The organism is Streptomyces sp. V4I2 (assembly GCF_030817655.1).
In the GTDB taxonomy this organism is placed as follows: domain Bacteria; phylum Actinomycetota; class Actinomycetes; order Streptomycetales; family Streptomycetaceae; genus Streptomyces; species Streptomyces plumbiresistens.
This window is the reverse complement of sequence record NZ_JAUSZM010000003.1, coordinates 56,027-113,697: the sequence shown is the minus strand read 5'-3', so window position 1 is coordinate 113,697 and position 57,671 is coordinate 56,027. Positions and strand designations below refer to the sequence as shown.

Sequence of the window (57,671 nt, the reverse complement as noted above, 5' to 3'; positions counted from 1 at the left end):
ACTTCCCTGGACGCAACCTTGCTTTCGCTATGCTGCCGTGCGATACCCGGCTGAAGCCGGAAGCTACAGGGTTCGGTCACCGGGGTGCTCGTGAGGCCTGGATGGCACGGATCTCCTCCGGGATACCCCGCACTCGCAGCGCGGACCGGAGCGCAGCCTTCCGTCACTCGCCGTGGGATCGGTTGGCGCGACGCGTGACTCCCTTTGGCGTGCCGTCGTTGAACAGCACGACTCCATACGCCGGGCCTCGGGGACGTCTCTGAACCCCCGGGGCCCGTGGCGTGATAGCGATTCCCACAGGGCAGTAGGGTTTGTGCTGGTCCGTACCGAACGCACTTGGTACAGCCCTTCACGCGAGCTGCGGGGTGAAGGGCGGCGCGGTGGCGGCCCGGGCGACTGTGACTGATTCCTATGTCCGTGTTCCGGGCCATGGATCCTGCTCGTTCGCACGGCACGAGCGCGCGCCTGCCCCGCTCCGGGGTGGCCCGCCTTGCCTGGCAGGCCGGGCCAACGCGGAGGCAGCCGGGCAGCAGACCCATGCAACGTCAGGGAGCGGGTTCGTACGTCACCGTCTGCTCCGGGCAGCCCGCGGCGACGTTCTCCAACGCGCTCAGCTCGCCGTCGTCGACCGCCAGGCCCCAGCGGAGTTTGGTGCCCACCCACTCGGCGGCGTACCGGCAGTGCACGTCGTCGGCGGGCGGCAGCCATTCGGCGGGGTCTTGGTCGGCCTTGCTGCGGTTGGAGCGCGCGGTGGCGGCGACGAGCGATGGCTTGGCGCCCTGGTCGTTGGCGTACGCCTCCCGGCGCAGCGGGGTCCAGGCCGATGCGCCGCTGTCCCATGCTTCGGCGAGGGGCACCATGTGGTCGATGTCGAGACCGGACGCCGCCGTCACGACGGTGGCGTCGTAATACGAAAACCAGCTCCCGCCGCTCAGACGGCAGCCGGGGCCGACTGCGGGCGGGTCGACCGCTTCATGGATGAGGACCTCGGCGCGGGTGTTACACCCGTCGGCCGGGTCGTCGCCGGTGTTCCAGTGACGGAACTTGTCGCGGCTGTAGCCGTCACGGGACTCGGTGGCCACAGGCAGGCTGGCGACGGCTTCGGCCAGGGGCAGGGTCTCGGCGGCGTGGGCAGGGGTGGAGACGGTGGCGGGCAGGACGGCGAGGGCAACGGCCGCGAGGCCGCGCAGGACAGCATTGACCATGTGCCGTTGGTAGCCGCCTTGAAGGGGGTGTGATCAGCGGTTTCCCCGGAGTGCCGCTCGTGTGAGTGGAAAGGTCATACCGGAGAACCAAACGCCCGCCGCTCGAAGGTGTCGGTCACCGCCCTCAAGGGGACGGCCCCGCCGCAGGCAGCGGCCGTGGGCTTCGGCGCATGCGGTGGCGGTGTCGTGGTCCGCGGTGACGCCGGCGAGGGTGTGGCCGAGGCTGGCCAGATGGACGGCGAGGGCGTCGGCCCGCTCGGAGGAGAGTGGGGTGAGGGTCAGCCGGCGGGTCGGCCGGACGGTAGAAGATCGCTTGGGTCTCGCCCGCCGATTCCAGTTCGCCAAAGAGGACGGCCCGTCAAGGAGCATGGCCAGTTGAGCTACAAGCCGAGCGACTTACAGCCGGTCTACGACCCCGCTCGAGGGTGGGCCCACTTCGTCCTCTATACCGAGCCCGCGCACGGGTTCGCCAGCGCCGGACTCAACGGCATGGTCTCCATCGAGCAGGAGTCACCGTACGTGCGGGAGTGGTTGAGCAGGCTCCAGCCGTGCAAACCGAACACCCTGCACACGACGCTCGTGTCGTCAGAGAAGATCCCCGAGCTGTTCCACGCATGCGTACGGGACGACAAGGACAGCCCCTCAGCGGTGGGTGGATCAGGCTGTGTCTGCCATCAGACCTTCATCGACCAGGAGTTCGGGCTTTCCGTCGTCGCGCGGCACTACCGCACCGTGGGCGGAAACATCGAGACGTGGACCCATCTCACCTTCGCCCCGCTCGATCTACGTCCGGGCGATGACTTCCACCGGCTGATTATTGATCAGACCGGGCCCTTCTGGACCCGGACGAAGAACGGTCTGCTGTCCCTGCTGCCGGAGACGAGGGCAGGCGGCTACGGCACTGGATACGGCGGGGGAGGACCAACCGAGCTCGCCCGGTACATCACCAGGCTCATCGCCTCGGACGGTAAGGACACGGCCGCACGGGGTGGTCGGTACGACACCGATCCGGACCCTCAGATCGCGCGATGGGTGTCTAGCGAGGCGGCCACCCGAACCCAGGAGCTGACGTTGAAGGACCTCAAGGCCCTCCAACACGGCTGAGTCGCCCGGACGACCATTGCATGGCTACACGCCACCTGGCTGCTGGGACCCGGCGGCTGGCAGGCCGTCGTGGTGCTGGAAGAGACGCCCCGGCTGGGAGAAGGGCGAATCAGTTTTTTAGGAGGCGGCATGAGGGCCACCAACCGAGGCGGCCCGGCTGCCCGCGCCGACGGCGAGCTGCCACCAGAGCGGGGCGGATTCCGGATGTCCGGTCAGGCGAAGCAGCAGGTGAAGAGGGTTCCGACCGACGAATGATCTCTGCGAAGTTGAAGAGAGGTCAATGTGATATGCGTCACCATTGACCGGCATGATCAATCATCACATGATCCTCACTGCTTCTTATAAAGAAATTCTAAAGGGGACGGGTGGGGGCGTGTTTACGCAAACAGGGCGGCACGGCTGGCGTCAGGCGGTGGGGAGTTGGGCGCTAGCCGGCGCGCTCCTGGGGGGCGCGGTGGTCGGGGCTGGGGTGACTCCGGCACTCGCCGATGACGGGGTGGCCTCGGTCGCGGCTGACAGGACTCCTGAGTCGCAGGCGAGTGCTCTCGCGGCGGAGACGGGTGAGCGGGTGGCCGTGGACGCGGCTACCACCGAGGCGTCCCAGGTCTTCGCCAACCCGGACGGCACCTTCACGCAGGACATGAACGCGGCTCCGGTCCGTGCCCGGAAGGACGACGGCACCTGGGCCCCCATCGACACCACCCTGGTGCGCGAGGCCGACGGCTCCGTGCGGGCGAAGAATACGACGGCCGTTCTCACTTTCTCGGGCGGCGGCGGGGACCGACTGGTCACGCTGGAGGACGAGGGGCGCGAGCTGCAGCTCGGCTGGCCCACCACTCTGCCCGAGCCCCGGCTCGACGGCGACACCGCCACCTACCCTGGAGTTCTTCCGGACGTCGATCTGAAACTGACCGCGCTGAGCTCCGGTTACACCTCGGTGCTCGTGGTCAAGACCGCGGAGGCGGCCCAGAATCCGGCGCTCGCAACGATCAGGATGACCCTCTCCGCCGGCGGCCTGGACATCGCCCCGACGGCCGACGGCGGCTTCGTCGCGCGCGACGGCGACGGCACCCCGGTCTTCGACAGCCCGGCAGGACGGATGTGGGACTCGGCCGGTGACACACCGGACACGGGCACCACCACGACCGGCGTCACCACCCAACTCGCCCGCACTGCTGCCTCTTCGGTAGAAGCCGAGGACGAGCCGGAGGCGACGGAGGCGGACCCGCTTCCCGCCGCTGGGGGCGAGCCGGCCCCTTCGGAGGGCCCCGGCAGCGGTGACGCGGCGGCCGAGCTTCCGCTCAAGGTCACCGGCACCACCTTGGAGATCACGCCCGATCCGGCGCTGCTGCACGGCGAGGACACCGTCTTCCCGCTCTACATCGACCCGCCGACCAAGGGCATCGCGCTGGGCGACTGGACGGCGCTGGCCTCCAACGGCACCAAGTACTGGGAGTTCGACGGCGACAAGGGCGTGGGGCGCTGCTCCAACTACGCCGGCTACCTCTGCGCCAACACCCCGTACACCCAGCGCATGTACTTCGAGTACCCGCTCTCGTCGATCCACGGCAAGAAGATCCTGGACGCGACGATGGAGGTGTACCAGCTGTGGACGTTCACCTGCGATCCGCACTGGTACGACCTCAGCCACGTGAACAAGGGCATCTCCTCCAGCACCACCTGGTCGACCCGCCCCACCGCGGACGACCTGATGGGCGACCGGAACGTGGCCTACGGGCGGGGCACCCTGTGCAGCCCGTCGCAGCCGGCGAACTGGGTGCGCTTCAGCGACAACGTGGGCGAGGAGACGAACGAGAACCTCACCACGACCCTCGCCTCCCACGCCGCGAACAAGGCGGCGCAGATCACCTTCTCGCTGACCGCGCACGACGAGTCCGACGCAGCCGCCTGGGCGCGTTTCCGCAACGACGCCAAGCTGTCGGTGACCTACGTCTCCTACCCGGACAAGCCGACCTCGTACGGCGTCCAGCAGGGCACCACCGGGCGGGCCTGCAACGCCTCCACGCTGCCCTTCGCCACCAGCGACACCACGCCGAAGATGCTCGCCACGGTGCAGTCGGCCGACGGCTCCAACTCCCAGCTGCGCGCCATGTTCGAGGTGTGGAAGGCCGACGGCTCCAGCCGCGCCTGGTACGCGGCCTCCCCGGACGGCGCCTGGGTGGCCGACAACGCCAGCCGCGACGCGTCCACCAGCACGCTGCCGGCGCAGACGGACTACCGGATGCGGGTCAAGACGCAGGCGTACTACATGACGGACCGTGGCGCCAGTGGTGTCCTGGACTCGTCCTGGTCGTCCTGGTGCTACTTCCGGGTCGACACCGACTCGCCGCCGCCTCCTGTGGTGTCCAGCGCGGACGGCGTCTACGAGCCGGCCGAGACCGCCCCGGCCGCGGGCGGCGTGGGCACGCCGGGCAGGTTCACCTTCACCCCCGCGGACACCAACGCCACCACGGCCGGCATCCAGTCGGACGTCGTCAGCTTCAGGTGGAAGCTGAACAGCGGAGCGCTCTCCCCTCCGATCACCGTCGCCAAGGGCACGGCCACCACCCAGACGATCACACCCAACCAGGCCGGTGAGAACACCATCCAGGTCTTCGCCTACGACGCGGCCAGCCACAGCTCGCTCACCGGCTACTACAGCTTCCTGGTCAAGGGTGCCGAGAAGCCCTCGGGGATCTGGCACCTGGACAACGCCCTCACCGACTCCACCACCGCCACCCAGCACCCGCTGACTTCCTCCGGGGCCACCTGGGACACCCTGGCCCGCAACGGTTCCGGCGCGGCGAAGCTCAACGGCACGAGCGCCTACCTCTCCACCTCCGGCGCGGTCCTGGACACCACCAAGTCCTTCACCGTCTCGGCATGGGCGCGCCTGGCCAAGAAAGACGTCAACTACACCGTCCTGTCCCAGGCGGGCACGAACGCCTCCGGGTTCCAGCTGTACTACTCCACGGCCTACAACGCCTGGATCTTCAACCGCCACGAGACGGACGTCACCAGTCCCGCGATCGTCCGCTCGATCGGCACCAAGCCGCCGGTCCTGAACGCCTGGACCCACCTCGCCGGTGTCTACGACGCTGCGGCGCAGACCCTTCAGCTGTACGTCAACGGCGTCCCGCAGGGTGCTCCGGTGCAGTTCACCGCCACCCCGTGGAAGGCCTCCGGAGGGCTGCAGGTCGGACGGCTGTGGCACGCCGCGGCAGGCAAGGAGAACTTCGCCGGAACCATCGACGAGGTGCAGGTCTGGTCCCGGGCACTCGCAGACACCGAAGTCGCCCACGCGGCTTGGCTGGAGGACGAGGACCTCAGCGACGGCACGGCCGGCGACCCGGTCCCGGCGCTCGTCGCCAAGTGGGACGCCACGGACATGGCCAACGCGACCGGCACCACGGTGAAGGACACCAGCGGCTTCGGCCGGAACCTCACCCTCAACGGGGCCGCTCTCGCCCAGTTCACCACCGGCGACCCGGACATCGGCGAAGAGGTCACCACCACGCAGACGATGGCCCTGAACGGCACCAGCGCGTATGCCACCGCCGCCGGTCCGGTCGTCGATGACTCCGGCTCGTTCACCGCGACCGCTTGGGTGACGCTGGACCCTGCCAAGCTCGCCGACACGAGCAAGTCGTATGCGGTGCAGGTGTTCGGTCAGTCGGGGACGAGCCAGTCCTCCTGGGGCGTCTGGTACGAGCAGCCGGCCGGGAGCACCCAGGGACGGTGGACATTCGGCCGCCCGGACAAGGACGGCACCGGAGCGGTCTGGACCGAGAATGAGTCCACCGCCTTTACGACGGCTCAGCTGGGTGTCCCGGTCATGCTGACGGTTGTCTACGACGCCCAGGCGGAAGTCGATGACCAGGACACTTCCAAGCTCGGCGGCCTCAAGCTCTACGTCGACAGCGCCCGGATGGGCGACGAGTACGGCGTGCCCTACACCGCCCCCTGGCAGGGCAGCGGAGCGTTCGAGGTCGGCCGCGCGAAGATCAACGGCGCTGCCGCGCGCTACTTCCCCGGCAAGATCGACAGCGTCCGCGTCTGGGCCGGAGCCACCTCCACCGACACGATCGCCAACCGGCGCAACACCGAGCAGCAGTAGAAGCCGGGCGGGACAGGGCGGGCCCTGTTGCCCGTCATGTCCCGCCCTTCCTCCCGCTGCTCGCAACACACTCGTCGGCGTCTCCGCGGACCTGCCGATGACATCCAGCGTTCTCGGGCGCCGACGCCGCCCGAGCGCCTCCTGCCCATATCCGAGAACCGGGAATCACCGTGTCTTCATCCCCCTTTCGCTCACGCCTGCCAGGGGCGGTCATACGCCGCTGGCTCGGCCGTGGCGCACTCGTCGTCTCCCTCTCCGTCCTACCGCAAGTCGTGGTGCCCTCGGGCTACGACTTCGCCGCCCAAGCCCAGACCCCGGCAGCCCGCAAGCCGCTGGAGGACCGGCCCGACGCGAAGATCGACAAGGTAGGCGTGCTCAAGCCCGGCACGTCCAAGGCCCCGAAGGACAAGGCCGCCACCGCCGCCCGCAAGACCCGTGACCGGCTGAAGAAAGCCGCGTGGCCGACGGCCGGGAAGGCCACCGCCGAAGTCCCGGCGACCGGCGGGGCCGCAGTCACCGTCGGCGGGCTCGGCGTGAAGCTGGCCCAGCAGCCCGCCGCCCCGGCACCCAAGCCGGCGAAGAGCAAGACAGCGGCCAAGGCCACCGGCCCGGCCGAAAAAGTGGCGCTCAGCGTTCACCCCCAGTCGGCCGCGAAAAAGGCCGGCGTCAATGGCGTCCTGCTCACCGTCGACCCGGCGAAATCCGCATCCAAAAACTCCGCCGGTGACACCGACAAGCTCCGCGTCTCCCTCGACTACTCGTCCTTCAACGACGTCTACGGCGGCAACTTCGGCCCCCGGCTGAGCCTCGTGACCCTCCCGGCGTGTGCGCTGACCACCCCGCAGAAGAAGTCCTGCCGCACCCAGCGCCCCATAGCTGGCGCGGACAACGACGCAGAGTCCCAAAACCTTACGGGCACCGTCTCCGCCCGCACCCTGACGGCCGGCACCCCAATGCTGCTCGCGGCGGCGGCCGATAGTTCAGGCGGCGGCAGCGACTACAGCGCCACCCCGCTGTCCCCGACCGCCACCTGGGAGGCCGGCGGCAGCACGGGTGACTTCACCTGGAACTACCCGCTGCGAGTTCCCCCGGCGACGGCAGGCCCGTCCCCGAACCTGTCCATCTCCTACAACTCCGCCTCGGTCGACGGCCGCACGGCCGGGGAGAACAACCAGACTTCCGTGGTCGGCGAGGGCTTCTCGATCACCGAGTCCTACGTCGAGCGCAAGTACGGCTCCTGCAAGGACGACGGCCAGTCCGGCAAGGGTGACCTGTGCTGGAAGTACGCCAACGCCACCCTGGTCCTCAACGGTAAGGCGGTGGAGCTGGTCAACACCTGCGCCGACAAGGCGGCCTGCGACACCGCCGCCCTGTCCGAGGCCTCCGGCGGTTCGTGGAAGGTGAAGAACGAGGACGGCTCCCGCGTCGAGCACCTGACCGGCGCCATCGGCAACGGGGACAACAATGGCGAGTACTGGAAGGTGACGGACGCGTCCGGTATCCAGTATGTCTTCGGCAAGCACCGGATGCCCGGCTGGAGTGACAAGGGAACCACCGACACCGCCGACGACGACCCGTCAACCAACTCCGGGTGGACCGTCCCGGTCTTCGGTGACGACTCCGGCGAACCCTGCTACAAGTCCACCGGTTTCGCCGACTCCTCCTGCTACCAGGCCTGGCGCTGGAACCTTGACTACGTCGTGGACACCCACGGCAACGCCTCCACCTACTGGTACGGCCGGGAGACGAACTACTACTCCAAGAACGCCGACACCACGGTAAACGGCACCGCCTACACCCGCGGCGGCTACCTCAACCGCATCGACTACGGCCTGCGCAGCGACCTGATCTACTCCAAGCCGGCCGCCCAGCAGGTCCGCTTCACCTACGCCGAACGCTGCGTCGTCTCGGGCGGCTGCTCCAGCCTGACGGCGGACACCAAGGCCAACTGGCCCGACGTGCCCTTCGACATGATCTGCGCGTCCGGCACCAAGTGCACCACCCAGATCGGCCCGGCCTTCTTCACCCGCAAGCGCCTCACCGACATCACCACCTCGGTGTGGACCGGCACCGGCACCACCCAGCGGAACGTGGACGCCTGGCACCTGGACCAGAACTTCCCCGACACCGGTGACGCCTCCTCGGCGAGCCTGTGGCTGAAGTCCATCCAGAACACCGGCAAGGCCAACACCACCGCGGCCGCCATGCCGCCGATCGTCTTCGGCGGAATCCAGCTGTCCAACCACGTCGAGGGCAGCGGCCCGGACACCCTGCGCTACATCAAGTGGCGAGTGCGCACCATCAAGTCCGAGACCGGCTCGACCCTCACCGTCAACTACTCCGACCCAGACTGCATCTGGGGAACCAGCATGCCGGCGGACATCGACAAGAACACCCGCCGCTGCTTCCCGGTCAAGTGGTCCCAGTCCGGGGCGACCCCCGTCACCGACTGGTTCCACAAGTACGTGGTCACCTCCGTCTTCCAGGACGACCCCTACGGGCACGGCGACACCGGCGAGAAGTACTACGACTACCAGGACGGGGCCGGCTGGGCCTACGCCGACGACGAGGGCATCACCAAAGCCTCCAACCGCACCTGGGGGCAGTGGCGCGGCTACGGCAAGGTCGTGGAGACCTCCGGCGACTCCGAGGGCCCGCGCAGCAAGAAGCTGACGCTCTACATGCGCGGCCTGAACGGCGAGAAGAAACTCGACGGCACCGCCCGAGTGGAGAAGGTCACCGACTCCACCGGCACCGCCATCGACGACTCCCGCCAGTACACCGGCTTCGTCCGCGAGACCATCATCTACAACGGCACCGCAGAAGTAAGCGGCACCATCAACACGCCTTGGTCCCACAAGACCGGCAGCCACGCCTACAGCTGGGGCACCACCGAGTCCTGGATCGTCCAGGCCGGCGAGACCGCCACCCGCACCAAGACCTCCACCGGCACCCGCACGGTCAAGCAGAAGACCACCTACGACACCACCTACGGCATGCCGCTCACCGTCGAAGACCTCGGTGACATCGGCAAGAGCGGTGACGAGACCTGCACGCGCAAGAGCTACACGCGGAACACCAAGGACTGGGTCGTCTCCCTTGCCTACCGCGTCGAGGTCTACAGCGTTCCCTGTACCGCCACACCTGTCGTGCCCAAGGATGTGATTTCCGACGCCACCACCGCATACGACAACCTGTCGGTCGGTGCCGCGCCCACCCTGGGCGACCTGACGGACAGCTATCGGGTTGCCAGCTACGACGCTGAGAAGAAGCCCGTCTACCAGAAGGTCTCCAACAGCACGTACGACAAGCTGGGCCGCGCCCTGGTGACGACCGATGCTCTCAATCATCAGGTGAAGAACACCTATACGCCTGACGACACCGGTTACGGCCCGCTGACCTCGACGACCACGACCGATCCCAAGCTCTTCACGACCACCACCGAAGTGGATCCGGCCTGGGGCACGGCCACCAAGAGCACAGACGCCAACGGCGGTGTCACCGAGCAGGCTCAGGACGCGCTTGGGCGTCTGCGATCCGTATGGATGCCGGACCGCTCCCGTGGTCTCGGCGACTCCGCGAGCATCGTCTACGAGTACGGCGTCAACAACGACAAGGAGACCTGGGTCCGTACCGACACTCTCAAGGCGGACGGGAAGACCTACAACAGCTCCTACGAGATCTTCGACAGCCTACTGCGGTCCCGCCAGAAGCAGGCCCCCGCGCCGAACGGCGGCCGGGTGATCGCGGAAACGCTCTACGACGACCGCGGTCTCGCCTACCGCAGCAACGCGCAGGTCCACGACAACGAGACGGCCTCGGGCGTTCTCGCCAACACGTTCCCGGGCTCCGTCCCCGCCTCCACCGAGATGGTGTTCGATGCCGCGGGCCGTGCCACGGACACGATCTTCCGTGTCTACGGCCAGGAGAAGTGGCGCACCAAGACCGACCAGCAGGGCGACCGCACCGCTGTCACCGCTGCTGCGGGCGGCACCGGCGTGTTGACCATCACCGACGCCAAGGGGCGTGTCACCGAGCGCCGCGAGTATGCGGGGCCCGTGCCCAGCGGCGACGACTACACCCGCACGCGCTTCACCTACTTCCCGAGCGGCCAGGTCGCAACGATGTCCGGGCCGGACGGCGCCCTCTGGTCGTACGGCTATGACCTGCGAGGACGTCGGGAGTGGACGATCGACCCGGACAAGGGCCGCATCGACACGACGTACAACGACGTGGACCAGCCGACGACGGTGACCAGTAACCTCAACGGTGTCTCACGCACCGTGATCACCGACTACGACGGACTCGGTCGTAAGATCGGTACCTGGGACGGGGTGAAGGACGACGCGCACCAGTTGACCAAGTTCACCTACGACTCTCTGGCCAAGGGGCTGCCGACCGCCTCGATCCGCTATGTCGGCGGCACGACCGGAAAGATCTACTCCCAGTCGGTCACCGGCTACGACGTGCTCGGCCGTGCCAAGGGTTCCAAAACCGTGATCGCGGCAAGCGATCCACTCGTCACGGCTGGTGCGGCGCAGACGTACGTCACTTCCACCGCTTACAACATCGACGGGACCGTCCAGTCCACGTCGCTGCCCGCGGTCGCGGGCCTGGCCGCCGAGACCGTCGTCAACAAGTACAACGGCCTCGGTATGCTCACCGCCACCGACGGCATGACGGACTACGTCCAGAACATCGGGTATTCCCCGTACGGCGAGATCGAGGAGACCCGTCTGGGAACCTCAACTGACGCCAAGCAGTTGCAGATCCTCAACCGCTACGAGGACGGCACCCGCCGACTGGTCAACTCCCACACTGTCGACCAGACCAACGCCGGTTACACTAGCGACGCCGACTACACCTACGACGCCAGCGGCAACATCACGTCGATCACCGACAATGCCAACGGCAAGGACGCCCAGTGCTTCACCTACGACGGCCACCGGCGTCTCACCGAAGCCTGGACACCGGCGTCCAGCGACTGTGCCACCGCTCGCTCCGCCAGCGCCCTCGGCGGACCAGCTCCGTACTGGATGAGTTGGACCTACAAGACCGGTGGCCTGCGCGATACCCAGACCGAGCACAAGGCTTCGGGCAACACCAGCACTTCCTACGGCTACCCCGCAGTCAACGCGTCCGGTACGGGCCAGCCGCACACCTTGACCTCGTACAGCGTCAACGGTGGAACCGCCAAAGACCTCCAGTACGACGATCAGGGGAACACCACCAAGAGGTATGGGCCGACGGGCACCGCCCAGAGCCTTACCTGGAACATCGAGGGAGAGCTCACCAACCTCACCGAGGGCACGAAGGCCACCGACTACCTGTACGACGCCAACGGTGACCTCCTCATCCGCCGTGGATCCGACCAGACCGCGCTCTACCTCGCCGGTCAGGAGCTCCACTACGACACCACTGCCAAGAAGTTCACCGCCCAGCGCTACTACCCGGCCGGCGATGCCACCGCCGTCCGCACCGAGAGCGGCCTGACCTGGATGGTCGACGACCACCACGGCACCGCTTCGCTGGCGGTGGACGCCACCACCCAGGCCGTCAGCCACCGATACACTAAGCCCTTCGGCGAGACCCGTGGCGCGACCCCGTCCGTCTGGCCCGACGACAAGGGTTTCCTCGGCGCACCGACCGACACCGCCACCGGCCTCACGCACGTCGGCGCTCGCGAGTACGACCCGGCGACGGGGCGCTTCCTCTCCGTCGATCCCGTTCTCGCCCCGGCGGATCACGAGTCCCTCAACGGCTACGCCTACGCCAACAACACCCCCGTGACCATGGCCGACCCAAGCGGCCTGCGGCCGATCACGGACTGTGAGCGCGGGTGCAGCGACGGCAACGGCGGCACCTACCGGGATTACATGACGATGGGCCCGAATGGTACATGGGTCTATCATTCGACCCAGACATACGTGCAAACGGTCAATGTCGGGAATTCGACCGGCACGCTCACGACGGTGGTCAGCCAGAGAAAGAACCGCCTCAGTGTCCAGGTCACCTTCCAGAAGGGGCCGAATCCGGCTCCTATGAAAAAGGGGACGCAGCTCAAGACAATCGTCGCGGGGAAGGCCGCCGGAATAGGTGACGGACTTCTTCAGATCAGCGACGTCGCGAATCCGTTCTGCTGGTTCGACGACGGCTTCTGCTCCTCCACCTCGGAGAACGAACAGCAAACCGATGATTGGGCGGCTTCTCTCGGGGCGGATACGGACTCGTCACTCTACGATGCGGCCCAGGCCAACGGTCAAGAGGCGGCATGGCTGGCCTTTGGGGGGGGACGGCTCAAGGTCTCCAAGGGTGAAGCCAATGTCGTCGTTTTCGCAGCGGAGGAAATTGACGTCGCGAACCTCACGATGACCAAGACGGTCGCGAAGCATGTCACGGAGCGCATCAAGAAGGGGACTAATTACCCCAACGAGCGCCCCTATGGCTTCCCCGCTGCCGGCGAGTCGGCTCCGGTCGAGAAGTTGGGGACACTGTCGCGGCCGTACATGAGTAGCCACGACGGTCAGTTGCTCCGTGAGATCATGCAGGGGTCCGCGCCCAGGCTCGATTCCCGAGGTGCTGCCGGGGTTATCGAATGGAGAACCCCTGGGGCGATGAACGGGAGCGAGGGCATCTGGGAACTCAACATCAATGTGCAGCAGAACAAGATCGTCCATTGGAACTTCGTGAGGTGATCTGGCGATGAGATTTTCCATCCAGGATGGATCCACCTTTGAGGGTGTCCTCACCTACTCGGATTCCGAGTACGGGTTTTCTTTCGATGCGCGATGTGATGAGGCGCTGAGTGAGAGGCTCGGTTCGGAAGGTGTGACGAGTGTGGTGATCGGCACGTTCCAGCTCGAGCTCGACATCGAGTCCCGAGAGGTGCTCTTTGCGTGGGGATATCTCCCGAACGTTCGGCGTGAGGTGATGTCTTCGGACGCTCCGCAGTTCACCGCCGGACGGGTCGCAATTTCCGCCGACAGCCCATTCGAGCCCGGTGTTTCTGTGGCGGTGCCTGGCGATGACTGGGGTGTTTCGTACAATCCCTCGTCGGGGTGGATTTCCATTCGACTGCGCGACGCCGCCAAGGCTGAGTTCGTGGAAATCTGCAGCGGAACTGTGCTGGGAATCGACGGCGTAGATCTGGTTTCAGTCTGGCTGAAGCCGGTGTTCGTCGAGTGACAGGCGAAAACGGATAGGCGAGCGGTGATTTGCTGCTCGCTTCGGTGCGACGGCCCGCCGACTCTGTCGGCGGGCCGTCATGCATTTTCAAGTGACGGGAAGTGGGGTGCGATCCCAGGGCTTCGGCGTAGTCGTGTGACGCCCGGTTCGTAGCGGAGTGCCAGCTCAGCGGCGGTGCTCTGGGAACGTGACAGGCACGGCTTCCAAGATCATGGAGTTCTCTACGCCCCGTGATCCGAGTGGAAGACCTTGCCTGCCGACGCATCATCGCTGATCCCGCCTGCCCTTGACCAACTGCGCGAGAAACCGCAGGCCGGACCCGAGGAGGTCCCGGGCCTGCTGGAGAGACTGGCCGAGGTGCCGGACCCGCGTGACCCACGCGGGGTGCGCCACCGTCTGGCCGTCGTGCTCGTTCTGACCGCGTGCGCGGTCTTGGCGAGCGACCTCGCTGCTCGCGGTCGGCGAATGGATCGCCGATGCCCCTGGGCATGTCCTGGAATGCGCCTGCTGGTACAGGGGCCGGACAGGCTGGTGACCGTTGATGAAGTACTTCCGGCAGCACGGTGTCGTAGACCACCCCGCATTCGTGAGCCTGGACGGCACGCGCCATGGCATGAACGCCCCGTTCTGGCCCACCCGTTCGGGCGGTAGCTGATCGGGATTCGGTTCTGTCGTCTCGTTACTGTGAACGGTGAAACCGGCCGAGCTGCCACCGCTCGCGCCGCGGCCGCGCAGCCGGCCGACGTCGCCCCGGTCGTGCTGCCCGCACCGCGCCCGGCCGCCGTCGTCCCTATGGCACCGCCCCATCGGCGCGAGCGGCGGCAGGGGGAGTGCCCGGTACGGCCGCACAGGCTGGTGTTAGCCTCATGCGGCTGTGCTTGGGGGGGACGGCCGGGGGGCCGGGAACATTCCAACGTTCATGTGACGTGCGCCTGTTGGGCCGCCGTCGTCCCGTCATGCTCCGCCTTCGTCCCGACCAGAGGCCCAGGAGCCGACGTTGGCCAGACGCACCACTGCCCGCGGGGTCATAGCCGCACTGGCGGTCCTCGCCGCGACCGCCGGAGGGATCACCGGCGCGGCCACCGCCTCCGCCGGCACCGCCCTGGCGGCGGAGAAGGTCTTCCAGTCCAACCGTTACGTCCCGCGCGCGGACCGGATCCGCAGCGCGGGGCCCAGTGGCTATCTGCATGCCCAGGAGGGCCGTTCCGGCTACGTGTGGACGTCGTACGCCACTGGCGCGACGACCGAACTGGGCAACCTGCCCTCCTTGGAGATCCCCGGGTACCTGGGCTCGTCGTCCGACGTCGTCGCCGAGGTCGTCTCGCCCACCGAGAAGGTCGTCCTCAGGGACATGGCCGCCGGTACCAGCACGGACGTCGCCCTCACCCACGGCACCTACCAGGCCACCTTCGGCACCCACGTGCTGACCCAGGCCCGGGACGCCGACGGCAACCGCACGCCGTGGCTCTACGGCGCGGGCACTGATCAGCACCTCCCGCACGCCGGGGGAACCTCAGCCTGACTCGCCTGCCCCGGACACCCCGGCACGCCCAGACCTCCCGGACGGGCCTCCCGCTGGTGTCCCCGACGTGGACTGCTCGGACCTGTCAGGCCCCGTCTGGGTGGGCCCCGATGACCCGCACCGCCTCATCAAGACGGCGCTCAGCAGGACCTCAGACGTTCCAGGAACTCCGGTACCCCATCGATCGACGTGTGCGGCCGGAACGCCGGTCCCAGGTCCCGCACCAGCTTCACGCATCGGTCAGCACCGATCCGTTGTGCCAGGTCCAGCGACTCGTTGGAGACCGCAAGGGCCTGTTCGACCTCCCGGGCCTGAAGCAGGGACCGCGCCTCGTATGTGCGGAACACTCCCCGTGTCTTGTCCCGCGAGCGCGGGAGCAGCGACAGCCCCTCTTCGATCCGAGCCCGTGCCTCTTGTGTCCGGCCGAGATCGAGCATGCACTGACCGCGTCTACTCCCTGCCCCGCCAAGTCGTCGGCGATGGCGACCTGTTCGCCCTGACGGTCTCCGGCGACAGCATGATCGACGCGTCGATCTGCGACGGCGACATGGTCATCGTCCGCCGCATGGACAGCGCCGACCACGGCGACATCGTCGCCGCGCTCCTGGAGGACGAAGCAACCGTCAAAGTACTGCGCCGGCAGGACGGCCAGGTCTGGCTCATGCCCCGCAACCCCGCCTACCAGCCGATTCCCGGCGACCAGGCACAGATCCTCGGCAAGGTCGTCAGCGTGCTCCGCATGCTCTAGAAATGCCCGCGGCGCTTCGACGTGTGGCACCGTAAGGCTCAGGCCAGGCCCGTCACATCCCCCCGAGGTGACGGGCCAGGCCCTTCATTCCCTGGAACCGATCTGGGTGGAGACCTGCTGCAGGTCGGTATACAGGCGCAGTCGTACGCCGGGCCGGCCCGGGTCCCGAGTCGTACGGTCGTCGGTCGATGTCGCCCACATCTGTGCGATGACATCCCGGAAGGCGAACACGATCTCATCGTCCCGGGCGGCCACATCGATGACGAGCAGGCCGGGTTCGGACACATGCGTTTCCTGGATCGGGTACACGCCTGTGAGAAACGGGTTCGTGCACCGCGGGGGTTCTCTTCAGGTGCCGGATTCACCCGAGCGAGTTCGGCGGGTGCGCGGCGACCTGACGCCCGAGAAGCTCGACAAGGGGCACTGACCGAATAGTGGCGCAGTCCCGTGACCGGTATTCGCGAAGGTACCCATGGGTGCATACTCGGGATATGGCTGACACCACCGTAAAGGTCGACTCCGAGACCAGGGACCGGTTCGCCGCAGTCGCCGCAGCCCGCGGACAGAGCGTGCGCGCCTACCTGGCCGAGCTGGCCATAGAGGAAGAGAACCAGATCAAGCTGAGCAAGGCGACGGCCGTGTTCCGCGAGATCATCGCCCGGCCCGGCCTGGCCGAGGCGTTCGATGAGGCCTTCCCTGACGACGCCCCGGCCCGGCGAAACGCCGCGGGGCGGGCGGCCTGACTCTTGGACCTGCATATCGACATCCGCTGGCTCCTTGACCGACAAGAGGAACTACTCGGCAAGGCACTCGGGGTCCGGGACTACTCGGGACTGGTGGCCGCCGTCGCTCGGCACCGGGTGAACACACCACAACTGGACATGGGCGAGCCCGACGCCTACTGGCGGGCTGCCGCCCTGCTTGAGCAGCTGGTCCTGCTGCGCCCGTTGCCGGCCCGCAACGCGTACTTCGCGTATGGCGTGGCGGTGGCGTACATCCGGGCCTCCGGGGAGGAGGTCGACGACTCCCTCGAGCCGTGGCGGGACCTGATCACCGACATCCGCGCGCTGCGGCTCACCGTCTACGACATCGCCGACCGCCTGCGCTCCTGGCACAGCACCGGGTGACCCGCACAGGACGCGCGAACGGGGACAGCTGGCGTCCGCCCCGAGACGCTTGGGTGCGATAGCGGCCACCGAACCCTCAGAACGCAGCCGTATCAGGCGCTGATCTTCCCCTAGCGCGCCCCTGCACCCACTCCGGGGCACGATATCGGGACGCCCCGGAGGCGCTGGCCGACGCGGTCGGCCCTCTGCTATTTCGCGAACCGCGCCCTGCGCCACGTGTCCGTCCTGGACATCGTCTGGCTCGGATAGCCACCTGGTGACAACGCCCCCAACCCGCTTGTGCCGGGGTTCGGAGGCGTTTTCGCATATCAGCCGCGCAGGTTCAGACGCTCTTCCATTCCTCACGGAAGGCCATGCGCTCTTCCCATCCCAGCGGGGCGTGATCGGCGTACAGAACGCGCCAAGCCGTCAGCTGGACATCCCGCAGCCACAGCTCACCGTTCCGCTCCGGTTCCTTCAGCGGGCTGAGCCTCCCTTCCAGGGCCGTCCCCACTACCGAGGCAGTCGCTGCCCACTGCTCGGGGCTCATCTCGGACAGGCCGGTCAGGAACCGGTCCGCCAGGGATGTTCCGTCACCGTCAAGGGCGGCCACGACCGAGTGCTTCATGTTGGCCGGCATAAAGTACGCCGTTCCTGAGGCCTGCCAGAACTTGAACCAGAAGCCCTCGCGCTCATCGTTCCTTTCTGTTGGAACGGGAATCCCCGCCATCAGCGAGACCATATGCTGAGTGGCCGCGTAGCCGGCGGAGTGGGCCGTGGCCAGGACGGCCACGTCGGCGAGGTGCTTTACCGTGAACGGGCCTTCGAAGTCGAGCGGCAGGTTCAGGTGCCGGTACAGGTAGTCGCCCAGGGACTCGGGCTGTCGCGGTGCGGAAACCATGGCCACTCCTCAGTGCCGTACTGGCGGGGGTTCTTCCTGCGACAACCTCCCCACACTGCCGGTGCCTCGCTGCACGATCCGGAGAAGTTGGCTGATCTTCGACGGCTGCTGTCCCCGGCAGGGGAGGTGTACGGCTGCCCGTCGTCAGTGCGCCTGGTCGTACTCGTTTCAGATGTCCGATGAAGCCCAGAACTGCCCGCACGTCGACGATGTGCGTTCCGCAGGCCTGAATAGCGAGATCGGCGGCCGCGAACTTCGACAACGGCGGAAGGAGGCCGCCTGCCTCCGGTGCGGCCCGGATCGCCGTCCACACCGGCCCGAGCCGCTCCGTGACCGCTGGATGGTCGGCGAACTCGCTGACCAATGGAGCGTTCCCGCCATGACGAAAACGAGGATCTGGCCCGCAGGCTCATCGCCGCGGCCTGGTACCACGTCCTCGCCCGTACGCTGATCGGCTTCGCCTTCTCGCCAGGGCCGCCCTCGAGGACCCCGGCGCCTTCACGTTCACTCGCGGCGGCTGGAGCTCCCGGGCCGCGGCCTGGTGGCCGACACCAGCGGTGGGATGCCGAGGCCACGGCGAGCTAAACGAATTGGGCTGTGATCCGCGTCACTCTCCTCGGGTAATGATCGCCTGCCTGTCCGATCTTCCGCACGCCTCCGAGGGGCGAGGGTGAACACCTTGAAGCAGGAAGTCGCACGCGAGGTCACCGCCACCCTCATGTTCGGCACCCGGCTGGCCCCCGACGGCCACTTCCCGACCATGCTGGACCGTGCCGACAAAGACCTCCAGGCGCTGGCCTCCGAACTCCTCTACAGCGACGACGCCGCCGCACACCTGGCCAAGTTCGCCGAAGAACCCGCCGATGTGGATGGCGCGTTGCACTTCGCCTGCCTGCTCAGCCTCGCCGACGCTCCTGACGGCGCCCAGTGGTGGTGGCAGTTCGCGGCCGGCGCCGGAAACGCCACCGCCGCCTACTGCCTCCACCTGTTCCACTTCGGCCGCGGCGAGCTGCGCGACGCCGACCACTGGGCCCACCAGGCCATCACGCTGGACACCGCCATCCACCTCACCCCCCTCGCACCCCACCGGACACGCCCACGCCGCCCGACCCTGGCACTCCGGGAAGCGGTCCGGCGGCTCAAGGTCGACGAAGTCGAGGAATGGGGCTTCCGGGTTCAGCGCCCCGACTTGTGCCTCGCCCACCAGATCGAGGAACTCGCCGACGCCCGTTGACCCGGCGATGCCCGGCATCATCGGGTGCGGTGGACCCACGCCCACGTAGAACGGCTCGTTCCCCGGCACCGAAGCCGCCGGGGAACGAGCCGCTTCCGCGATTGCGGCCGGCGAGGTCAGTCGAAATCGAAGGTGGCGACGACTACGCGGCGCGGGCCAGGAGCACGGTGTGCTGGGTGGCCTCGGGCAGGGTGCGGCTGCGGCGCGTTGCACTGTCGTCGGCGTAGCGGATCGTGCAGGTGACGCCCGTGGCGATCTGGCCGGTTGCGCGGAGGCGGGTACCGAGGTCGTCGGCGAGAGCGAGCAGGACGCGTCGGTGGGCGGCCGGGTCGAGTTCGTCCCGGTCGAAGCGGTGCTCGATGCTGATGCTCGCCGGGGCAGGGGTGGGATCGACGATCGTGGTGTCGCGCCCTTGGGGGTGTTCGCGGAGGGCACGGCCGGCGCGGGCGCCGAGGATGCGCTGCAGAGTGTGCTGGGAGACGTCGGCGACGGTGTGCAGACCGTACTCGGCGAGGGTAGCGGCCGTTTTCGCGCCCACGCCGGGCAGTTCCCGGACCGGACGGGGCCGCAGGAACGCGGCGATCTCCTCGGGGGAGTCGTCGATGACGGTGTGCCGGCCCGGTGGGGTGATCGCGCAGGCCATGGCGGCGAGCATCCGGTTGCCCGCGCATCCCGCAGAACTGCGCAGGCCGAAGTAGGCGAGCACCCGAAGCTGGACGAGCTCGGTCAGGGCACGCGCGTCGCGCTTCCAGTACCGGATCGCGCCGTTGTTAGGCAGAGTTCGCTGTCTCAGTACGGCAGTTCTCGCAGGCGCTACGTCACCCGCACGTGCTATGACCGACTGCCAACTGTGGGTTATCGAGGACGAGTCGTGCCGCGGCGGAAGACCGCTATGTCGTGGCCAAGCCCCAGTACGAGATCGCCATCAGGGCTCCCAGCAACAGAATGTAGTTCGGTGGCCGCCAAGAAGCCCGCGGGCTTACCAGTCCGCAAATCCCACACCCCGACCTGCAGCTCCCGCTCCGGTCGTCCCGACACGTGTATGTTGGCGACAGCGATGGGGGTACCGTCCACGATCGTGCAAGCCACCGACCAGACCTGGCCCGTGTGGCCGGTCAAGGGTTGGCCGACGAGGGTACCGGTCCGCAGATCCCATACCCGCAGAAGCCCGTCGGCGCCGCCGGTGACGGCGACGGGGCTACCGTTCAGCACCGTGCACGCCACCGCGTACGCCCCGCCCTTGTGCCCAATCGAGAACTCGCTGATGAGCGTGCCGGTCCGCAGATCCCAAACCGCCCGGCCGCCGGTGACGGCGACGGGAATACCGTCCAGCACCGTGCACGCCACTGGTCCTCCCCCGCTGGTGTGGTCGAAGGGTGCGCCGATGGGGTTACCGGTCCGCAAATCCCACACCCGCACCGTCTCGTCCCATCCGCCGGTGACGGCGACCGGGATACCGTCCAGCACCGTGCACGTCAATGATCCGACCCCGCCGGTATGGTCGAATGGTGGGCCGATGGGGTTACCGGTCCGCAGATCCCATGCCCGCACCGTCATATCGGTGATGCCGCCGCTTCGGGTGACGGCGATGGGGGTGCCGTCCAGAACTGTGCACGCCACGTCAAACACCGTGCCCGTGTGGCCAGCCAAGGGTCGGCCGATGGGGTTGCCGGTCCGCAGATCCCACACCCGCACCGTCCCGTCATGCTCGTCGCTGCCGGTGACGGCGATGGGGATGCCGTCCAGCACCGTGCACGCCACCGCCAATACCGCGTCCGTGTGGCCAGCCAGGGGCCGGCCTATGGGGGGGCCGGTCCGCAGATCCCATACCCGCACCGTCCCGTCATCTCCGCCGGTGACGGCGATCGGAGCACCGTCCAAGACGGTACAAGCCGCCCCCGTCACTCCGCTGGGAGTGGCCAGGGGCTGGCCTATGGGTTTGCCGGTCCGTACATCCCACACCCGCACTGTCCCGACGGGGCCACCACCGGTGACGGCGACCGGAGAACCGTCCAGCACCGTGCACGCCACCGACAACACCACGCGGGTGTGGCCGACCATAGGCTGGCCTATGGGGTTGCCGGTCCGCAGATCCCACATCCGCACCGTCCCGTCGCCGAGGCCACCACCGGTGACGGCGACGGGACTACCGTCCAGCACCGTGCACGCCAACGCCAACACCGGGCCGGTGTGGCCAGCCAGGGGCTGGCCTATGAGGATGTTGGTCCGCAGATCCCACACCCGCACCGTCGCATCGGCGCTGCCGCCGGTGACGGCGACCGGAATACCGTCCAGCACCGTGCACGCCAACGCCCACACCACGCCCTTGTGTCCAGTGGAGAACTTGCTGATGAGGGTGCCGGTCCGCAAATCCCACACCCGCAGAAGCCCGTTGGCGCCGCCGGTGAGGGCAACCGGAATACCGTCCAGCACCGTGCACGCCACTGCACGGACAGTGTCCCTCTCGCCGGCCATGGGCTGGCCGATAGGGGTGCCGGTCCGTAGATCCCACACCCGCACCGTTCCGTCAGCGTCACCGGTGACGGCGACGGGACTACCGTCCAGCACTGTGCACGCGACCGTCACCTGCCTGTCTTTAGCGATGGTCAGAGGCTGGCCTATGAGGGTGTTGGTCCGCAGATCCCACACCCGCACCGTCCCATCATGTCCGCCGGTGACGGCGACCGGAGTACCGTCCAGCACCGTGCACGCCACCGCCAGTACCTCGAACGTGTGGCCGGTCATGGTGCCGCGCAGTGCCGAAGAGAAGGTACCGCCCGTAGCCCAGAGCGGGGCCCAGTCGCCCTCGGGTATGTGGTGGATGAGTTGCTGATGGAGGTCCGTGGCTCCTGCCCGGGCAGCGTCGAGAGCGAGTATGTGGCGACGTACCCCCGGAGCGGTGCTGGCATGGATACCGAGGGAGGCGCGGTAGACCGCTGCGGAAAACTGACCCGATGCTGTTGCACGGCGATACAGGTGTGGAACCAGGTTGCGGGGGGCCGCGTGGACCAGGTACTCGGCGTCGGTGATCAGGGTGTCCAGTTGCCCTGCGGCGGCTGCGTGACTGGCCAGATGGTCACGTGTGTACGCATCGGCATGAACCCAGTCCCGATCCCCATCTCGTTCAGGAACGGCGTCCACGAGAGCTGCGGTAAAAGCCGCCTCAGGTGCGTGATGGATAAGCTCGCACTCTTCTCGCAGGTGCTGGTCGAGGGCGTCGTGGTACAGCCTGTATGAGGGTGTCCCCGCGCCGTCGTTGACCCTTTCGACGAGGTAGTGCGCCGCGCTCTGGAAGATCTTCTCTCGGTCTTCGGCGCTGTGGCGGACGCCGAAACCGAGTGCGTCCGCCATGCACAGCCAGGTGTTGCTGCGGGGGAGGCCGTCGCCGCGGGCGTACGCAAGGGCTGTGAGCAAGCGGCGGATGGTCTCGGTGTCCGTGCCGCACGCATCGAGGTATGCGTCCAATGCCTGGCCGACGGTCTCGGGTAGTTCGTCCTCCCAGGAGGGGTCGTCTAGTTCGGGGTGCTGCGTACTGCGGCGGATCAGCCAACCGGTGGTGAGCTGGGCGATCAGGAAGTTGTAGCGGGCCTTGCGGCCCACGGCCTCGCCGATGGCTTGCCGTTGATTCGGCTGGTATGCGTGGTACCGGGCCGAGCCCGACCGTTCGCTGGTCAGGCGCTGTACGACGTAGTCGGCGATGTCGGGGCGGTGCAGGTAACGGCTGTCTTCCAGGTCGATGCGAGGGACGCTGCGGCCGAAGTTGTTCAGGATGCGTGCCCGGCTGGTTCCGGCGGGTGCGGTGCGCACGGAGGCCAGTACACGGACCCGGCCGGTGTTGGCAAGCTGCCGCAGCAGGGTCGCGATCTGCAGTGCCTCTTTGAGGTCGGCGGCCTCCTCCACCGCGTCCGCCAGCACCGTGATCCTCTCTCCGAGGGGGAGCTCGCCTATCGCGGCCAGCAGTTCGTCGGAGTCGCTCGCGGCGATACTGAGGCCGCGGGCTAGCTGCGCCGCCGCTTCGTCGCAGGTGCGCCCCTTCAGATGGAGCGCCGTATTGAAGGATCCGATCGGCAGACGTGGGTCGGAGGCGCCGGCGGCCCAGGCCCGTCGGGGGTCGGGGCGAGGTACTGTCTCGGCCAGAAGCGGGTCGGACGTGACGAGCGAGTGCGCCAGGAGCGCCGATTTGCCGGTGCCCGGTCCTCCCGTCACGAGCAGGATCGGGTGCTCTGCGAGGGCTGGGTCAATGTCCTTCAGCCAGTCGCAGATGACTCGGCGGGCCTCGATGCGACCAGTGAAGAACCATTCGGCAGTGCCGGAATCGGTCTCCAGGCCGCGTGCCCGGGGACGCCAGTGCGAGCGGTAGCTCTCGTCGAGGTCCAGCCTCCAGCGGCAGTTGGTCCGTACCTCGGGCCAGAGTGTCCGCAGGTACGACATTGGCAGCATGTGCCCGGTGCGGTGCTGGTCGCGCATCACGATGATGCCGACCACGGCCTCCCTGCTGTGGTCGAACACGGGTGAGCCGGAGAAGCCCACCTCGATCGCCCAGCCAGCAGAGCTTGCCGCGTCCAGCTGTACCCAAGGCCCCTCCCGACCGCTAGCCCCCCGCAGCACACCGGCCGCCTGGCGTGCCGCAAGATCACCATGAGGGAAGCCGTGGACAGAAAATCGGTGACCACTCAGCGCAGGGGGACATGCCAGCGGAGCCGGAATGCAGTCGACAGACGAGTCCAGTTCCAGCAGTGCAACGTCGCCGGACTCGTCTGCAGCGATCGGCACCCATTCCATGAGCGTGGCCCGAATCCGCGTACCCGTGGTTCCCGGCTCACCGGAGAACGGGAACTCGACTGCGAACTCAACCGCCTCATCGCGCTCCGCCAGGTCGAGTCCGGGTACGGGAAGCGGTCGCCCGAGTTGCTTTTCCAGCACATGGGCGCAGGTCACTACATGCCGGGGCCCGATGAGTACGCCAGCTCCCGCCACGCTCTCACCGTGGAGGTGCGGAAACCGGACCAACCACGGCGGACGTTCCGCGAGCTGGCTTGCCAGGCCCGTCATGAGGCCGGGTCTGGGGCCGTCGTCGGGGTCGTGCTCCGCCACACCACCTTGACGTTCAGATGTGCATTCGTTCCCGCCGACACCAGCGTGGCACCGAGCTTGCCATCGACCGCCACCCCGAAAGTGACCTCCACCTCCTCAGGCGGCGGGTCGACCGCGCGCAGCTGGGTCAACGCTCCCTCGGCAACGGACCGTACGCCTGCCAGGGCGCCTTGCCAGGTATCCGCCGCCGCCCGGGCGATCCGGTCCGCGGCACCGGCCCGGACCAGTCCCCTTTCGCCGTCGCCAGCAGCCCCGTCAGGGACCTGAACGTAGACGCGTCCGTCCTGGCCGTCCGCGAACTCCACTACCGTCACGCGCGTGCACCTCCATAGTCAAGGGTTCCATTTGATCGCAGTTCAAGGGGAGTTGCTGGCATAACAAGGTCAAAAATGCGTGGCTATCCGCGCAATGGCGTTGGCTCGCCATGGGTTCCGGCGGGAGTGCGGCCTTGCAGGTGTCTGCGTAGGGCGAGGTTTTCGGCGTACAGGTTCGCAGTGACGGTGGCCAAGGCGTCGAGTTGGCCTTGGAGTTCGCGCGCGTGGTCGCGGGCCCGGGTCAGTTGGGCGCGCAGTGTGGTGATGGTGTCGTCACGGGCGCGTTCGCCGGGGGTGCGTTTGATGGAGTGGGGGACGTGGGCGTTCCATTCGGTGAGGACGTCGGTGGCGCGGTGGACGGTGGCGTGGCTGACGCCGGCTTCGCGGGCGAGGTTTTCCTTGGTCAGGGCGCCGTCAGAGCGCTGAGGCTGTCCGGCCAGCAGGCGAGTCATGGCGGCGCGGAGTTTGGCTTCGGAGGCTGGGGAGACGGCCATTTACAGGTCCTCGGCGAAGGCGGTCGTGATGGTCTCGACGTCGTCGAGGCGGGCTTGGAGGGCGGCTCGGCGGGCGGGAGGGACGCGCCGGTCGCGTAGCTGCTGGGCGAGGTCGTGTTGTTCGGCCAGCCAGATGGGGGCGTGGTCGGCGGTGACGGCGGAGTTGCGGCAGCGAGCTGGCTGACAGGCCCCGATGAGTGGCGCACCACCCTCGTTCTCTGGGAGGTGCTTGGTGCATTCGGCCCACTCCGGCTGCCACAGGCAGTGGTTGAGGGTGCCGAAGTGCAGCTCGGGCAGTTCGGTGCGGATGAGGTCGGCGGCTGCGCGGGGATCGGCGGCGAGTGCCTGGAGCCCGGGCGGCGTGCCTTGCGGGTCTGCGGGGGCGGGGAGTTGGGCGGCGGCGCGGTCGAGGCCGGCGTGCAGACGGGTGGCTGCGGGCCCGACGGCGACGGTGGCGCCGGTGGTGCGGGCGGTGAGCAAGCCGGTGAGTTTGGCGGCTGCGGCGGTGGCGAGCCGGTCGTCGAACTCGCGCATCCAGGCGCCGTCGGGGGCGGCGTAGGAATGGGTGGTGGGGTTGGCCAGGATGCGGCGGGCGGCGTGCTTGAGCTGGATGCCGAGAGCGATCTCGCCGTCGGGTTCCTGAGCGCAGATGACGGACATGGTCTTGCGGAACTGATGCGGTCGCACCCGGGCGTCGGGGATGGGTTCAAGCCCTGTGGTGTGGCGGTGAGCGTTGACGTGGGCGATGAAGGTGTCGATGACGTACGGGGCGCTGATGCCGCGTCGGCCCGTTCCCCGGCCGTGGCCCGAGGCGCCGGGCGTGGCCAGGGTGGTGAACAAGTGGGTGGAGTGTTGTGAGAGGCGTTCGAGGACGGTCAGGGCGGTGGCGACGGGCTGGATGATCCACCACTTCTCTTCGACCGGCCCGGGCTCGTTCTTCAGCTTGTGCGAGCGCAGGGCGGGTGTGCCGTAGTGGTCGGTGAGAGCTCCGCGGCGGATCTCCTGGATTTCGGAGTCACGCATCATCGACAGCGCTGCCACGAAGCAGTACACGGCGCCTTGCAGGGCACGCAGTTCGTCGCCGAGATCGCGGTCGGTCAGCTGGGTGCGCCAGGGGCCTTCGGTGCCGTCGGCGCGTCGTACGACGGTGAAGTGCGGTGTGGGGCGGGGCAGGTCGGCGGCGCGGGCCTGCCCCGCCAGGACCTGGTACTGGCCTGCGTCCACGGCGGCCTGGGCGATCGCGCGGCGTCGGCGGGAGGCCGCCGAGCTCGGAGAGATGGTGCGCGGGCCGCCGGGGCCGTGGACGAGGGTGGCCAGCAGCGACCAGCGGGGGGTGCGGACAACCTGGTCTCCTTGGCCGGTGGTGCGGGTCGTCTCGTGGACGGGGACGAGGTGGCCGGGTTCGGCGAGCCATGTCTTCAGAGCGGCGTCGAGTTCGGCCTGTGATCGCTGAGGCGTCTGGGTGGACGGGGTGTTGGGTTGGCGGGTGAGCCCGAGCATGTGCTCGGCCTGGCCGGGAGTGAGGGCGATGGTGCGTCCGCGGGCGGTTTCGGCCAGGACGCGGCGGCGGCGCGAGGCGGCGGATGGGCGCGAGGGGCCCAGGGCGTGCTTGTTGGTGCCGTCGGTGATCAGCAGGCTGATCACCGACCACATCGGGGTGCCCGCCGGGCTGGTGCGGAATGCGTCGGCGTGCACGGGAATCCGGGTCGCGGGGTCGGCGAGCCAGGCGTCCAGCCGTCCGTCGATGCTCGGCCGCGCCCGTGACGGACCGGTCGGGGTGGGGCGTGCGGGCCGGGCCAGAGTCTCGTCCCGGGCGGTGAGGATGTCGTCGGCAAAGGAGTCGATGTAGGTCCAGGCGGCCCGCAGCAGCGGCCACCATACGGCCGGTTCGACGGTGGGGGTGGGTGTGGTGCAGGCCGCGCCCACGACAGCGGATCGTGTCGGGTCAGCGACGAGTCCGCCGCCGGTCAGCACGGGATGCAGGTCGTGCAGGGCGGTGAGCATGGACCGGTAGGGGATCAGGGACCGCTCCCGGGTCACGCCGGCCTGCAGAAGGGAGGCCAGGAACGTGGTGAGCGTGTCATCGTTCCAGTGCGGGAGGTGGCTGGGCTGGTTGTGGGCGATGGCCCAGCGGCCCAGTACGCCGAGGCGCTCGATCAGCTGTCGCACCGTGGACAGGTGGGCCGGCTGGGCGGGACGGAAGACGCCGACGGTCCGCAGGACAGGATGGGTCGGGTTGAGCAGGGCGAAGGCGACCTCCCTGGCCCGCAGGTTCCATGCCGCGTCGAAGGTGGGGAAGACGATCCGCCAGTTGCCCGGGATCACGTTGCTCGGCCGACGCAGGCAGGAGCCGCTCCAGCGTTCCCGCCCACTGAACAGGGGCACTGGATCCTGGTGCTGTTCGAGCAGTCCGTTGGCTGCGGTGAAGACCGGCTGGTCATCGCCGAACGCCGCCCGGGGAGTCGGCAGACCTGCCTCTTCGCAGGCGCGGGCGCTCATCGGTCGTACTCCGTTCGCATGCCGAGGGGGAGGTCGAGCCGGGCTCGGTCCTGCTGGGCCGCGCGGCGGGCGGCTGGCATCGACGCGGCGCATTCGTCGAACAACTGCGCCAGCGCGGCGGCCTGCCGGCCCCAGAGGGCCTGCCACTGGGGCGGGGTGAGCCGGTTACGCATCTGCTCGATGTGCTCGGCCAGCAGCACCAGGCGTGGCAGGTGGGAGGGGAAGACGACCGCATTGCGGCACAGCATGCACATCGCCGGCGCGACATGGCACACCGAGCCCGCGGGCGTGTGCGGGGAGGCATAGGGGTCGCGGCAGTTGACCAGGCCCATGTCCAGCTGCCCGTCCCGCATAGCCTCGGCGGTCTCTTCATCCAGGCCCAGCGCGGCACTCACCTCGGGCTCTGTCAGGTCCGCCACGGCTTCCTCGTCAGTGAAGACCGGCCGGGTCAGCGACGCGAACACCTTCTGCTGGGCCGTGGTGACGGCCCGTCCCGCCAGGACGTGCGCGGTGGTGCCGTGCGCGTAGTGGCGGCGGAAGACCTCCACGTGGTGGTCGTCGCCCGCCAGGTCGGCGATTGCACCGCCCAGCGCGACCACCCTTCCGATCTTGGCGGTCTTGCGCAGTCTCCGCGCATCGTGCGGCGCCGTGATCTCCAATGGACGTCCGTCCGTCCGGCGCTGACGGGTGATCCAGTCGGTCAGCCGGCGCCCCGAAAGAACGAACTCCGCCCGCCGCCCGCCTACGCGCGCCCGGCCGGCGCCGGATGGCTCCACTGCCACCCACAGCCAGTTGGCGACCTCCGGGTAGGCGTGCCGCACCGGGCCCGTGACCGCGAACAGGCGGCGCAACAGTCCCGGTACGTCCCAGCGGCCCTCCCCGGCGAACGTGGACCCGTCACCGTCGTCGGCCGCCGGGTTACCGGTGTGCAGGCGGCGCCGGATCCGCCCGGCGCGGCGCTTGGTCTGTGCAAGGCGCACCCCGCCGTCGGTGAATTCGACGTCGTCCACGGCGAGATCGACGAGTTCTTCCGGCGTGCACTCGTCCATGGTCAGCAGCAACACGCGAAACGGCTGCAGATCCAGCTCCCGCGGGAACACCATCGCCGCAAGGCCAGCCAGCAGTGCCTGCGGGGCCCATGCTGCGCCTGCGTCCCCGGCGATCTGCCGGATCTCGGTGGGCCAGTGTCCCGGTGATGTTGGCAGATGGGCACGCAGCACCGTCGTGTCCAGCAGTCCCTGATGCACTGCCCAGACAAGGTTCGCCATGGTCTCCCAGCCGCCGCACTGGGGATCGCATCCCGTCTCCATCAGGGCCCGGCCTGCGGCCAGGCGACGTTCGAGGGCCCGGATGTCGTGGCGGGCGGCATCCCGCAGCGCGAGGCGCTCGGCCTGGCTGAATTCCTCCAGCGGCGGTGGCTCGGCTGGTTTCCCGAACAGCGGCGCCGCCTGTGCCCGGGCGGCGAGCTTGGGCGGCAGGTCTCCTTCGCGTGCGGACCGCTGCTCGATCAGCGCCAGCAGATTCGATGCCAACTCGTAGCCGCGTTTGGATGGATAAGGGTGAAGGCGGCGCAGGTCGTGCTCCCACTCATAGATGATCTCCGTGAGGTCTGCCGGTCCTCCGGTCAGCCGCACGAGTTGCGGATCGAGCCCGCGCTCGGCCAGCCATGCGTCGGCGAATGCGGCGAAGGATCGCACTGCCCGCGCGGGCCGGTCAGGCCCCCGCAGGGCCCGCGCCCGGCAGTACAGCACCCACTCGTCGGCCAGCTCCGCCGCCAGAGCGCGACAGGCGAACCGGCTGGGATCCACCCGGCACACTGCGCCGTCCCGGCGGGACGCACGCTCCACCTCCCGTACCCCCACCCGCGCGGGCTCTCCCACCACCGCCACGGGCTCGACCCGCTGCCCCGGCACCTGCCTCCGCTCGCCACGCCGCGGCATCACACACCACCGCCGTCGCGGCCGGCACACAACACGGCGTAGTCGGCGAACGTGCGGTCCTCCCGCGTCCACTCCTCCACCGCCCGCGCCACGATCGCGCTCACGTCCTCCAGGTAGCGCAGATACTTCATCGTGGACCGAGGATCACGATGCCCCAGCAGCCGCTGCAGGATCATCAACGGCGACCGGGCCACGTGCTGCAGCAGCCACACCCCCGACCCGCCCGCTTCCTGACGGCGCCGCTCGTCCTCAACGACCTGCTCCGTCAACAGCCGCAGCATGAACACCGCGAACGTATGGCGCAGATCGTGCAGCCGCACCCTGCACGGCATCTCCACCCCGCCCCACGCCTCCGACAGCCGACGAGCACGCTCGGCCGCCGCATCGAACACCTGCTGCCAGCGCGACGCCGACAGCACCCCACCGCCCCGGCCCACGAACAACCCCAGCGGCTCCAGCCCTTGCTCCCCCTCCAGCACCGCGATCCGCCGCAGCGGCGTCGGCATCGCCACCACATCGAACGACCGCCGACGACCATGGAGCAGCCCAGACACCCGCATCCGCCGCTCATCGACGTCGTCCACCACGAACAGTTCCGCGCGCCGCCGCCACAGCGCCCCATGGCCGCGTGCCACCTGAGCGGCACGCTCGGTACGGCGGTACAGCTCCAACGAACGCAACACCGCCTGTTGCACCATCACCACCCGGGCAAAGCCGTACTTCGCGATCGCCCCCAGCGCCACCGGAACCGCCCCGGCCCCCGGGCACGGGCGCGGCACCTCCATGTCCAGCAGGCAGCTGAACTCCCGCAACCGCATCCCCGTCGTCACCGCCAGGTCCGCCGCCACCATGTTCCGCAGCCGCCCCACACGCCGGAAACCCGGATCCGCACTGCCGTCCGGGAAATCACCCCCGAGACCGACCCGCTGCAGCATCACGTACTGCGCCCTCGACAGATGCCGCACATCCAGATCAGCAGCCGCTCCCCACGACAAGGCATCCCGCCCACTGCGACGCCGAGCGTACGGTCGCCGCTCTAGGGCCTGTGTGATGTCGTGATCAACCAGGTGTCTTCAGCAGGTCGTTGATCCAGATCATGGCGGCGCGGAGGTGGAGGCCGGCGAGGTAGCTCTCGGGTGTCTTGTCGTATCGAGTCGCGATGCCCCGCCAGGCCTTCAACTTGTTGATCAGGCGCTCGACGGTGTTCCGCTCCTTGTAGAGATCGGCATCGTGGCGTGTGGGCCGGCCGCCGCGACTGCCCTTCTTCTTCCGGTTGGCGGCCTGGTCCTTCTTCTCCGGGATGACTGCCTTGATGTTGCGTCTGCGCAGGTAAGAGCGGTTGGCGCGCGATGAGTAGGCCTTGTCCGCGGCGACAGCGTCAGGCCGGGTCCGGGGACGTCCGACCGGCAGAGGGATCCGCACCTTCTGCAGCACGGGGACGAACTGCGGGCTGTCGGCTGCCTGTCCCGCAGTCAGGACGAACGACAACGGACGGCACCGGCGGTCCGCGGCGAGATGAACCTTGCTCGTCAGCCCGCCACGGGACCTGCCGAGCAGGGCTTGCTTCAAGCGGAGCTTGCGCCTCCGCCTGATGTGCCGCCGCTCTTCCCCCTCGGGGTCGTGACCTGCGTCCTGTCCGTTCTGTTCTGGCGGGCCGCCCCCTTTTGCCGGGCCTCCTCCTGCTCGGCGGCGGCTTCCTCGAGGGCGTCCATGATCTCCTTGCCGATGCACATCCCGGCGGCGTCGTGGTGGGCGCGGGCGGTCGTGGAGTCCACGCTGACCAGGGACAGGTCCGTCTTTCCCTGGCGGGCTGCCTCGGCGATCACGCCTTCCAGCAGCGCGGTGAAGACGCCGGCGTCCCTCCATACCCGGAAGCGGCCGTAGACCGTCGGCCATGGGCCGAACTCGCCTGGCATCTCCCGCCACTGGCTGCTGGTGCGAAACCGCCAGATCACCCCCTCGAACTGATCCCGCAGCCGCTCGGGATACGGGCCGTACTCGCCTATCGGCAGGAACGGCTGGATCAACTTCCATTGCCTGTCGGTGAGTTGCCTGCGCGTCACGATTGTCTTCCTACCGGATCCGCCTTCCATGCGGATCCGGATCGGCAAGATTGATCACGACGTCACACAGGCCCTAGCAGACCCGCACCGACCGCCCAGTCATAGAACCCGTTGATCGCCGTACGGTTGCGCCGCCACGTCGCCGGCCCGACCGGAACCGGAGCCAACTGCGTACGCCACCGCCGGAAGGCCACCAAGTCTGCCTCGGTCGCCGACAACAGATCCGTCGGCGGATCCAGCACCTGGGCCAGGAAGTCCTCGAGGCCCATCAGGTCGTACGCGTAGTCCCGAAGGCTCTCCGAGCCCACGTGTCGGGCGAGATCAAAGAAGTACGAGCACATCGGCTCGACCGGACGCATGTCCTCGTCCACGAAGAACGGCGTGCCCTCCGGCAATATCGCTGGCCCGGACAGCAGCTGAGACACATCGAAGCCGAGCTTGCCCAGAGCCCTCTGGTTCCGGACCAGATGGCTGGACGAGGTGAAGAAGTAAGGCATCGCACTCCTGCGGCTGATCGTAACGACCGCGGAACCTAACAGCCCAGGGCTACCTCGCCGTTCACGCTGTCAACGAGCTGAGACAGGTACAGACACTGGACCTAACCGGTCAGATCGAGGACGGCCATGTCCGGCTCGATCATCTGCACGCGGGGCGTGATGTCCTCCAGGAGGCGGCGCAGCCGCTCGGGGAGTTCGGCGTCATAGTCGGCCGGGAGGTCGAAGCGGAGGTGCAGGAGATGGCGGGACCCGATGCCCGACGCATCTGCTCGTCTACTGTCCGCCTGCGTCATCGCAAATCTCCGTACTGGTGCCCAACTGCCCTCAGCCTGCGAGTCACAGCGCAACCAGGTAGCCGGGCTCCACCCCATCAACGGTCTGGATCGCGGTGCCGGACGTGACCCACACAGACGTGGGCCGGTCGCCAACCGGGATGTGGAAGATCCCGTGCACTGGGCCTTTGCTTCCGGGGTTGATACCGAACGTCGGCCCGGTCTGCCCCTTGCTGTTCCAATACTGTGCGTAGTCCAAGGCGATGTCGGCGTCCTGCTGGGGTCTGGCCGTAGGCGACGTCCTCAACGTTGAGGCTGACAGTGTTGTCGGCGTTCCAGATCAACTCTCGCTTCCCGACGTTCATCACCTCCATGGCCACGACGCAGTACTGCTTCCCGCCTTCTGGCGTCGGAGTCGAGGTGGGTGCACCAACCGAGCCGGCGGCATACGCGAGGACCGCAGGATCCAAAGGCTTCCCGCACGTCACGCTACGGACAGTGATCTGGAATTCGTCCAGCTGACTGGTGTCCTCAAAGGCAATCCTGACCTTGAACGGCTCGCCCTTCCGAGGCGTACCGAGCACCTGGGCGCCGGGGGGTGCACCCACCGTGGCACCACTGCTCGCGACCTTGGATGGCGCCCGCCTCGTGCTGTCCGGTGCGCTGTTCGCGCCGCTCTCGGAGCAGGCCGACAGCGCCGCGAGGACCACGGCCGCGCCGACAGCCAGCAAGGATCGTTCACGAGAGCTCATGCGAATGTCCCTTTTGCCACGACGATGGGGGCCGTTCACATGCTGATCTGCTTCGCCCGCACCCGCGCGGTAGACGAGTGCGTCTGGAGCAACCCGGGCGGCGAGGGCCGCAGGGCCGTCACGCGGATGCGGCGCCGGATGCGTCCACGGGGGGCGGCAGGGTGCGCAGGCGTTCTCGTAGATCGGCCACGTACTCGGCGGGGCGGGCGGCGAGCAGGCCCTCCAGGCGGTCGAGCCGGGTGCGGGAGGTGGCGCGCAAGCGGCTCGGCGGCACCCGGTCGAGGACGTCCAGGGCGCGTTGAGCCGCGTCGGACGGTTCGTCGGAGGCCTCGGCTTGGGCGAGGACCAGGGTGGCGGCGGCCCATCCGGGGGTGCCGGTGGTGCAGGCGGCCGCGGAGGCCTCGGCGCGGGCGCGGGCCTCTTCGGTGCGGCCCAGAGTGAGGTGCGCCTCGGCTTGGTGCAGGGCAAGTTCCGGCTCGTCGAAGCCGAAACGCCCCGGGGCCTGTCCGACCGGATCGGCCTCGAGTTCGCTCAGCGCCACGTCGAGGGCGGCGGCCGCCTCCCGGTCGCGGCCCTGCTGGGCGAGGGTGGGCAGCAGCGCCCAGGCGTGGAGTTGGGCACGGACCAGGCCGGCGGGGGCCGCGGCCGCGCCGCGCTCGGCGTACGTGTACGCGGCGGTCAGGTTGCCGGTGTGGCGGGCCACCATGCTCTGCGCCCCGTACGCCCACGCCACCAGCGCTGTGTCACCGCACCGGTTCGCGTAGGAGACGGCGGTGCCCAGGTGGATGCGTGCGCCGGTCGGATCGTTGAGGTGGAAGGCCAGGTTGCCCAGCAGTCCCGACAACCGGCCGAGCTGACGGTGCAGTTCGGTGCCGTCCGTGCCGGCGGGGAGCACCCCGGCCAGCAGGGTGCGGGCCGCGCGGACCTCCCGGAACAGCACCGGGACGGGGTGCTTGCTGTAGTTCAGGTGGTAGTGGTCGGCGGCGGCTTCGGCGAGTTCGTCGACCAGCGGGCTGCCCTCCGGCTCCGCCAGAAGCGCGAGCTGGAGGGACTCTCTGACCGAGGGGAGCCCCGCATCGGTGGTCATCGGATCCGCCCCTTCCTGCTATGCGGCAGCGAGTTGGAGGAGTTGTGGAACGCCCTGGGCGTCCTGGTAGTGCTGGAAGCGGGGGAGAAGGTCGTCGACAAGCTGCACGCAGCGGGGTGCTCCGATGCGACGTGCCAGGAGCAGGGATTTGGTGGCGGCGGCCGCGGCGGGCTCGGGTTCCTTCAGGTCGAGGTAGCTCGCGGCGCGGTAGGCGAGGAACACACCGCGGGTCTTGTCGCGGGCCGGGGGCAGCAGGCCTTCGCCTTCGGTAATCAGCTGGTGAGCGCGGCCGATGTCGCCGAGGTCAAGGAGGGCCTGGCCGGAGTCCACGGCGAGATCGGCTTCGGATACCCAGGCGCACCAGGCGGGCCGGTCGGCGCCGGCGTCGCCCAGGTGTTTCTCCGCCGCGGCAAGAGCGCGCAGCACGGCGCGTCGTTCGCTCCGGTCGCCCTGTGCGGCGAGGGTGCGGGCGAGGCGTAGCTGGAGCAGGCAGCGGGCGGCGGGGTTCTGGGCGCGGGTCAGGGCGTAGTTGAGGATGCTTGCCGCGGTGGTGTGGTCGCTGCGCCAGGCTGCCTGGTAGGCGAGGTCGCCCAGGAGGCCGGCGCCCAGGTCGTGGTCCCCGGCTGCGTGGGCGTTGTGCAGGCCGGCGATCCAGTTCTGGCTGGCGTGGGTGTGGCGGCCCAGGTCGAAGCGGTGCCAGGCGACGGTCTGGGACAGGGAGGCTGCCAGGGTGTGCAGGCGCAGCCCGAGGGCGGGCGTGTAGCGGCCGTGTGCGAGCAGTTCGGTCACCGTGGACAGGTGGGCATCGAGCAGCGTGGCGGTGTGCTGTCGCTGCTCGGTGGCGTGACTGGCGAGTTGTTGGGTGGTGTTCTCCAGGAAGGCGACGAAGTCCTCGCCGATTGGTTTGCCGTCGCGGGCCTGGGCGAGCGCGCTCGTAGGGCCGGCGGCCCAGTCCGCGGCCAGCGCGGACAGGGTGGCGCCGGAGATCGTGAAGAAGGTGCGGCGGTCCATCGCTGTTCGCAGGGCCTCTCTCAGGGCGGGCACGGAGCTGTGGGGTCCGAGCGGGACCACGCCGTCGGCGGTGAGCGGCAGCCAGTTCGGCCAGTCGTCGGCGCGGACGATGTCCGCGGGCCAGCCGAGCGCTTCGGCGATGTAGATCTGCGATTCCTCGTTGGGTTTGACGCCGCGTTGCCATTTACGCACTCGCGCCTCGTCCGTGCCTGAGCGCAGACCACGCCGGGCGGCCGCGGCACGGATACCGGAGACGAGCTCCTCCATCGTCATGCCGAGCGCGAGGCGCGCCACAACCAGGGGGTGACGGGTGGTCTCTTCCACACCTCCATCCAATCACTCAGCGCACAGGACCGGTGACTCCTTCGCGGAAGCGGGACCCCTGCGGGACCCCCTCCAACTGGTCGACGACATCGAACAGTTGAGCCCATTCTCGTTCCGTCGCGGTACGTCGAGAGGCCGTGCGCATCCCCCTTTTTCTCGATCGTGAGGAGAACCTGATGGTCCGTGCGTCCTTACCCGCAGCAACGCTCATGCAGAACGCGGCCGGGGCAGTTGTGCAGGAGGCCGGCGGTTCCGCTGCCGTGTGTTCCCTGCGGGTCCTCGTGGTCGGGCAGGGCTACGTGGGGCTGCCGCTGGCGGTACGCGCCGCTGAGGTGGGCCACCGCGTGGTGGGTTTCGACACCAGCGCGCAGCGGGCTGAGTCTTTGGCGTGCGGCAGTTCACCGGTCGAGGACGTCACCGCGGCACAGCTGGGGCCACTTCTGCGTGACGGCACCTACCACCCCACCGCGTCACCGGACGACGCAGCGGGGTTCGACGTGGCCGTGATCGCGGTGCCGACGCCGCTGCGGGAGGGCGTCCCCGACCTGTCGTACGTGCTCGCGGCTGGCCGGACCGTCGGCCGCTACCTACGGGAGGGGGCGCTGGTGGTGCTGGAGTCCACCAGTTACCCCGGCACCACCCGAGACGTGCTGGGCGCGGTACTGGAGGAGGTCTCCGGGCTGCGGATGGGCAGCCAGTTCGCCCTGGGGTTCAGCCCGGAACGGATCGACCCGGGCAACCGGCTGTGGACTCTCGCGACGACCCCGAAGATCGTGAGCGGTATCGACGCCGTGTCGCTGGAACGCACCGCCGCCTTCTACAGCGGCCTGGTCGAGTGCGTCGTCCCGATGGCCCGGTGCGAGGAGGCCGAACTCGCGAAGCTGTTGGAGAACACGTTCAGGGCCGTGAACATTGCGCTGGTCAACGAGCTGGACGAGGTGGCCCGCGACATCGGCCTGGACCTGCGCGCGGCGCTTCAGGGCGCCGCGACGAAACCGTTCGGCTTCATGCGCTTCGACCCCGGCCCCGGCATCGGCGGTCACTGCCTGCCGATCGACCCGGTGTACCTGTCGTGGTGGGCGGCTCAGGCACGAGGCCGGGGCTCCCGCCTGATCGACCTCGCCCAGCAGATCAACGATGCCCGCCCCGCCTACGTGGTGAACCGGGTGGACGAGCACCTCGCCACTCGGGGCCGGCCGCTGGACGGCGCGAGGGTGCTGTTGCTGGGCCTGGCCTACAAGCCCGGCAGCAGCGACCTGCGCGAGTCCCCAGCGCTTGAGGTGGCCCACCTGCTGGCGGCCCGCGGCGCGCGCGTCAGCGCGGCAGACCCCTTCGTCAACCCGGCCGCCACCACGGCGGTGCTCGAGGGCATACGACTGGTCTTCGCGAGCGACGACGAACTGGCCGCTGCGGACGCCGTGGTGGTGCTGACCGACCACGAGGTCTTCGACTACGACCGCGTAGTCGCCCGTTCCCCCTTCGTGCTGGACTGCCGGGGCCGCCTGGCGGACCGGCCCGCCGCCACCGTGGAGCAGTTGTGAGTGGCGGGCTGCGGGTCACCGTCACCGGCGGCGCCGGGTTCATCGGGTCGAACCTAATCTCGTGGCTGCTGCGCCATCGGGCGATCGGCCGGATCACCGTCGTGGACGACCTGTCCACCGGCAGCACGAGCCTGCTGGGCGGCGATCTGGCGGACGTCGACTTCCGGCGGGGGAGCGTTCTCGACGAAGGCCTCCTCGATGCGGCGGTGGCCGGCGCGGACGCGGTGGTGCATCTGGCCGCGCTGCCTTCCGTACCCCGCTCGGTGGCCGACCCCGTGACCACCCACCACGTGAACGCGACCGGCACGCTGCAGGTCCTGGAGGCCGCCCGCCGCGCCGACGGGCCGCTGGTGGTAGCGGCTTCCTCGTCGTCGGTCTACGGCGCCCAGCCGGTCCTGCCCAAGGTCGAGACCAGCCGGGCGATGCCGCTCAGCCCCTACGCGGTATCGAAGCTGGCGACGGAGGCGTACCTCGGCGCCTACCACGCCTGCTACAGGATGCCCGTGTTGCCGCTGACGTTCTTCAACGTCTACGGCCCCCGGCAGCGGGCCGGTCACCCGTACGCGGCCGTCGTCCCGGTCTGGATCGACGCCGCCCTGTCCGGCCAGCCCGTCACCGTCCACGGTGACGGCACCCAGACCCGCGATCTGACGTGCGTGGACACGGTGTGCGAGGTGATCACGACAGCGATAACCGGCCGGGTGGTCTCCCAGTGGCCGGTCAACCTGGCGCTGGGCACCCGGACCTCGCTGATGGACCTGGCCGGTCTGTTGGGCGAGATACTCGGCACCGGGCTGCGGGTCGAGCACGGCCCGCCCCGGCCCGGCGACGTGGCCCACTCCCAGGCCGATCCCGCCCGGCTGCTCGAACTGTTCCCCAAGACGCGCGCGGTTCCACTGCGCGAGGGCCTGGAACGCACGGTCGCCTGGCACCGGCAGACGCGCTCCGGCACCCGCTCGTACACCGATGCCGGGGGCAGCCGGTGAACATCCTGATGTACCACTTGGTGCAGGACCTGCCCGGCCCGATGGCCGTGCCTCCCAGGCACTTCCGGCAGCAGATGGAGTTGCTGGCCGGCGGCCCGTACACGGTGGTCACCGAGGACGACCTGCACGCGATGCTCGCCAAAGGTGTGCCCCTGCCGGCGAACGCCGTGCTGATCACGTTCGACGACGGCTACGCCAACACCACCGCCACCGCTCTGCCGGTGCTGGAACGGCTCGGCCTGCCCGCTCTGTTGGCGGTGTGCGGCGGCTACCTCGGCGCCGAGCGGCCCCGCCACGTACCGCATCCGGTGCAGGAGATGGCGGACCTCGACCAGATCCAGCTGTGGGCGGCGTCCGGTCGGGCCGTGGCCGCTCACAGCTACACCCACCGCAAGCTGACCGGGCTCAGCGATCGGGCGCTGGCCTGGCAGACGGCCGGCGACCACGAAGTCCTCACCGATCTCCTGGCCCGCCCGCCGCGCACGTTCGCCTACCCGTACGGCGCGTACGACGCCCGCGTACAGCGGGCCGTCGCCGAGCTGTATCCGCTGGCGCTGGCCACCGACGATCACCACCGCCCTGACCTGCGCCACCCGTACGCGCTGTCCCGCATCCAGGTCGATCCCGGCTGGAGCCTGGACGCCTTCCGTGCGGCCCTGGACAGCCGCACCGACCCCGCCGCCGCGCAGCGCGCCGCCCGCGCGGCCGACGCCCGCACCCCGCCGGAGGAGGCCCGCCGATGACGAACACCGGCGCCCGCACCATCGCCCTGTACTGGCACAACGGCCGTTCCCTCGGGCACACCTCCCGCACCGCGAAGGTCGCCCAGTACCTGCTGCGCTCACCGCAGCCGTACTCGATCGCGGGGATCACCGGCGCCTACCGAGGCCTGGACCTCCTCCCGCCGGAGGTGGACGTCATCAAGATCCCCTCCTTCGCCAACTTCGACGACCCCGACGGGTGGAACCTCCGCGCGCGCCTGGCCATGGACGCCGAAACCCTCCACCAGGCCCGAACGGACCTCATCACGGCTTTCCTCGGTCACTACCGGCCCGAGGTGCTGATGAGCGACCACATCCCCCGCGGCACGGACGACGAACTCGTGCCCGCGCTGGAGGCCCGCTACGCGACGCACGCTGTCCTCAGCCTGCGCGGGATCCTCCTCAGCAAGGAGAAGACGGCACGGAAGTACTTCGGGATGCACGGGCGCGGACCGTGGCTCTTGGACCACTACTGCCAGTTCAACGTCCACACCCACCCCGAGGTATTCGACCTCGCCGACTACTACGACATCCCGCCGGAAGCCGCCGGCCGGCTGCACTACACCGGTTACCTCGCCGAGCCGTACACCCTGCCCCATGACCAGGCCCGGGCGCAGATCGGTGTCGGCGGCGACGAGCGGCTGATCGTCGCCGCGATGGGCGGCGGCCAGGGTGCCGGGGACATCTGGCGGGCCCTGGCGACCGCGCTGCGCGAGCGCCGCACCATGTTCGACCGGGCCTTGCTGGTCACCGGCCCCTACCTGGAACCCGCGGACCAGCGCGCCCTGGCGCAACTGTGGGAGGACGACCCCTTCGTGGAGATCCGGACGTACGAGCCGGACCTGCTGCCGTGGATGCGGGCCTGCGACGTATTCGTCGGCGCGGCCGGGTCGAACATGCTGGGGGAGGTGCTGGCCACCGGGGCCAACGCGATCGCCATCCCCCGGCAGGTCAGGGAGAGCGAACAGCTGGTCCACGCCCGGCGCCTGGACGAGCTGGGCCTGGTGCGGAAGGTCGACCTCCCGGACGCACTCGGCGGCGCGCTCACCGGCACGCTGGCCGCAGCCCTCACCGAGCCGCTGTCCCCGGACGGCACCCGCTACCTGTGGGACGGCGGAGCCTACGACCGGCATCTGCCCGGCGGCCCTGGCGGCACCGCCTGCGCCTGCACCACGACCCCGGCCACCACCGCTGGGGGAGGACACGCGTGAGCGGCACGGGTTGTGCGGTCGTGCACTGCGGCACGGTGGTCCATCCCGCGCCCGGGCGCGGGGACGGCGGGGAGGTGGTGATCTGCAGGGGCGTCGTGAGCCGCGCCTGCCCCCACGATCCGGTACCGGTCGACGCCGACGGGCTGCTGGTCGCCCCCGGCCTGGTCGACATCCACGTCCACGGCGCCGCCGGCCACGACCTGACCGAGCCCAACCCCGCCGCCTGGCAAAGCGTCCTCGACACCCATCTGTCCGCCGGCACGACCACCGTGCTCGCCACCCTGGCGAGCACGTCCCCAGAACGGACGGCCGCCGCACTGGCCACCGCCGCCGCCCTGATCTCTCACGGGCACGCCCCGACACTCGCCGGAGTCCACCTCGAAGGCCCGTGCCTGGCCCCCGAGCAGCGCGGCGCACACGACCCCGCCCACCTGCGGACGCCCCGGCAGCTGCTGGCGGAGCTGACACCGCTGCCGCCAGCCCTGCGCATGGTGACCCTCGCTCCCGAACTGCCGGGCGCCAACGAACTGATCACCCATCTGGTCGGCGGGGGAGTACGGGTGTCCGCCGGGCACAGCGCCGCCACCGGCGAGGACCTGGCCGAGGCCCGCTGGCTCGGTCTCAGCCACCTCGCGCACCTGTGGAGCGGCCAGTCCACGCTGACCCGCCCCGCCCTGCACCGGGCCCCCGGCCTGCTGGAGTACTCGCTCGCCTCCGACGAGATGAGCGCCGAGGTCATCGCGGACGGCCACCACCTGCCCGCCGCCCTGCTGACCATCGCCCTGCGCTGCCTGGGACCCGATCGGCTGTGCCTGGTCTCCGACGCCACCGCCGGGATGGGACTCGCCCCCGGCACCACCTTCCGCACCGGGGCCAGCCGCGGTCGCGTCCACGACGGCTACGCCGCCACCACCGACCACACCAGCCTGTGCGGCGGCGTCACCCCGCTCGCGGCGGGCGCGGCCCGCATGCGGGAACTGACCGCCGCCCCGGTCGAGGACGTGCTGACGATGGCGACCGCCACCCCGGCCCGTACGGCAGGCCTGTACCCGCGCAAGGGCAGCCTGCTGCCGGGTGCGGACGGCGACGTCGTCCTGTTCAGTCCCGACTTGGGGGTGCGGGCGGTCATCCTCGGAGGACGCCTACTCAGCTCCTCCGGCGCGGAGCGTGTCCGGTGACGGGGCAGCTGCGGGTGGTGCTGATCGGAGCCGGCACGCGGACACGGAAGGTCTACGGCCCCTGGCTGTCCGGCCTGCCGCCCCACCAGGACCAGCCGGTGAGGCCGCTGGCCGTGGTGGACACCGATGTCCGGGCCGCCCGCGAGGTGGCCGCCGCACTGCCGGACGCGGCGCCCGCCCGCCCGCAGGACCTGGACCGCATCCTTAAGGCCGACCGGCCCGATCTGGTGATCGTCGCGACCCCCGACGCATCCCACCGCGACTACGCAGAGCAGGCCCTCGCCTCGGGTATTGCGACGCTGGTGGAGAAGCCGCTGGCGACCACCGCCGAGGACGCCTTCGCCCTCGTTCACGCCGACGCGGCCTCTCCCGGACGGCTGCTGGTGGGCCACAACCTCCGCTTCACCAACCTCCACCGCGAGGTCCACGCCCTCCTGGCCGACGGCCACATCGGCAGTGTGACCAGCGCGGACTTCCACTACACGCTCAGCCCCTCGCACACCCGCAGCTACTACACCCGCTGGCACCGCAGACGCGCCGGCTCCGGCGGCCTGGAAGTCACCAAAGCCTCCCACCACCTCGACCTGCTGGCCTGGTGGCTGGGCGCCCAGCCGTCCGCGGTCACCGCCGAACTCGAGCGCCGCCACTACCTCTCCGGCACCGCCGGCATCCCGGCCGACGCCGACATCCACGACAGCCTGAACGCCCGGATCGAATACACCTCTGGCGCCACCGCCCGCTACACGCTGACCCCCAACGCCCCCACCGAGGGCTACACGTGCACCCTCACCGGCACAGCAGGAGCCTGCACGGTCCGCTACGACGCCCGCTCCGGACCCCACACCGTGCACCTGCACCCCGTATCCGGCGGCGGCACGCGCCGACAGGTGGCCCGGGAGGACGGAACCCACGCGGGCGCGGACCGGCGGATGCTCGCCGCCCTGACCCACGCACTCCACCAACCACCCGGCGCCCCCGCGCAGTTCGCCACCCCCGCCGAGGCGGCGCTCGCCGTCGCCACCGGCACCGCCATGTACGACTCCAGCCGCCAGGGCCGCCGCCTGCCGGTGCCCCAGCCCCACACACTCGGAGAGCCACGATGACCCCAGCCACCGTCCGTACCCCCAACGGCCTGGACCTGACCCACCACCGCCTCACCCCGGGCGCCCGCCTCGAACTGGACACCCGCCCCGAGCAGGAGAGCGCGCTGATCCTGCTCCGCGGACGGCTCACCGCCGCACTGGCCGACGGCGACCACGTCGCCGAACGCGCCGACCCCTTCACCGCGCCGGCGGCGGGCTGGTACGTGCCGCCCGGCACGACCGTCACCGCAACAGTCGGCCCCGACGGCGCAGACGCAGTCGAGGTGCACGCCCCGGTCACCGGGCCACTGCCCGAAGCCGGAGAGGTCACCGAGATCACCGCGCCCGAGCAGGAGGTCCGCGGCCACGGATCGTTCGAACGGCACGTCACCACCCTGCTGACACCGCCGCGCACGTCCGGGCTGCTGCTCGGCGAAACCCTCGCCCTCGACGGCCGCTGGTCCACCTACCCGCCCCACCGCCACCAGCACAGCAACCCGCCCCACGAGACCGCGCTCCAAGAGGCGTTCGCCTTCCGGGTCCGCCCCGACACCGGCTTCGGCGTCCTGCTCACGTACGACGACAGCGTCCGCGACGCTCACCCCACGGTGATCACCGACACGTCCCTGGCCACCGTCCCCTGCGGCTACCACACCATCGCCGCCGCCGGCGGCCACGACCTCTACTACCTGTGGGCCGCGCACGGGACCACCGACACGCACCTGGCCCTGCACACCGACCCGGCCCACGCCTGGCTCCTGGCCTGATCCGTACGCCTGCTCCATCCACCTGCGATGAAGGGAAAACACCCGTGAGCACACCGTCCCTCAGCAACCCCTCCCCGCGAGGTTTCGCCGTCGTCACCGGCGCCAGCGTCGGTATCGGCCGGGCGAGCGCCGAGGCCCTGGAGAAGGCCGGATACACGGTCATCGCCGCCTCCCGCCGTCTGACCACCGCGCCATCGGCGGCCACCGGCATCACCACCCACAAACTCGACGTCACCGACGCCGACTCAGTGGCCACCCTGGAGCGCACCGTCACCGAACACCCCGTCCCGCTGACGCTGCTGGTGAACAACGCCGGCATCCCCACCCACGCCGCCACCATCGCCGACAGCGACATCGCCGACTGGCGCGGCACCTACGAGACCAACGTCGTCGGCGTCGTCCAGATGACCCAGGCCCTGCTGCCCCCCCTGATCCGCAACCGCGGCGACGTCCAGTTCATCGGCTCCACGGTCGGCCGCGTCGGCTACGAGCGCGGAGCCGCCTACGCCGCCAGCAAGTTCGGGCTGACCGCCCTCGTACAGACCCTGCGCCTGGAGCTGAACGGCCAGCCCGTGCGGGTCACGGAGATCGCGCCAGGCATGATGCGCGGCGACGAGGCCGGCGGCGAGTTCATGCGCACCCGGTTCAACAACGACGAGCAGGCGATCGCCGCCGTCTACCAGGGCGTCGAACACCCGCTCACCCCCGAGGACATCGCCGAGTGCGTGGTGTGGTGCGCCACCCGCCCCAAGCACGTCGACATCGACCTGATGGAGCTCCGGCCCCTGGCCCAGGCCGCCCAGCACAAGGTGCACCGCACGAGCTGACCCCTCTGCCAGGCCGGGACTCACCGGGTCCCGGCCCGGCCCACCCCGATATCAGGGAGACCCCCATGTCCTCTGCACAGCCCTGCGCCACCCGCGTGGTGATGATCCTGCGGCACTTCACCGTGGGCGGCCTCGAACGCGTTCTGCTCTCCCACATCCGCATCCTGCTGGACGCCGGACACCAGGTCACCATCTGCGTCCTGGACCCCGGCCGCGACAACGCGCTCGTCACCGAACTCCCCTCACCAGCCCGGCTCGTGATAGCCCCCCGCGCCCGCCTGGCCCGCATCGCCTTCCTCGCCCGCCTGGTCCGCGGAACCACGGTCCTGCTCCAGTTCGGCGACGGCCGCCTGTACCCCTCCATTCGCCCAGCCCTGCGTACAGCGCGCACCGTCGTCCGCTTCTGCCACTCCGACTACTCCCACCTGCGCACGAGGGCGAAGAACCGCCTGGACCGGATCCTGGCGCGCTCGGAGGACAGCATCGTCGCCGTCGGCGGCCGTTCCACCCGCTTCCTCCTGGACGACGTCGGCGTCCCGGCCAGCAAGGTCACCACACTGACCAACGCCACCGAGCCCCGCACCACCGTTGCGCCCCCGCCCTGGGACTGGGCACGCGACCCCTACTACGTCGCCGTCCAGAGCCTGTACCCCCACAAGGGCCACGACGCCCTTCTGCGCGCCTTCGCCCACGTCGTCGACCACACCCACGAGCCCGTCCGCCTCGTCATCATCGGCGATGGAGACCAGACGATCCCCCTGCGCCAGCTCGCCGACCGCCTCGGCATCACCGAACACGTCGTCTGGCTCGGCGCCGTATGGCACAAGGACCTCGTGGACAGCGTCCTGGCCGGTGCGCGGGCCTTCGTGTCAATGTCGCGCTTCGAAGGCGTGCCGATCTCCATCCTGGAGGCTCGCCAGCACGGCCTGCCCCTGGTGCTCACCGACATTCCCGGCCACCGCGACGGCGCCGGCACCTCCCCGGCCGTCCTCGTGCCGGTGGACGACACCAAGGCGTTCGCCCAGCACATCCTCGCCCTGCTCCGCGCCCCCCGCCCCCACCGGCCCGACAGCACCGCTCTCCAAAGCGCATGGGAGTGCTACGCCCGGGAGTTCCTCAACATCGTCGTACCCGCACTCCGCACCGGCCCGCCCATGCACCAACCGGCATCCGAAACCGGAGCTCTCCTCCAGCGCACCTCGCGGCACCAAGCACCAGGAGGCATGAGCCGGCCGGAATGACCGCCTCCTCCTGATAGCGTCGTAATCACTCCACATCCCCGCCCCGCGGCCGCCAAGCGCCCAGGGCGAGCACCAGTGGGACAGCTGCCGCGCCGGCTTCCTCGCCATCGCCGCCGCCTGCAACTCCCCCTGCACGGAAGCCCAGCAGAACACCACGTACGCCTTATCACCAGCGCAATCGATCCTCCGCCCGACGGTCGCGCCAAAGCGGTCACCAGAAACGGTGCATTGCCGCGCCAAACCGACCATCCCCCGGCCGGCCCTCGCTACGCTCTCGCCCACTCCGACCACCAAGGAAGCCCGTGACGTCGTTTTCCCGACTTCCCCACGCCACACAACTGGACCGGCTCGAAGAACACACCCGGGCCGCGCTGACCCAGCACTACGGACTCGACGGGGCCGCCGCACGGATGGAGGTCCAGCAGTACGAGGACAACGCCGTCTGGCGCGTCACCCCGCCAGGCCAAAAGTCCTACGTCGCCCGCCTGTCCGTCCGCGACGGCCGCCCCGCCCACCAGCAGCGCAGCGAGATGCGATGGCTGGAGAGCCTGGCCGCGTCCCGCACCGTCGCCGTCCCCGAGCCCGTCACCACCACCGGCGGCCACTACGTGGTCCCGCTCGAGGTCCCCGGCCACGACGAGCCGTCCACCCTCGCCCTGTTGCACTGGCTCCCCGGCACAGCAGAGCCCCCCTACCGCCAGCCCGGCGTGGCGGAACAGATGGGCAGCACGACCGCCTACCTACACGAGCACGCCGCGACGGTGCCGCTGCCAGAGTTCGACCGGCCAGTCTGGGACGCGGAGACGATCCTCCTCAAGGGACACGCCCTCACCGATCCAGCCGCCCGGGAACAGTTGGGCGCCGAAGGCACCGATGCGCTCCGGAAAGTCGCCGAGTCGATCACCCCGGCACTCCACGAGGGAGGGCCGGAGGACCGCGGGCGTATCCATGGTGACCTGCACCGCGAGAACATGATCGCGCTGCCCGGCGGCGGCATCGGCGTCATCGACTTCGATGACTGCGGTACCGGCCACTACCTGCTCGACATTGCCACCGTGCTCTCGTCCGTCCACCGGATCGCGCGGAAGGAACCAGGCGCATACCAGAAGTTCGCTCGCGACTACCTGGCCGGCTACACCCAGGTGCGGCCTCTGCCAGCAGATTTCGCCCGCCTCCTGGAGCCCTACCTGCTGCTGCGCGACGTCTTCATCCTCAACTTCGTCACCACCGCGGCACCGGTCAACGCCGGTGTCGCCTCGTGGGGGCCAGCCCGAATCGCCGGCATCGTGGCGCACATGCAGGCGTACGTAGAGGGAGACTCCTACCCAGGTGCCTTCGCTCCCACGTAGGTCTGGCGACGAAATGCAGCCGAGCCCCGGTGGCGGGATGAACCGATGCAATGCGGTTTCCCGAGGTGACGGAATGCGCCGAGCAGGGGCAGCAGGCTGGTGGAGGAAAACCGCGTCAGGCCGGGCCCGGCGCCATCCGCACCGCCTTCGCCGACCTCCTGCCCGAGCACACGGCCGTCCTGCGTCTCCTCTGACCACAGTCGGGTGGCGAGGCGGCGACACCACCCGATTGGCGCAGTGTGGCTACCGGGCAACAGGGCACTGGGAGGTGCAGCCCCGGCGTGTTCTTCCTGCTGCGCCCGGGCTGCGAAGGGAGTGTGCCGCAGCTATCCCCGAGTCGGCTGCGGCACACTTCCTTTGTCCGCTCGGTACGAACTGGTCGTAGCCGTGGCGGACCACGACCAGGCCCTCAGGCGCTACGCGATCGGCGCCCAGACGTCTTCTTCGCAGCGGACTTCTTAGCCGGTTTCTTCGCCGCCTTCGCCGAGGTCTTCTTCGGCATCTCGCGGACGTCTGCACCCTCACCCCGCGAGGCCTTGGCCTTGTTCACGGACTCCGTCAGAGCGGCCATCAGGTCGAGGACCTTGCCCGACTTCTCGGGCTCCGGCGCTTCTGGAAGGGGCTTTTCCTCCCGCTTCGCTTCGATGATCTTGGCCATGGCGTCGGTGTAGGTGTCCTCGAAATCCGGGCCCTGCAGGTCCTCGCGGCTCATCGACTCCATCAGAGCAAGCGCGCCTTCGATCTCCTCCTCGGAGACCTCCGTCGGTGGCGGCAGCAATTCAGCAGGGTCACGGATCTCGTCCGGCCAGCGCATCGCGTGTAGGACGATCACGTCGTCGCGCACCCGCAGCAAGCCCAGCCGCTCCCGCCCACTCCACGCGTACTTCGCCACGGCCACCTTCGACGACCGCCCCAACGCCTGCACCAGCAGCTTGTACGGTTTCGCCGCCACCTGCCCGTCCGGCGCCAGGTAGTAGCCCTCACCGATCTGGATCGGGTCGATGCTGTCCAACGGCACGAACGCCTCGATCTCGATGGCCTTCGCCGTCGGCAACGGCAGCTCCCGCAGCTCCGCATCCGAGATCGGGACGACTTGGTCCTTGGCGTACTCGTAGCCCTTGCCGATCTCCGACTGGGCGACCTCCCGGTCCTCCAGCTCGCACACCTTCCGCACCCGCACCCGCCCCATGTCCTCCAGGTGGTACTGGTGGAACTGGATGCTGTGGTCCTCGGTGGCACTCGCCACGCGGATCGGGACCGTGACCAGGCCGAAGCTGATGGCGCCTGACCAGATGGTTCGGGGCATGGCTGACCTCCGCGACAGCCCCGAGCACCTCCAGTTGTGGGTTCTCAAAACCGGCGCCATATTCTCAGCGTCGAAAGCACAGTGAGGCCACATGCGGTGACTCACTGAGAATCGCTGGTCAGAGCACTCACTCGTTCGGGTGATGCGGATCGGTTCTGCCTGTGTGATCTGCAAGGGCTGGGATCGTGTGCTGCGCAGGTACTTCCGAGCTGGGGGTGCGTCGTGGACGGTCCCGCCGTAGATGTCAGCGTTCGTTTTCCCGACTGCGAGCCCGTGGAGAACCTGCCGTGGACAACAGTGTCCGTCGACCGGCTGATGTCGGCGACTCCGTGGCGGACGTTCCGGTGGCACAGAGGGCAGAAGCACTACTCCGGCAGCTACTGGTCAGCCACCATGCGTCGGCCGGTGATCTACGAGTCGCGGCTGGAGCTGGCCAGGCTCCTCTTCGCCGATTTCGACCCCCACGTACACGGGATCGTGGCCCAGCCGTTCCTGATGAAGACGGTGGCGGGGGCCAAGGCCCGAAGCCACATCCCGGACTATCTGCTGATCACCGACCAGGGGCCGGTGGTCGTGGATGTCAAGCCGCACCGGCTGCTGACCGGGCCGGAGGTTGCGTTCACCTTCGAATGGACCCGGCGGGCGGTGGAGTCCCGGGGCTGGCGGTACGAGGTCTGGAGCGAACCGCCAGAAGCCGAGCTGGAGAACATCCGCTTCCTCGCCGGCTTCCGCCGCAGCTGGCTCTTTGCGCCCAATCTGCTCGACGATCTGCGCCTGGCTGACCTCGACGGATTACCGCTGGGCACCGCGGCGGGGCAGTTGCCCCGATGGCCGGAGCCTCGTGTCCGTGCTGCTCTCCACCACCTGTTGTGGACTCATGAATTGCGAGTTGACCTCGGCGAACCACTGGCCACCTCGCGGCTGTTGCGGCGGACAGCGTGAGTGGGGCCGGGGCTCGGATGGGGGTCGGAACTCGATTCCGCTACGACGGCGAGAGCGTCGAGGTGGTGGAGATGGCCGCGACCGCAGCAGGCAACGAGGTGGTTCTCAAGGACGGACGCGGACGGCTTCTGCGCTTGTCGTTGAAGGAACTCCTGTTCTCTGACCGGGCCGTCCTGATCACCGATCAGCCCGGGCCTTCGGCTGATGATGACCAGGAGATCGCCTCGGTGGTGCTGGACCGGCTGCAGGAGGGCGAACGAAGGCAAGTCCTCGAACGAGCCGGGCATGTCCGCGAGCTGCTGACGGGTTTCCGTTCGGGGAGTCCTGAGCTGGCAGGCGACGGCGAACCTCGTGGTGTCTACGCGCCTGGCGGGCCGCTGGAACCCAAGTACACGGCCAAGGCCCAGGAACTGGGTGTCCATGTCCGTACCGTCAAGCAGTGGGTGGCCGACTTCCGGCGGCACGGCGAAGCCGGTCTGGCAGCCAAGAAGAAGCAGTCCAGCGGGCCGGCGGCAAGGGCCGATGAACGCTGGGTGGAAACGGCCATGGAAGTGATGGCCGAGCACATCGGCCAGTCGACGCCCACACGCAAGATCGTGATCGAGCGCACCCGCGCACGCGTGATCGCCCGCCACGGCCCCGGTTGCGTTCGCCTCCCGAGCCAGGCAACGGCCTACCGCATCTTGTCGGAGCTGGAGCGGCAGCATCCTCTGTTCCGGCTGAGTGCGAAACGGAACCGGGACATCGCCGACCGGCCCGAGGGCCCGCACGGGAAGCTGCGGCCGACGCGGCCGGGTGAGTACGTGCTGATGGACACCACCCGGCTGGATGTGTTCGCGTTCGACCCGCTGACCCTGCGGTGGGTGCAGGCCGAGCTGACGGTGGCGATGGACTGGTACACCCGGTGCATAACCGGCCTGCGGGTGACGCCGGTGTCCACGAAGGCGGTCGATGCGAGCGCGGTGCTGTTCCAGTGCTTCCGGCCGCGGCCTGCGGGCCGGGACTGGCCCCGGGGTGCGCTGTGGCCCGAACACGGTATTCCGCGCACAGTCCTGGTCGACGTCCAAGGGGCGACGGGGCCGGGACTCGCGTCGCCGCCGATGGTGCCCGAGACACTGGTGGTCGATCACGGCAAGGTCTACGTATCGGAGCATCTGACCAGCGTGTGCCGCCGGATGGGCATCTCCCTCCAGCCGGCCCGGCTGCGTACGGGCCGGGACAAGGGGCCGGTGGAGCGGTTCTTCCGCACCGTGCGCGAGGGCCTGCTGGAGGCGCTGCCCGGCTACAAGGGCCCCGACATCCACTCCCGCGGTGACCATCCCGAAGGCGAAGCGTTCTTCTTCCTCGACGAGCTGGAGGCGATCATCAGGGAATGGGTCGCGGTGGCCTACCACTGCCGCCCGCACGCCTCTCTGGTCGATCCGGGGGTGCCCGGGCTGCGGATGTCACCGGCGGCGATGTTCGAGCACGGGATGGCACGCGCCGGGTACATCGAGGTGCCCCGGGACCCGCATCTCGCCTTCGAGTTCCTGGCGACGAAGTGGCGCACGGTGCAGCACTACGGGATCGAGATCGATCGCCGCCGCTACCAGGGGCCCGGTCTGCCCGCCCCCGGCATCCGCAGCCCGCACGACGGGCCAGGGAAGAACAGCTGGCCGTTTCAGGCCGACCCGGACGACATCACCCGGATCTACTTCCGCGACCCCGCCACCCGCGCCTGGCACACCCTGGTGTGGGAACACGCGCCAGCGATGCGGATGCCGTTGAGCGAGGACGCCCTGGTCTTCGCCCGGAAACTCGCCGCGGCCAAGCACCGCTACCCCGACGACCGGCTCGCCGTCGCGGGCCTGCTGGAACGGTGGAATCTGGGGCTGGGCACCACGCTCGCCGAGCGGCGCATGGCCCTGCGCCTGTCCCGCGAACAGGCCAGCCTCGACCTGCCCTCCACCGAAGAGCCGTCCTCCCTGCCGTCCGTGCGCCGCGCTCTGGGCCACGACCGTGCCACGGAGGTGGAACCCGAAGTGTGGGAGGACGTGGAAGGCGGGGACGACGACGAGGCGGACGACCTGGACGACGACGGCTTCTACGCGGACGCGCTGGAGGACGTGTGAACGCCCCCGCGCCCGGGATGGATCCGGGGAATCTGGCGCTGTCGCGCAAGGAGGACTTCAGGGCGTTCGTCCACACCCCCCGCCGCCTCCAACCCCGTGTGCTGAGCCGCGCGGAGCTGAAGGCCCTGCCAGCCGCCGAGCGGAGCGCCTACAACCGGGAACGCCGCAGGTGGCACGCCAATCTCGGGCCGATCCGCACCCCTCAACTGGCCGCGCTGCACGAGGACTTGTGGGACATCGTCGACAGTAACGTGCAGGACGGCGACAAGGCCAAGGGGGCGGTGGCGGTGGACGCCTTCCCCGGACTGGGCAAGACCACCGCAGTCCTCGCCTTCGCGAGGGAGTTCCACCGCCGGGAGATCGCCGAACAGGGCGAGTTCACCGACCGGGGACATGAGCGGTGGCCGGTGTGCCGCGTGGGGTTGACCGGGAACACCGGCATGAAGGACCTCAACCGGGCCATGCTGGAGTTCTTCGGCCACCCCGGACGGGCCACTTCCACGGCCGCCCAGCTCGGACTGCAGGCTCTGGACTGTGTGCTGTCCTGTGAGGTCCGCCTGCTGATCCTGGATGACCTGCACTTCCTGAAGTGGCGCCGCACCAGCGGCATCGAGGTCAGCAACCACCTCAAGTGGATCGCCAACGAGTTCCCCGTCACCCTCCTGAAGGTCGGCGTGGGACTCGCGGACAAGGGCCTGTTCAGCGAGGGCGAGACTCCCGCCGAGACAGTTCTGGCCCAGACCGCGCGGCGCACCACCCGCCTGGACATGCCGCCCTTCACCATCGACACCGAAGCGGGCCGTCGCCACTGGCGGCAGCTGCTCCTGGCCCTGGAACAGCGCATCGTGCTGGCCGACAGCTTTCCCGGCATGCTCGCCGACGACCTGTCCGACTACCTCTTCGCCCGCAGCACCGGGCACATCGGCTCCCTGATGACGCTGGTCAACCGCGGCTGCCAGCGCGCCTAGCGCACCGGCACCGAACGCCTCACCCACGACCTCCTCGACCAGGTCAAGAACGACGCCGCCGCCGAACAGGCCCGCCAGGAACTCACCTACGCCCTGCAATCGAGGAAGGCTACCAGCCGGCCCCGCGGCACGCGGGCCGCCGGGTGACGGCCGCGCGGAGGACCCTGCCGATCCGGTATCCGCCGTACCCAGGCGAGGCCCTGGACTCCTGGCTGGAATACCTCGCCCACCGGCTCCACTGCCGTCTCGGCGACGTGCTCCACGCGCTCGATCTCCCGTACAACGACCACGACCCGCCGAACGCCTTCACCCGACGCTGGACCACCCTGGTCACCCCCGAAGAGCTCGCCGCCATCCACCAGGTCACCGGCGTACCCCCAGACGTTCTCGCCGCGATGACGCTGCAGCCCTTCGACCACCATGCAGTGGTGATCGACCACGAACGGCGGCGCGTGCACCGGCAGTCGCTATGGGGACGTACGGGCTCCCGGTTCTGCCCCGCCTGCCTGACCGACAGCAACGGACGCTGGCCGCTGACGTGGCGCCTGGGCTGGTCCTTCGCCTGTACCCGCCACCACGTCCTGCTCGCCGACCGCTGCCCCGCCTGCAGCCGCATCCCCCGCTTCCGCACCCACTCCCTCAACGAAAATCCCCGCCCAGGACGCTGCGCGAACCCGGCCCCGGACGGCGGGCCACGCCGCCGCTGCCACCATCCCCTGACCGCGGCCCCGGTCACCGCAATCGAACCCGGCGGCCGGCTGGAGGAGACACAGAGCCTGATCAACTCCCTGCTCGCCCGCCCGGCCCGCACCGTGCACTGGCGACTGTACGGGGCGGCCGGGGCACCGTTGGGGGTGGTGCTGCAGGACGCCAAGTGCCTGGCCACGCTGATCCTCAACCACGCAACCGCCGACGACCTGCGTACGGCAGCCCCGGCGGACGTCCTGGAGCGCATGGAGCGCTACCGCGCCAACCCGCTGCCCGCCAGGTCGCAGAGAGGACCGGACAGCCAGCGCCTCGACGTGCACAGCTACTACGCCCCCGCCGACGCGGCCGCGACAGCCGTGGCCGTCACCGCCGTGCTCCCGGTCCTGCGCGCCGACAGCATCCGCAGGGCGGGCCAGGCGGTGGAGTGGCTCACCGACCGGGTCGCCGCCACCGGCCGGCCCCTCTACGCGGGCGCACTGTCCGGGCTCGGCGGAAGCGTCTCCCCCGTACTGGAGGCGGCCCTGCGGTGCAGCCGGGAGCTGCGGCTCCTGCCGGTCACCCGGCTCCGCCGCCGCACCACCGACCACTCCACCCACCCTCCGGGCCACCGGGACACCCGAGCCCGCCTAATGCCGACGGCCCTGTGGCCCGCCTGGGACCTGCGGCTCGCACCCCGCCACCCCAACGGCAGGCCAGTGGCCCAACGCGCGGACGAAATCCTCACGGTCGCCTGCCTGCTCGCCGGCAGCACCACCCCCACCGCCGCCCTGAAACAACTGACCGGCACCACCGTCAGCAACCACAACCTGTCCACCCTGCTGGCCGACCTCACCCGCCGCGACGACTGCGCCGACGTCCTGCACACCCTGATCCTGCTCGCCGACCACCTCGACGCCCACGGTGCCCGATCGACTACGCGCGCCGCCGCGCACTGTTCACACCCCGCGGCCGCTTCCTGGACCCGCGCGCTTGGGACGATCTGCAGCGCCGCCTGCGCTCGAACCTCAGGCCCGACGCCGTGCATGCCCAGCGCTGGATCTTCCAGGCCCTGACCGGGTCCCCGCCCCGCCTCGCCCACCCCGACGTCGCACCCGCCACCGCCCTTCAACGCCAGCATTACCAGCGCTTCCGCTGGCGCCTCCTGCCTGCCGAAGCCGAACTCCTGCGCCATACGGCGCGCACACTCCTCGACGAGCACCACGTCGACGAGCCACTCCAGTGGACGCCGCAGCTGCCCGGCCGTGTCCTGGACCGGCTCGTGCTCCCCGGGCCGGACCCGGACAGCATCACCGCCACCGAGCTACACCGGGCAGTACCCGTCGGGGACTTCTCCATCGCCCAGCTCGCCCGCACCCTGAAGTCCACCACCGCACACGTCATCTACCTGCTGTCCCAGCACCCCGCCGACTGGAGCCCGCCCCGCTTCCAGCAAACCCAGCACACCGCCACCCGAGTCCACCAGTGGCACACCTGGTACGAGCAGGACCACCTGTCCCTACAGACCATCGCCGACCGCGAAGGGACCAGCCTGGCCACCGTCCGTCTCGCCCTCCTGAGAACCGGCACCCGGCTCCGCCCCGCCGGGGCTTACCCGGGCCAGCCGAGAAGGAACTGAGCACTCACTCCAGGCGCGGGGCGGACTGCGCAACTCGACCAATGGCTCCGCGCCGGCCCATGACCACGAAGACGGCTGGTTGCGTCTCGGGCGGGTCCAAGTCGCTGGATGGGGAGGATGCTGGCTGGTATGAGGCGACAGCGGGTGTGGGCCTGGGCGGGGCTGGTGGTCGGCGGGCTGCTGGCTGCCGGGTTGATCGTGCTGGTGGTGGTGGCGGACCTGGATACGGCGGGTCAGGTGGCGGGCATCGCGGGCACGATCGTGGGCCTGGCCGCGCTGGCCGTGTCGGTGTACGCACTGCAGCACCCCCGCCCGCAGAGTCCGGCAGCGCCGGAGGCGAGCGCGGATTCGGTGGTGCACCAGGCCGGTGACGGGGATGTGGCGAACACGATCAGCGGCGGCACTTTCCACGGGCCGGCACTACAGGGCAGAGACTTCTCCAACACCACCTTCACCACTCAGCCCCACCCTCCGTCTTCTCCACCGGCGGAGCCCGGCCCCGGCACGCGGCCGGGAGGCTGACGGAGATGACCGATCAGGGGGCGCTGGACAAGAGCGGTACGGGCGGACCGGGGTCCAACACGATCAGCGGCGGGGTGTTCTTCCACACGGTGGTCCAGGGCCGGGACATCACCGTGCACTTGCCCCCGCAGATCACCCCTGCCCTGTCCGGGCTGCCCCCGGCTTCGCCCACGTTCACCGGCCGCGAGCAGCCGATGGGCGACCTGCTTCAGGCCCTGGCCCCCGGCGGCCCGGAGCAACGCCCGGTTTTGGTCGCGGCGGTGGGGCTGGCCGGGGTCGGCAAGACCGAGCTCGTCGTGCAGAGCGCCGTCCGGGCGCTGAAGAAGCCGGGGTGGTTCCCCGGCGGGGTGCTGTTCGTCGACATGTTCGGCTACGACCCCGAACGTCACCTGTCTCCCGAGCACGCCCTGGACGGCCTGCTGCGCGCTTTGGGCATGCCTGGCGAGCACATCCCGGCTGGCCTGCAGGACCGCTCCCGGCTGTACCGCAGCGTGCTGGCCGCCTTCGCCGAACAGGGCCGGCGCATCCTGATGGTCATCGACAACGCCTCCGCCGCCGAGCAGGCCCGCCCGCTGCTGCCCACCGACGGCACCACCGCAACCCTGCTCACCTCCCGCCACACCCTCGACATCGGCGCCCGTCTCCACGACCTGGACACCCTGGACCCGCACGCCTCGGTGGAACTCCTCCACCAGGTCCTTCTGCAGGCCCGCGGCACCGCCGACACCCGCGTCCAGGACGCACCCGAGGACGCCGCGACCATCGCCCAGCTGTGCGCGGGCCTGCCCCTGGCCCTGCGAATCGCCGCCGCCCTGCTCGCCGACACCCCCACCCGCCCACTGGCCTCCCTGGCCCGGAAACTGGGAACAGCACATAACCGCCTGGACCACCTCCGCCGCGAAGACCGCGCCGTGCAGTCCGCTTTCGACCTGTCCTACGAGCGCCTCAGTCCCCACCACAGCCGCCTCTTCCGCCTGCTGTCACTCAACCCAGGCCCCGACGTGTCCACCGAATCCGCCGCCCGCCTGGCCGACACCGACCCAGACGGAACTGAGGACCTCCTGCAGGACCTGGCCCGCGCCCACCTGGTCGAACCCGGACACACCTGGGGACGCTGGCGCCTCCACGACCTCATCCGCCTCTACGCCGACCAGCAGGGCCGCACCCACGCCGACACAGACCACCGCGACGCCGCCCTCACCCGCCTGCTCGACCACTACCAGAGCACCACCGAAGCCGCCGACACCCACCTGCAAACCCTCCCCAGCACCACCTCACCCCGGTTCCCCGACCGCCACCACGCCCTGGCCTGGCTCGACGACGAACGCCCCAACCTCATCGCCACGGCTACCGCCACCCCACCCCACGACCACCCCCATACCAGCACCGCCCTCGCCTTCGCTCTCGCTCAATTCCTCGACTACCGCCGCCTCTTCGGCGACTGGATCACCGTCACCACCACCAGCCGGGCCATCTACCGCGACCTAGGCGACCGGCACGGCGAAGCCATGGCGTTGAACAACCTCGGCCTCGCCCTGCGGAAGATGCGGCGGTTCGGAGAGGCCATCGACGCCCACACCCAGGCCCTGGCCATCTACCGCGACCACGGCGACCACCACCGCGAGGGCGTGGCGTTGAGCAACCTCGGTGGTGCCCTGGCGGGGGTGCGGCGGTTCGAGGAGGCCATCGACGCCCTCACTCAGGCCGCCACCATCCACCACGACCTCGGCGACCACCACAAAGAGGGCGGAGCGCTGAACAACCTCGGCCTTGTCCTGCGGGGGGTGCGGCGGTTCGAGGAGGCTATCAACACCCTCACCCAGGCCGCCACCATCCACCACGACCTCGGCGACCGCTACGGCGAGGGCGGAGCGCTGAACAACCTCGGCAGCGCCCTGCAGGAGGTGCGACGGTTCGAAGAGGCCATCGACGCCCACACTCAGGCCCTGGCCATCTACCGCGACCACGGCGACCACCACGGCGAGGGCGTGGCGTTGAGCAACCTCGGCAGCGCCCTGCGGGAGGCGCGGCGGTTCGAAGAGGCCATCAACACCCTCACCCAGGCCGCCACCATCCACCACGACCTCGGCGACCGCTACGGCGAGGGCGTGGCGTTGAACAATCTCGGTGGCGCCCTGACGGGGGTACGGCGGTTCGAAGAGGCCATCAACACCCTCACCCAGGGCCTGGCCATCTACCGCGACCTCAACGACCGCTACGGCGAGGGCAGGGCGTTGAGCGACCTCGGCATCGCCCTGCGGGAGGTACGGCGGTTCGAAGAGGCCATCGACGCCCACACCCAGGCCCTGGCCATCTACCGCGACCTCAACGACCACCACGGCGAGGGCAGGGCGTTGAGCACCCTCGGCAACGCCCTGCACCGGGTGCGGCGGTTCGAAGAGGCCATCAACGCCCACACCCAGGCCGCCACCATCTACCACGACCTCAACGACCACCACGGCGAGGGCATGGCGTTGAACAACCTCGGCCTCGCCCTGCGAGAGGTACGGCGGTTCGAAGAGGCCATCAACGCCCACACCCAGGCCGCCACCATCCACCGCGACCTCAACGACCACCACCGCGAAGGCAGAGCACTGTGACACGGGGCAGTTGCGCCCAACGAGCGCAGACTGTGACAGGACCAGGCGGAGTGGCTGCCTGCTCAGTTGAAAACCAGCGCGGAATGCTCATTGGACGGCCGACTCTGCGCCACACCGTGCAGGACACGGATCAGGGCTGTGCCTTCGGACGGCGAGCGGACCCTGTGACCTCGACGAGAGCCGGGGAGAGGAGGGACGCCCAAACAAGTCGGTTGAGGCCGCCAGTCTGTTGCGCGCGGCATGGATGGCTATGAACATGAGCAGTCAGACGTCCACACAGCCCCATGGATGATCGTTAGCAGACACAGGAAATGGCCACGCTCCTGAGACGGCACCATAGCCATCGGCGTGAGAAGGAACAGAGAGTGGCAGGCCACAGCGTCGGCATGTGACGAGCGTTCTGAGATCCCACACCAGTGTGGGATCTCACGTCCGGCTGCACAATCTCACCACCCGCTTCATATCGACTGCGCTCTCCGTGTTCCTC

At 69.3% G+C, this 57,671-nt stretch carries 45 protein-coding genes and 2 pseudogenes (1 of these 47 cut by a window edge); 30 read left to right on the top strand and 17 right to left on the bottom strand.

Going from position 1 to position 57,671, the window contains the following annotated elements; all coding sequences use genetic code 11:
• Positions 1-545: 545 nt before the first annotated feature.
• Entirely contained in the window at positions 546-1,205 is a 660-nt protein-coding gene (locus QFZ76_RS01215) for an HNH endonuclease family protein (RefSeq protein ID WP_307671929.1), read from the bottom strand.
• A 375-nt stretch (positions 1,206-1,580) separates the two neighbouring features.
• On the opposite strand from QFZ76_RS01215, the gene QFZ76_RS01210 reads away from it, so the two are divergent.
• From QFZ76_RS01210 to QFZ76_RS01180, 8 genes and pseudogenes are all read left to right on the top strand, one after another.
• Complete coding sequence (locus tag QFZ76_RS01210; RefSeq protein WP_307671928.1) at positions 1,581-2,309, top strand: hypothetical protein; 729 nt, start codon at positions 1,581-1,583, stop codon at positions 2,307-2,309.
• Between the two features lie 129 nt (positions 2,310-2,438).
• Positions 2,439-2,564, top strand: a complete 126-nt coding sequence (locus tag QFZ76_RS01205) for a hypothetical protein (protein ID WP_307671927.1) — start codon at positions 2,439-2,441, stop codon at positions 2,562-2,564.
• A 313-nt stretch (positions 2,565-2,877) separates the two neighbouring features.
• Positions 2,878-6,426 carry a LamG domain-containing protein gene (locus QFZ76_RS01200; protein WP_307679890.1) on the top strand — a complete coding sequence of 1,183 codons (3,549 nt, stop codon included), beginning with the start codon at positions 2,878-2,880 and terminating at the stop codon, positions 6,424-6,426.
• Between the two features lie 170 nt (positions 6,427-6,596).
• Positions 6,597-13,121 carry an RHS repeat domain-containing protein gene (locus QFZ76_RS01195; RefSeq protein ID WP_307671926.1) on the top strand — a complete coding sequence of 2,175 codons (6,525 nt, stop codon included), beginning with the start codon at positions 6,597-6,599 and terminating at the stop codon, positions 13,119-13,121.
• Positions 13,122-13,128: 7 nt separating this feature from the next.
• On the top strand, positions 13,129-13,611 hold the full coding sequence (locus tag QFZ76_RS01190; RefSeq protein WP_307671925.1) for a hypothetical protein: 483 nt from the start codon (positions 13,129-13,131) through the stop codon (positions 13,609-13,611).
• Between the two features lie 357 nt (positions 13,612-13,968).
• Positions 13,969-14,262 carry a transposase family protein gene (locus tag QFZ76_RS51595; protein WP_373464488.1) on the top strand — a complete coding sequence of 98 codons (294 nt, stop codon included), beginning with the start codon at positions 13,969-13,971 and terminating at the stop codon, positions 14,260-14,262.
• 346 nt (positions 14,263-14,608) lie between these two features.
• Positions 14,609-15,133, top strand: a complete 525-nt coding sequence (locus QFZ76_RS01185; RefSeq protein WP_307671924.1) for a hypothetical protein — start codon at positions 14,609-14,611, stop codon at positions 15,131-15,133.
• Between the two features lie 448 nt (positions 15,134-15,581).
• Positions 15,582-15,881, top strand: a pseudogene (locus tag QFZ76_RS01180) (LexA family protein); the annotation flags it as partial.
• Positions 15,882-15,965: 84 nt separating this feature from the next.
• Here QFZ76_RS01180 and QFZ76_RS01175 read toward each other — a convergent pair.
• Positions 15,966-16,190, bottom strand: coding sequence for a DUF6207 family protein (locus QFZ76_RS01175; RefSeq protein WP_307671923.1), 225 nt, complete (start codon positions 16,188-16,190; stop codon positions 15,966-15,968).
• A 182-nt stretch (positions 16,191-16,372) separates the two neighbouring features.
• Between QFZ76_RS01175 and QFZ76_RS01170 the strand changes: the two genes are divergently transcribed.
• Together QFZ76_RS01170 and QFZ76_RS01165 are read left to right on the top strand one after the other, a co-directional pair.
• Positions 16,373-16,624 carry an antitoxin MazE7 gene (locus QFZ76_RS01170; RefSeq protein WP_307671922.1) on the top strand — a complete coding sequence of 84 codons (252 nt, stop codon included), beginning with the start codon at positions 16,373-16,375 and terminating at the stop codon, positions 16,622-16,624.
• A gap of 3 nt (positions 16,625-16,627) precedes the next feature.
• Positions 16,628-17,008 (top strand): toxin Doc, encoded by a 381-nt coding sequence (locus tag QFZ76_RS01165; RefSeq protein WP_307671921.1) that lies wholly within the window; start codon positions 16,628-16,630, stop codon positions 17,006-17,008.
• Between the two features lie 322 nt (positions 17,009-17,330).
• Here QFZ76_RS01165 and QFZ76_RS01160 read toward each other — a convergent pair whose 3' ends face one another.
• A complete protein-coding gene (locus QFZ76_RS01160) occupies positions 17,331-17,888 on the bottom strand; it encodes a hypothetical protein (RefSeq protein ID WP_307679889.1) in 558 nt (185 codons plus the stop codon).
• A 679-nt stretch (positions 17,889-18,567) separates the two neighbouring features.
• On the opposite strand from QFZ76_RS01160, the gene QFZ76_RS01155 reads away from it, so the two are divergent.
• Positions 18,568-19,122 (top strand): hypothetical protein, encoded by a 555-nt coding sequence (locus QFZ76_RS01155; RefSeq protein ID WP_307671920.1) that lies wholly within the window; start codon positions 18,568-18,570, stop codon positions 19,120-19,122.
• Between the two features lie 142 nt (positions 19,123-19,264).
• Here QFZ76_RS01155 and QFZ76_RS01150 read toward each other — a convergent pair whose 3' ends face one another.
• From QFZ76_RS01150 to QFZ76_RS01090, 13 genes and pseudogenes are all read right to left on the bottom strand, one after another.
• Positions 19,265-19,828 carry a hypothetical protein gene (locus QFZ76_RS01150; protein WP_307671919.1) on the bottom strand — a complete coding sequence of 188 codons (564 nt, stop codon included), beginning with the start codon at positions 19,826-19,828 and terminating at the stop codon, positions 19,265-19,267.
• A gap of 149 nt (positions 19,829-19,977) precedes the next feature.
• The gene (locus tag QFZ76_RS01145) at positions 19,978-24,216 is read right to left on the bottom strand and encodes a hypothetical protein (protein WP_307671918.1); all 4,239 of its coding nucleotides are present in this window, start codon (positions 24,214-24,216) and stop codon (positions 19,978-19,980) included.
• Positions 24,171-24,530: a CU044_2847 family protein gene (locus QFZ76_RS01140; RefSeq protein WP_307671917.1), complete on the bottom strand. Its 360-nt coding sequence runs from the start codon at positions 24,528-24,530 to the stop codon at positions 24,171-24,173. The genes QFZ76_RS01145 and QFZ76_RS01140 overlap by 46 nt, the downstream gene beginning before the upstream one ends.
• An 83-nt stretch (positions 24,531-24,613) precedes the next feature.
• Positions 24,614-25,024 (bottom strand): hypothetical protein, encoded by a 411-nt coding sequence (locus tag QFZ76_RS01135; protein ID WP_307671916.1) that lies wholly within the window; start codon positions 25,022-25,024, stop codon positions 24,614-24,616.
• Complete coding sequence (locus tag QFZ76_RS01130) at positions 25,025-27,523, bottom strand: hypothetical protein (RefSeq protein ID WP_307671915.1); 2,499 nt, start codon at positions 27,521-27,523, stop codon at positions 25,025-25,027.
• Positions 27,520-29,331: a hypothetical protein gene (locus QFZ76_RS01125; RefSeq protein ID WP_307671914.1), complete on the bottom strand. Its 1,812-nt coding sequence runs from the start codon at positions 29,329-29,331 to the stop codon at positions 27,520-27,522. The genes QFZ76_RS01130 and QFZ76_RS01125 overlap by 4 nt, the downstream gene beginning before the upstream one ends.
• 131 nt (positions 29,332-29,462) lie before the next feature.
• Positions 29,463-30,401 carry a hypothetical protein gene (locus QFZ76_RS01120; protein ID WP_307671913.1) on the bottom strand — a complete coding sequence of 313 codons (939 nt, stop codon included), beginning with the start codon at positions 30,399-30,401 and terminating at the stop codon, positions 29,463-29,465.
• Between the two features lie 121 nt (positions 30,402-30,522).
• A pseudogene (locus tag QFZ76_RS01115) lies at positions 30,523-31,526 on the bottom strand (IS5 family transposase).
• Positions 31,527-31,588: 62 nt separating this feature from the next.
• On the bottom strand, positions 31,589-32,023 hold the full coding sequence (locus tag QFZ76_RS01110) for a site-specific integrase (protein ID WP_307671912.1): 435 nt from the start codon (positions 32,021-32,023) through the stop codon (positions 31,589-31,591).
• Between the two features lie 101 nt (positions 32,024-32,124).
• Positions 32,125-32,316 carry a hypothetical protein gene (locus QFZ76_RS01105; RefSeq protein ID WP_307671911.1) on the bottom strand — a complete coding sequence of 64 codons (192 nt, stop codon included), beginning with the start codon at positions 32,314-32,316 and terminating at the stop codon, positions 32,125-32,127.
• Between the two features lie 43 nt (positions 32,317-32,359).
• Positions 32,360-32,554 (bottom strand): hypothetical protein, encoded by a 195-nt coding sequence (locus QFZ76_RS01100; protein ID WP_307671910.1) that lies wholly within the window; start codon positions 32,552-32,554, stop codon positions 32,360-32,362.
• Between the two features lie 611 nt (positions 32,555-33,165).
• Positions 33,166-34,134, bottom strand: coding sequence for a Twin-arginine translocation pathway signal (locus tag QFZ76_RS01095; RefSeq protein ID WP_307671909.1), 969 nt, complete (start codon positions 34,132-34,134; stop codon positions 33,166-33,168).
• Between the two features lie 18 nt (positions 34,135-34,152).
• A complete protein-coding gene (locus QFZ76_RS01090; protein ID WP_307671908.1) occupies positions 34,153-35,469 on the bottom strand; it encodes an XRE family transcriptional regulator in 1,317 nt (438 codons plus the stop codon).
• Between the two features lie 209 nt (positions 35,470-35,678).
• On the opposite strand from QFZ76_RS01090, the gene QFZ76_RS01085 reads away from it, so the two are divergent.
• From QFZ76_RS01085 to QFZ76_RS01035, 11 genes are all read left to right on the top strand, one after another.
• Positions 35,679-37,010 carry a nucleotide sugar dehydrogenase gene (locus QFZ76_RS01085; protein WP_307679888.1) on the top strand — a complete coding sequence of 444 codons (1,332 nt, stop codon included), beginning with the start codon at positions 35,679-35,681 and terminating at the stop codon, positions 37,008-37,010.
• On the top strand, positions 37,007-37,996 hold the full coding sequence (locus QFZ76_RS01080; protein WP_307671907.1) for an NAD-dependent epimerase/dehydratase family protein: 990 nt from the start codon (positions 37,007-37,009) through the stop codon (positions 37,994-37,996). Before QFZ76_RS01085 ends, QFZ76_RS01080 begins: the two co-directional genes overlap by 4 nt.
• Positions 37,993-38,739 (top strand): polysaccharide deacetylase family protein, encoded by a 747-nt coding sequence (locus tag QFZ76_RS01075; protein WP_307671906.1) that lies wholly within the window; start codon positions 37,993-37,995, stop codon positions 38,737-38,739. The genes QFZ76_RS01080 and QFZ76_RS01075 overlap by 4 nt, the downstream gene beginning before the upstream one ends.
• Positions 38,736-39,968 carry a glycosyltransferase family protein gene (locus QFZ76_RS01070; protein ID WP_307671905.1) on the top strand — a complete coding sequence of 411 codons (1,233 nt, stop codon included), beginning with the start codon at positions 38,736-38,738 and terminating at the stop codon, positions 39,966-39,968. The genes QFZ76_RS01075 and QFZ76_RS01070 overlap by 4 nt, the downstream gene beginning before the upstream one ends.
• Positions 39,965-41,146 (top strand): N-acetylglucosamine-6-phosphate deacetylase, encoded by a 1,182-nt coding sequence (locus QFZ76_RS01065; protein WP_307671904.1) that lies wholly within the window; start codon positions 39,965-39,967, stop codon positions 41,144-41,146. Before QFZ76_RS01070 ends, QFZ76_RS01065 begins: the two co-directional genes overlap by 4 nt.
• Positions 41,143-42,249, top strand: coding sequence for a Gfo/Idh/MocA family protein (locus QFZ76_RS01060; protein WP_307671903.1), 1,107 nt, complete (start codon positions 41,143-41,145; stop codon positions 42,247-42,249). The genes QFZ76_RS01065 and QFZ76_RS01060 overlap by 4 nt, the downstream gene beginning before the upstream one ends.
• On the top strand, positions 42,246-42,995 hold the full coding sequence (locus tag QFZ76_RS01055) for a 5-deoxy-glucuronate isomerase (protein ID WP_307671902.1): 750 nt from the start codon (positions 42,246-42,248) through the stop codon (positions 42,993-42,995). The genes QFZ76_RS01060 and QFZ76_RS01055 overlap by 4 nt, the downstream gene beginning before the upstream one ends.
• A gap of 44 nt (positions 42,996-43,039) precedes the next feature.
• The gene (locus tag QFZ76_RS01050; protein ID WP_307671901.1) at positions 43,040-43,822 is read left to right on the top strand and encodes an SDR family oxidoreductase; all 783 of its coding nucleotides are present in this window, start codon (positions 43,040-43,042) and stop codon (positions 43,820-43,822) included.
• Between the two features lie 65 nt (positions 43,823-43,887).
• Positions 43,888-45,063: a glycosyltransferase gene (locus QFZ76_RS01045; protein WP_307671900.1), complete on the top strand. Its 1,176-nt coding sequence runs from the start codon at positions 43,888-43,890 to the stop codon at positions 45,061-45,063.
• 302 nt (positions 45,064-45,365) lie between these two features.
• Positions 45,366-46,412 (top strand): phosphotransferase enzyme family protein, encoded by a 1,047-nt coding sequence (locus QFZ76_RS01040; RefSeq protein WP_307671899.1) that lies wholly within the window; start codon positions 45,366-45,368, stop codon positions 46,410-46,412.
• Positions 46,413-46,462: 50 nt separating this feature from the next.
• Complete coding sequence (locus QFZ76_RS01035) at positions 46,463-46,606, top strand: hypothetical protein (RefSeq protein ID WP_307671898.1); 144 nt, start codon at positions 46,463-46,465, stop codon at positions 46,604-46,606.
• 215 nt (positions 46,607-46,821) lie between these two features.
• Here QFZ76_RS01035 and QFZ76_RS01030 read toward each other — a convergent pair whose 3' ends face one another.
• Entirely contained in the window at positions 46,822-47,718 is an 897-nt protein-coding gene (locus tag QFZ76_RS01030; protein ID WP_307671897.1) for a Ku protein, read from the bottom strand.
• Positions 47,719-47,991: 273 nt separating this feature from the next.
• On the opposite strand from QFZ76_RS01030, the gene QFZ76_RS01025 reads away from it, so the two are divergent.
• The 8 genes from QFZ76_RS01025 to QFZ76_RS00990 form a co-directional block, all read left to right on the top strand.
• Complete coding sequence (locus tag QFZ76_RS01025) at positions 47,992-48,660, top strand: TnsA-like heteromeric transposase endonuclease subunit (RefSeq protein ID WP_307671896.1); 669 nt, start codon at positions 47,992-47,994, stop codon at positions 48,658-48,660.
• Positions 48,657-50,771: a helix-turn-helix domain-containing protein gene (locus QFZ76_RS01020; RefSeq protein WP_307671895.1), complete on the top strand. Its 2,115-nt coding sequence runs from the start codon at positions 48,657-48,659 to the stop codon at positions 50,769-50,771. Before QFZ76_RS01025 ends, QFZ76_RS01020 begins: the two co-directional genes overlap by 4 nt.
• Entirely contained in the window at positions 50,768-51,739 is a 972-nt protein-coding gene (locus QFZ76_RS01015; RefSeq protein WP_307671894.1) for a TniB family NTP-binding protein, read from the top strand. The genes QFZ76_RS01020 and QFZ76_RS01015 overlap by 4 nt, the downstream gene beginning before the upstream one ends.
• 143 nt (positions 51,740-51,882) lie before the next feature.
• Positions 51,883-53,499 (top strand): TniQ family protein, encoded by a 1,617-nt coding sequence (locus QFZ76_RS01010; RefSeq protein ID WP_307671893.1) that lies wholly within the window; start codon positions 51,883-51,885, stop codon positions 53,497-53,499.
• Positions 53,466-54,062: a hypothetical protein gene (locus tag QFZ76_RS01005; protein ID WP_307671892.1), complete on the top strand. Its 597-nt coding sequence runs from the start codon at positions 53,466-53,468 to the stop codon at positions 54,060-54,062. Before QFZ76_RS01010 ends, QFZ76_RS01005 begins: the two co-directional genes overlap by 34 nt.
• A gap of 129 nt (positions 54,063-54,191) precedes the next feature.
• Positions 54,192-54,584: a hypothetical protein gene (locus QFZ76_RS01000; protein WP_307671891.1), complete on the top strand. Its 393-nt coding sequence runs from the start codon at positions 54,192-54,194 to the stop codon at positions 54,582-54,584.
• Positions 54,585-54,589: 5 nt separating this feature from the next.
• Positions 54,590-57,184, top strand: coding sequence for a tetratricopeptide repeat protein (locus QFZ76_RS00995; protein ID WP_307671890.1), 2,595 nt, complete (start codon positions 54,590-54,592; stop codon positions 57,182-57,184).
• 418 nt (positions 57,185-57,602) lie between these two features.
• On the top strand, positions 57,603-57,671 hold the start of the coding sequence (locus tag QFZ76_RS00990; protein ID WP_307671889.1) for a DUF2461 family protein. It continues 771 nt past the right edge of the window; the window shows 69 of its 840 coding nt (coding positions 1-69); it begins with the start codon at positions 57,603-57,605; the stop codon falls past the right edge of the window.

Excerpts from the sequence above, each read along its gene's own strand:
- QFZ76_RS01000 (WP_307671891.1), top strand. The coding sequence starts at position 54,192 with ATGAGGCGACAGCGGGTGTGGGCCTGGGCGGGGCTGGTGGTCGGCGGG.
- QFZ76_RS00995 (WP_307671890.1), top strand. The coding sequence starts at position 54,590 with ATGACCGATCAGGGGGCGCTGGACAAGAGCGGTACGGGCGGACCGGGG.
- QFZ76_RS01070 (WP_307671905.1), top strand. The coding sequence starts at position 38,736 with ATGACGAACACCGGCGCCCGCACCATCGCCCTGTACTGGCACAACGGC.
- QFZ76_RS01035 (WP_307671898.1), top strand. The coding sequence starts at position 46,463 with ATGCGGTTTCCCGAGGTGACGGAATGCGCCGAGCAGGGGCAGCAGGCT.
- QFZ76_RS01085 (WP_307679888.1), top strand. The coding sequence starts at position 35,679 with ATGCAGAACGCGGCCGGGGCAGTTGTGCAGGAGGCCGGCGGTTCCGCT.
- QFZ76_RS01045 (WP_307671900.1), top strand. The coding sequence starts at position 43,888 with ATGTCCTCTGCACAGCCCTGCGCCACCCGCGTGGTGATGATCCTGCGG.
- QFZ76_RS01030 (WP_307671897.1), bottom strand. The coding sequence starts at position 47,718 with ATGCCCCGAACCATCTGGTCAGGCGCCATCAGCTTCGGCCTGGTCACG.
- QFZ76_RS01130 (WP_307671915.1), bottom strand. The coding sequence starts at position 27,523 with ATGAGCGCCCGCGCCTGCGAAGAGGCAGGTCTGCCGACTCCCCGGGCG.
- QFZ76_RS01135 (WP_307671916.1), bottom strand. The coding sequence starts at position 25,024 with ATGGCCGTCTCCCCAGCCTCCGAAGCCAAACTCCGCGCCGCCATGACT.
- QFZ76_RS01160 (WP_307679889.1), bottom strand. The coding sequence starts at position 17,888 with ATGGTTTCCGCACCGCGACAGCCCGAGTCCCTGGGCGACTACCTGTAC.
- QFZ76_RS01055 (WP_307671902.1), top strand. The coding sequence starts at position 42,246 with ATGACCCCAGCCACCGTCCGTACCCCCAACGGCCTGGACCTGACCCAC.
- QFZ76_RS01205 (WP_307671927.1), top strand. The coding sequence starts at position 2,439 with ATGAGGGCCACCAACCGAGGCGGCCCGGCTGCCCGCGCCGACGGCGAG.
- QFZ76_RS01170 (WP_307671922.1), top strand. The coding sequence starts at position 16,373 with ATGGCTGACACCACCGTAAAGGTCGACTCCGAGACCAGGGACCGGTTC.
- QFZ76_RS01105 (WP_307671911.1), bottom strand. The coding sequence starts at position 32,316 with ATGACGCAGGCGGACAGTAGACGAGCAGATGCGTCGGGCATCGGGTCC.
- QFZ76_RS01190 (WP_307671925.1), top strand. The coding sequence starts at position 13,129 with ATGAGATTTTCCATCCAGGATGGATCCACCTTTGAGGGTGTCCTCACC.
- QFZ76_RS01110 (WP_307671912.1), bottom strand. The coding sequence starts at position 32,023 with ATGCCTTACTTCTTCACCTCGTCCAGCCATCTGGTCCGGAACCAGAGG.
- QFZ76_RS01215 (WP_307671929.1), bottom strand. The coding sequence starts at position 1,205 with ATGGTCAATGCTGTCCTGCGCGGCCTCGCGGCCGTTGCCCTCGCCGTC.
- QFZ76_RS01095 (WP_307671909.1), bottom strand. The coding sequence starts at position 34,134 with ATGACCACCGATGCGGGGCTCCCCTCGGTCAGAGAGTCCCTCCAGCTC.